We start from the raw sequence: 56,585 nt of genomic DNA, 5'->3' as shown, positions 1-56,585 counted from the left end.
CCGGCTGCGGGCGACGAAGCGACAGTGGTACGTGACGAGAAGAAAGCTCGTGAAGTCGCGCTTTATCGTCAGGGTAAGTTCCGCGAAGTGAAACTGGCGCGCCAGCAGAAATCCAAGCTGGAAAATATGTTCGCCAACATGAACGAAGGCGAAGTATCCGAACTGAACATCGTCATGAAAGCCGACGTTCAAGGCTCTGTGGAAGCCATTTCCGATTCGTTGCTGAAGCTGTCCACCGACGAAGTCAAAGTCAAGATCGTGGGTTCTGGCGTGGGGGGGATTACCGAGACTGATGCTACGCTGGCTGCGGCATCCAACGCTATCATTCTTGGCTTTAACGTTCGTGCGGATGCCTCTGCACGCCGTATTGTCGAAGCAGAAAGCCTGGATCTGCGTTATTACTCCGTTATCTATGACCTGATCGACGAAGTGAAGCAGGCGATGAGCGGTATGTTGGCGCCGGAATACAAGCAGGAAATTATTGGTCTGGCGGAAGTGCGCGATGTGTTCAAGTCACCGAAGTTTGGCGCTATTGCCGGCTGTATGGTGACAGAAGGGGTGGTGAAACGTCACAACCCGATTCGCGTGCTGCGTGACAACGTAGTTATCTTTGAAGGCGAGCTGGAATCCCTGCGTCGCTTCAAGGACGACGTTAACGAAGTCCGTAATGGTATGGAATGTGGTATCGGCGTGAAAAACTACAACGATGTTCGCACCGGTGACATGATCGAAGTATTTGAAACTATTGAGATCAAGCGCACCATCGAGTGATACGTGCAACAACGTACCTGATGTTTTCATGCTGGGGGGCCGAGTGCCCCCCAATTTTTCTTTGAGGATTCATCATGGCAAAAGAATTCAGCCGCACGCAGCGTGTGGCTCAGGAAATGCAAAAAGAAATCGCCATTATCATTCAGCGTGAAGTGAAAGATCCGCGTGTAGGCATGGCGACGGTTTCTGGCGTAGACGTGTCGCGTGATTTGGCTTATGCCAAAGTATTTGTGACCTTTCTGAATGACAACGATCCAGAACAGGTTAAGACGGGAATCAAGGCATTGCAGGATGCGTCCGGTTTTATCCGTATGTTGTTGGGCAAGGCGATGCGTCTGCGTGTGGTGCCTGAACTGACCTTCTCCTATGACAATTCCCTGGTAGAAGGGATGAGGATGTCCAATCTGGTGACCAGCATAGTAAAACGCGATGCTGAGCGTCGTGCACCTGACGCAGATGATGAGCAGGAGGGGTAATGTCGCGTCCTCGTCGTCGTGGTCGGGATATCCACGGCGTTCTGCTGCTGGATAAACCGCAAGGGGCATCATCTAACGATGTACTGCAGAAGGTAAAGCGCCTCTTCAATGCTAATAAAGCCGGGCATACCGGTGCGCTGGATCCGCTGGCGACGGGGATGCTGCCGGTATGTCTGGGTGAGGCGACCAAGTTTTCCCGGTATTTGCTGGATGCTGATAAACGTTACCGGGTGATTGCACGTATGGGACAGCGCACCGATACGTCGGATGCTGACGGCAACGTGATTCAGGAGCGTCCAGTTGCCTTTACTCATGACATGTTAATGCAGGCGCTGGATAGTTTTCGCGGCGATACCCAGCAGGTACCGTCGATGTACTCCGCACTGAAATATCAGGGGCGCCCGTTATACGAATATGCCCGTCAGGGGCTGGTTGTGCCGCGGGAAGCGCGTGATATCACTGTTTATGAACTGCAGTTTATCCGCTGGGAAGCCGATGAGCTGGAACTGGAAATCCATTGCTCCAAGGGAACTTATATCCGCACCATCATTGATGATCTGGGTGAAAAACTGGGGTGTGGCGCTCATGTGATTTACCTGCGTCGGCTTCAGGTGGCAACGTATCCGATTGAACGAATGGTCACCCTGGAACAGTTGCAGACGCTCAGTGAACAGGTGCAAGCACAGCAACAGCCGATCGGTGAATTGCTGGATGTGCTGCTGTTGCCGATGGATACTGCTGTGCAGGCGTTTCCGGAAGTGAATCTGTCGCTGGTCGTGGCGGGTTACCTCAAGTTGGGCCAGGCGGTACGTGCTGCTGCGGCACCGGCTGATGGCATGGTGCGTATCACCGAGGGGGACGAACACCGGTTTATCGGTATGGGCGAAATTGATGATGAAGGGCGGGTAGCACCACGGCGTCTGGTGGTGGAATACCCTGTGCCGGTAGATGCCTGAGCGCCTTGCGATTATATGGCGCTGAGAGTAAAATGGCGCGGCTTAAATATTGGGCGGCTGAATTAGAGATCGGCGCCTGTTCTGTTTTTATACTACTTTGGAGTAAATTATGTCTCTAAGCGTTGAAGCAAAAGCGAAAATTGTTGCGGAATTTGGTCGTGGCACAAATGACAGTGGTTCTACCGAAGTTCAGGTTGCCCTGCTGACTGCGCAGATTAATCATCTGCAGGGTCACTTTGCCGAGCATAAGAAAGATCACCACAGCCGCCGCGGTCTGCTGCGTATGGTTTCTCAGCGTCGTAAGCTGCTGGACTACCTGAAGCGTAAAGATCTGGCACGCTACACCACCCTGATTGAACGTCTGGGTCTGCGTCGCTAATTCGACGAGTTTCAGGAGAAAGGGGCCTCTTTGGGCCCCTTTCTTCTAGGAAGTGCTAGTAAAACAGAGTAATGTATTGCTGTTGTAAATATGATCCGTAATTACAGCGATTCGCGCGGCTAATGAGAGATTTTATTTGTTACTGCTTAGTCAGAATAACGTCTGTCATTAGTCGCGAGGATGTAATGGGCGGATCGGGTATTTAACTGGTACGCCATATCAAAATATATGGCGTGCACCTCTGGTAAAGGACTGTATTTTGCTTAATCCGATCATTCGTAAATTCCAGTACGGTCAACATACCGTGACACTGGAAACCGGTATGATGGCCCGCCAGGCCACCGCCGCTGTCATGGTTAGCATGGATGACACTGCGGTATTCGTAACCGTTGTGGGTGCCAAACACGCTAAACCGGGCCAGGATTTCTTCCCGCTGACTGTTAACTATCAAGAGCGTACCTACGCTGCTGGTCGTATTCCCGGTGGTTTCTTCCGCCGTGAAGGCCGTCCGAGCGAAGGCGAAACGCTGATTTCCCGTCTGATCGACCGTCCGATTCGCCCGCTGTTCCCAGATGGTTTCGTTAACGAAGTCCAGGTTATCGCCACTGTGGTTTCCGTTAATCCGCAGGTTAACCCGGATATCGTTGCCATGATCGGTGCTTCTGCGGCGCTGAGTCTGTCAGGTATCCCATTCAATGGCCCGATTGGTGCCGCTCGCGTTGGTTATATCAACGATCAGTACGTGCTGAACCCGACGACTGAAGAGCTGAAAACCAGCCGTTTGGATCTGGTCGTCGCTGGTACCGAAGGCGCGGTACTGATGGTGGAATCCGAAGCAGACCTGCTGAGCGAAGATCAGATGCTGGGTGCAGTGGTATTCGGTCATGATCAGCAACAGGTTGTTATCGAGAACATCAAGGCACTGACGGCAGAAGCGGGTAAACCGAAGTGGAACTGGCAGGCGCCGGAAGTGAACGTCGAACTGCACAACCGTGTGCAGGTGCTGTCTGAAGCTCGTCTGGGCGACGCTTATCGCATCACTGAAAAGCAGGAACGCTACGCGCAGGTTGATACCATCAAAGCTGACGTGGTTGCGGCTCTGCTGGCAGAAGATGAAACGCTGGACGAAAACGAACTGCGTGACATCCTCGGCAGCATCGAGAAGAACGTGGTACGTAGCCGCGTGCTGCGTGGCGAACCGCGTATCGATGGTCGTGAAAAAGACATGATCCGGGGTCTGGATGTACGTACTGGCGTGCTGCCGCGTACTCACGGTTCCGCGCTGTTCACCCGTGGTGAAACTCAGGCGTTGGTTACCGCGACGCTGGGTACTGAGCGTGATGCACAGAGCATCGATGAGCTGACTGGCGAGCGTACCGATCGCTTCCTGCTGCACTACAACTTCCCGCCGTACTCTGTAGGTGAAACCGGTATGGTCGGTTCGCCGAAACGCCGCGAAATTGGTCACGGTCGTTTGGCTAAACGTGGTGTACTGGCAGTGATGCCGAAACCGGAAGCCTTCCCGTACACCGTACGTGTTGTGTCTGAAATTACCGAATCTAACGGTTCTTCTTCCATGGCATCCGTATGTGGTGCTTCTCTGGCGTTGATGGATGCCGGCGTGCCGATCAAAGCCGCCGTTGCCGGTATTGCGATGGGCCTGGTAAAAGAAGGCGACAACTTCGTTGTTCTGTCTGACATCCTGGGTGACGAAGACCACCTGGGCGATATGGACTTCAAAGTAGCCGGTAGCCGTGAAGGCGTGACTGCGTTGCAGATGGATATCAAAATCGAAGGTATCACCCGCGAAATCATGCAGGTAGCGCTGAATCAGGCCAAGGGTGCGCGTTTGCACATTCTGGGTGTGATGGAACAGGCTATCAGCACGCCGCGTGGCGATATCTCCGAATTCGCACCGCGTATTCACACTATCAAGATCAGTACCGACAAGATCAAAGATGTGATCGGTAAAGGTGGCTCGGTTATCCGTGCACTGACCGAAGAAACCGGTACGACTATTGAGATCGAAGACGACGGTACGGTGAAGATCGCCTCGACCGACGGCGAAAAAGCCAAACACGCGATTCGTCGTATTGAAGAGATCACGGCTGAAATCGAAGTGGGCCGCATTTATCAGGGTAAAGTGACCCGTATCGTTGATTTTGGGGCTTTTGTTGCCATCGGCGGCGGCAAAGAAGGTCTGGTTCATATTTCTCAGATCGCCGACAAGCGTGTTGAGAAAGTGACTGACTATCTGCAGATGGGCCAGGAAGTACCGGTTAAGGTACTGGAAGTGGACCGTCAGGGTCGTGTCCGTTTGAGCATAAAAGAAGCAACGACTCAACCTCAGGAAACTACTCCGGTTTCCGAGGAAGAATAATAGCAGATAATCAATTGGCAGCTCCTTACAGTGTGAAGGAGCTGCGTGTATTATAAGGAACGGATATCCTTATGCTGAGCAGTCGGGGACAGGATGTTCATCAAATGTTTGTCTTCGGGAGTGGGAAATGAAGCCTTTCTTGCGCTGGTGTTATGTTGCGACAGCAATTATGCTGGCAGGATGCAGCAACACGGATTGGCGCAAAGATGCATTGCTGGCGGTACCGTTGCAGCCGACGCTGCAGCAGGAAGTCATTCTGGCACGCATGGAGCAAATCCTGGCGAGCCGGGCAATTACTCCCGATGAACGGGCACAGCTGTTATATGAGCGCGGAGTGCTGTATGATAGTCTTGGGTTACGGGCGTTGGCGCGAAATGATTTTTCACAAGCGCTTTCTATCCGTCCCGATATGCCGGAAGTGTTTAACTATCTCGGCATTTACTTAACGCAGGCAGGCAATTTTGATGCTGCCTATGAAGCGTTTGATTCTGTATTAGAGCTTGATCCAACTTACAATTATGCGCGTTTGAATCGGGGCATCGCTTTGTACTATGGCGGTCGCTACCAGTTGGCGCAGGATGATCTGCTGGCGTTTTATCGCGACGATCCTAATGATCCTTTCCGTTCCCTGTGGCTTTACCTGGTGGAGAGAGAAATCAATCCAGAGAAGGCCAAACTGGCGTTGAAAGAACGCTACGAGGGCGCAAAGAAAGGTGTGTGGGGATGGACGATTGTCGAATTCTACCTGGGCGATATCAACGAAAAAACGTTGATGCAGCGTGTGCAGGAAGAAGCTAAGGATAACACTTCGCTCGCCGAGCATCTCAGTGAAACTGACTTCTATTTAGGTAAGCACTACCTAAGTCTGGGGGACAAGAACACCGCCGAGGCGTTGTTCAAGCTGACGGTTGCTAACAATGTTCACAATTTTGTTGAGCACCGCTATGCATTGTTGGAATTGGCGCAGTTAGGCCAAGAGCAAGACGACCTATCAGGATCGGACCAGCAATAGCTGACGAACACCTTTAAGCCAGAGATCGTGACGATTTTTTCATCGCCTTAGCGGGTGAGGCTTTTTTGTTCGCTTTTTAATCCAATTTGAGCCGGTTCACACTTTTCAATGAAAATGATTGAGTATTTTCTCGACAAGTTATGTAGACTGGCCGCCATTTTGAAGTGAGGCAAAGTTTACATGGCAGAGTTTGAAATCTCTTTTGCTAGTCTGGGGCTGTCCGCCCCGATTCTGAATGCACTGTCTGAGATGGGGTATGAAAAACCGTCTCCGATTCAGGCGGAGTGTATTCCTCATCTGCTCAACGGGCGCGACGTACTGGGTATGGCGCAGACTGGGAGCGGCAAGACCGCGGCATTTTCCCTGCCGCTGCTGAACAATATCAAGGCTGAACTCAAGGCACCGCAGTTACTGGTGCTGGCACCGACTCGTGAGTTGGCGGTGCAGGTTGCGGAAGCCTGTAACGAATTCTCTAAGCATATGCAGGGCGTTAACGTGGTGGCGCTGTATGGCGGCCAGCGTTATGACGTGCAACTGCGTGCACTGCGTCAGGGACCGCAAATTGTGGTCGGTACTCCAGGACGCCTGTTGGATCACCTGAAACGCGGCACGTTGGACCTGTCCAACCTGAGCGGTCTGGTGTTGGATGAAGCTGACGAAATGCTGCGCATGGGCTTCATCGAAGATGTGGAAAACATCATGGCGCAGATCCCGGCTGAACACCAGACTGCGCTGTTCTCCGCCACCATGCCGGAGGCGATTCGTCGCATTACTCGCCGCTTCATGAACGATCCACAGGAAGTGCGCATTCAGTCGAGCGTGACTACCCGTCCGGATATCAGCCAGAGTTACTGGACGGTATACGGTATGCGTAAGAATGAAGCGCTGATCCGTTTCCTGGAAGCGGAAGACTTTGATGCCGCGATCATTTTCGTGCGTACCAAAAACGCTACGCTGGAAGTGGCCGAAGCGCTGGAGCGCAGCGGTTATAACAGTGCTGCGTTGAACGGCGACATGAATCAGGCGTTGCGTGAGCAAACGCTGGAGCGCCTGAAAGATGGCCGTCTGGATATTCTGATCGCGACCGATGTTGCTGCACGTGGTCTGGATGTTGAGCGCATCAGTCTGGTAGTGAACTACGACATTCCGATGGATTCCGAGTCTTACGTTCACCGTATCGGTCGTACTGGTCGTGCCGGTCGCGCCGGTCGTGCATTGCTGTTTGTGGAAAACCGCGAGCGCCGTCTGCTGCGTAATATCGAACGCACCATGAAGCTGACTATTCCGGAAGTGGAGTTGCCGAACGCCGAACTGCTGGGCCAGCGTCGCCTGGCGAAGTTTGCCGCTAAAGTACAGCAGCAACTGGAAAGCAGTGATTTGGACATGTACCGTGCGCTGCTCGGCAAATTGCAGCCGCAGGAAGAGCTGGATATCGAAACACTGGCCGCTGCACTGTTGAAAATGGCACAGGGTGAGCGTCCGCTGATTCTGCCGCCGGATCCGGTGGTTGAGCGTCGTCCGCGTCGTGAATTCCGTGATCGTGATGACCGTTTCGAACGTCGAGGTGACCGCAATGATCGTGGCCCACGCGGTGGTGATGATCGCCCGGCTCGTCGTGAGCGTCGTGACGTGGGTGAAATGGATCTGTATCGGATCGAAGTGGGTCGTGACGATGGCGTAGAAGTGCGTCATATTGTGGGTGCGATTGCTAACGAAGGTGATATTAGCAGCCGTTACATCGGCAATATCAAACTGTTTGCCTCTCACTCCACCATCGAGCTGCCGAAAGGTATGCCGGGTGAGTTGCTGTCGCACTTTACCCGCACGCGTATTCTGAACAAACCGATGAACATGCAACTGATGGGTGATGCCCAGCCGCATGAACGTCGTGAGCGTCGTGAAGGCGGTGAGCGTGGCGAACGTGGTGCCCGTGGATTCGGCGATCGTGCTGGTAGTGGTCGTGGTCGTCCGTTCAGCGGCGAACGTCGTGAAGGTGGCGAGCGTCGTGGTAACCGCGATGGTCAGCGTGCACCGCGCCGTTTCAGCGATGCCTGATAACATCTGGCGTTGAGTTAACGTGAAACCAGCCTTCGGGCTGGTTTTTTTATGTCATGATGTTTTACGTTGTTACTGAATTCGTGCTTCCCGCACGATTTCCGGTTGCAGTTGCGCCACCAGCTCAAACGAGTGCAGCCGCGCCTGATGGTCAAATATCTGGCCGTTGATCATCAGCTCGTCCGCCTGAGTTTCCCGCAATAACGTTTGCAAGCCGTGACGCACTTTGGCTGCATCGCCCACCACCGCCAGCCGCAATGTTTGTTCCACGGCAAATTGCTCCGCAGCCGACCAGTACGTTTCCATGGATTCCACCGGCGCAGGCAGCGGTCCCGGCGTTCCACGCCGTAGATTGATAAACTGCTGCTGAAGCGAGGTAAACAGAAAACGCGCCTCTCTGTCGCTATCAGCGGCGACAACATTGATGCACACCATGGCGTACGGTTTTTCCAGTTGGGCAGAGGGTTTGAAGTTGTCGCGATAAAGCTGCAAAGCGTGTAACAGCATATCGGGTGCGAAATGGGCGGCGAAGGCAAACGGTAATCCCATCGATGCCGCCAACTGGGCGCTGTACAGACTGGAACCCAACAACCAGATGGGAATGTTCAGCCCCTGTCCCGGCACCGCCTGTACCGCTTGTCCTGGCTGTGCCGGGGCGAAGTAGCGTTGGAGTTCCTGCACATCGTGGGGAAAATCGTCAATGTCGGCGTTCAGATGGCGGCGTAATGCCTGCATGGTGCGATGATCGGTGCCGGGGGCGCGTCCCAGACCGAGTTCAATACGGCCAGGGTAGAGCGATTCGAGCGTACCGAACTGCTCGGCAATCACCAGCGGAGCATGGTTTGGCAGCATTACACCGCCGGAACCGAGCCGGATAAGCTGCGTACCCCCGGCAATATAACCGATCAGAACCGATGTGGCTGCGCTGGCGATGCCGGTCATGTTGTGGTGTTCTGCCAGCCAGTAGCGCTGATACCCCCATTTTTCCGCATGTTGCGCCAGATCCAGAGAGTGATGGAACGCATCGCGGGCCGTATTGCCCTGCGGAATGGGAGCCAGATCGAGCAGCGAGAAAGGAACGGTAGCGGTCATAAGCGTCACTCATCAGGTTGAGGGGCTGACGGCATCAGCCCAAAATAAACACCGGTGAGATGTTACGCTATCTTAACAAATGGCAACGGACGATGCGTGCGCATCGTCCTGATGGATTTAACTGACCAGCTCCAGCCCGGCAACGCGTCGCCAGTAGCCGTTACAATCCTGCTGATTTTCCAGCGTCAGCGGTTGTTCGCCGTGTTGGTTGGCGCGAAAACGGTCAAGCATCGCCAGCGTGTCCGGCCCTTGGGGTGACAGACGCACAATATCCACCAGCCCTTCCATAGAGGACAGGTCGTTGCCGAGGTTATAGCAGTAACCGCTCTGGGTCTGGATGCCGTTAAGGACAAACACCTGCTGATTTTCCTGTGACAACATCTGGCGCCCTTGCGGATACTGAATACAGCAGGTTTCGCATTCGTCCTTGGGGCGGTTTTCCGAACGGGCGGTAAAACAGCGGGCGGAATACGCCAGCGGCAGGTGACCGTAACTCAGCACTTCCACCTCAAACTGGTGGCGAAAACCGAGATCGTCACACTGACTGAGCAGGTTTTGCAGCCAGTCCCGCGATAATTCCACCGGCATACACCAGCGCATCATGCCTTGTTTATGCAGTAACCGCAGGGTGTAGGCGTTATAACAGTTGAGCGCATGACCGGCGACAAACGGCAGGCTACGTTCTGCTGCCATATTGACCGCGCCCAGATCGTTGGCTTCCAGCAGAAACTCGCCGTTTTCCACGTACTTTTTCAGTTCAGTCAATTCGGAAGGCGCTTGCAACAATGCCAGCGTAGACATCACCACCTGCTTACCGCTGGCGGCGACTTCACGCGCCAGTGTGAGCCAGTCACCGACTTTCATCCCGCGGCGTTTGCTGCACACGGTTTCACCCAGATAGATGATATCAGCGCTGCTGGTGATCGCGGCACGATAAAAGGTTTCAATATCGGCTTTGGGCCAATAGTAAAGCAGCGCGCCCAGTGAATATTTCATGTTGTTGATGTCTCCTGACTACTGCCACTGGCGGTGGTAAGCGCCCAGCGTGGTCTGTGTACCTTCGGCAACGGCACCCAGTGCCTCCATCCACTCGGTGGTGGGGGTAAAATGCGCCGGGTCGGCTTTACAGCGGTCTATTGCTTGTCGCCACACCTGGGTCACCTGGCTGACATAAGCCGGGCTGCGCTGGCGGCCTTCGATTTTTACCGACGCAATATTCGCCGCCATCAGTTCCGGCAGCAATTCCAGCGTATTCAAGCTGGTAGGTTCTTCCAGTGCGTGATAGCGCTGGCCGTCCACCAGATAGCGGCCTTTGCACAAGGTCGGGTAACCTGCGTTTTCATTGTCCTGATAGCGGTCGATCAACACATCATTCAACCGCGATTCCATACCGTTTTTCGTCTGCTGCCAGCGCACGAAACGCGCCGGTGAACAGGCGCCCACGGTATTGGGCGATTCGCCGGTCAGGTAGGACGACAGATAACAACGCCCTTCGGCCATAATGCACAGGCTGCCGAAGGCGAACACTTCTAGCGGCACCGGGCTGGTGCGCGAAAGCTGTTTGACCTGATGAATAGAGAGCACGCGCGGCAACACAACACGGGCGACATCAAAGTGGCGCTGATAAAAGCGAATGGCTTCCTCGTTGGTGGCTGATGCCTGTACTGATACATGGCGCTCTACCGCTGGATAGCGCTCGGCGGCGTACTCCAGCATCGCTAAATCTGCCAGAATCAGCGCATCGGCACCGGCGGTTTGCACGGCGGTGTCTACCGCCCGCTGCCAGCGTTGATAGCCGTCCGGGTGGGCGAAGGTGTTGATGGCGATATGCAGTTTACGGCGGTGGCGGTGCACGTAGTCGCTGGCGTCCTGCAATTTTTTGTCGTTGAAATTGAGGCCGGCGAAGTGGCGGGCGTTGGTATCATCTTTCAGCCCGATATACACCGCATCGGCGCCATGGTCGATGGCGGCTTTCAGTGCCGGCAGATTACCAGCGGGGCAAAGCAGTTCCATTGTTACGTCCTTTCATCACGGCCTGACGCAGCGGGCCGGTTTGCAATGAGAAAGAATCTTAGTGAACCTGGCTGCCAGCAACTTTGATTTAAACCAGCATATCAGGGAATTGCTGGCGGTTAACGGTCGTGATTTGGCGCAGAACAGGCTAAATTTACTTTATTACTACGGTGTGATTGTGTGATTTGTTTCTGCAGGCGTCGCCAGACAACATTAAAAAATGTTTCCGGCATTTTTATTGATGTAGACCCTTGCTGCCTGTTTCCCGTTCTGTGGCAGAATAATGACCATATCGGTCAGGCAGCATTGCTTTATAAGGAGTACGCCAGTGTTGGAAAAACTACGGGCGCAGATTGTGCGTCAGGGGCCGCGTTTACTGAGTAAGCCGTTAACGTTAACGCCTTTCTTCCTGCAGCGCCGGGTGCTGGAGCAACTGCTGGGGTGGCAGTTCCGTCAGGCCTTGGAAGACGGCGAGCTGGATTTTCTTGATGGCCGTTGGTTGCGCATCGAAGTGCGTGATATCGGTTTGCAGTGGTTTGTTACGCTGCGGGATAACCGGCTGGAAATCAGCCATAACCAACTGGCGGATGTCAGTTTCAGCGCTGAAGCCAACGATCTGATTTTGATAGCGGCCCGTTATGAAGACCCGGACACGCTGTTTTTCCAGCGTCGTTTGCGGATTGAGGGCGATACTGAATTGGGGCTGCACGTCAAAAACCTGATGGATGCGATTGAGCTGGAAAGTATGCCTGCGCCGTTGCGGGTGACGTTGCTGCAACTGGCCGGATTTGTGGCGGCAGGCTTACAGGAGGGCGCGGAGCAGGCCAGCCCGCACGCGCCGGCATCATGTTGATCCGGGTTGAAATTCCGGTAGATGCACCGGGGATTGATGACTTGCTGCGGCGTGCGTTTCCCACCAGTGCTGAAGCGGAATTAGTGCAGCAACTGCGTGAAGACGGCCAGTTAACGCTGGGCATTGTGGCGACTGACGACGAAGGCGGTGTGATAGGTTACGCCGCGTTTAGCCCGGTTACGCTGGGTGGTGAAGACCTGCAGTGGGTGGCGCTGGCGCCGATGGCGGTAGAGGAGAACCACAGACGACAGGGCATTGGCGAACAACTGGTGTATGCAGGTCTGGATGCGCTCAACGAGTTCGGCTACACCGCGGTGGTGGTGCTGGGCAACCGCCATTACTACGCGCGATTCGGCTTTGTACCGGCGGCGGAACAGCAGCTGTATTGCCGTTGGCTGGGCTTTGAGTCAGATTTTCAGGTCTACCCGCTGTCGGACAATCATTTTCAGGGGGCCAGCGGTCTGGTGGAATACGCAGAGCCGTTTAATCGTTTCTGAAGCACGGCAAAAAGTCGGCAAGTGTTGAAGGCTGGTGTTGCACCAGCCTTTCTTTTTGCATTTTGCTCAACTGCTTGACGCGGTATTCCCATTTCAACGCGGTGGAACGATCACCCGCGACACAGTGATACACCAGCGTCAGCGGCCCTTTGCCGCGCAATGCACGAGCGCCTTTCCCGCTTTGGTGCTGCGCCAGTCGTCGCGCCACATCGGTAGTGATGCCGGTATAAAGCAGTCCGCTATCGGTACGCAGCAGGTACAGGAACCATATTGCTCCGGTGTCGTTCACCGTTTTTCCCTCTGTATGATCGAAGTACTTATTTTACGGGGTTATGTCGGTGAAGGCAGCACGTAGCGGCGATACGGGTTGGTGGGGAACGGTGGAAAAAATCGGGATCTTGATTTATCAATAAGTTAGCGCTCTTTAACAACCAGAAAAAGTCGGTGGAATTTTTTAGCCTTTAAAAATCATTATAAAACAAGTATATAATTTTAGAGTGTTCCCCGCGCCAGCGGGGATAAACCGTTGCCATGCAATCCGCTCTCTAATACCAGCATGTGTTCCCCGCGCCAGCGGGGATAAACCGATGCGATCATGACTAAACAAAACACCCCCACAGTGTTCCCCGCGCCAGCGGGGATAAACCGCGGGATTTGCCCGGCAGCGCCGGGCGCTCATTGTGTTCCCCGCGCCAGCGGGGATAAACCGCCCGATGCATCTAATCCCTCTCTGGCTAGCTCGTGTTCCCCGCGCCAGCGGGGATAAACCGGATATCAGGCAAAGATTGATGATCAGGTTGCGGTGTTCCCCGCGCCAGCGGGGATAAACCGATGTCACAGCACAACTCAAGTTCCAGTTTCCTGTGTTCCCCGCGCCAGCGGGGATAAACCGACGCCCGTATTTCACTGATGTATTACCACGGTGTGTTCCCCGCGTCAGCGGGGATAAACCGAGATCGCATCTGTAACGTAGGCCATTTCCCCCGTGTTCCCCGCGTCAGCGGGGATAAACCGCCGGTAGTCCGCCGGTTTTTCCGGGAAATACTGTGTTCCCCGCGTCAGCGGGGATAAACCGGTAACGCGCTATCTGCAACAAAGGCACGGGCAGTGTTCCCCGCGCCAGCGGGGATAAGCGTAGGAGTAATATACCGGTATAATCTGGGGCGGTTCCTTGGGTTGAATTGTGATAATATTCACACATGTCGTGATTTATGTGTATGTAATTTCTTTTTTGTGTGAATAAAACCACAAAACAGGCTGAGGTCTCCGGGTGAAATAGCGGTATATGCCAGAGAGACAGCCATGTGGCTAAATAACGGAGCATTGTATGACTGAGTTGACTGTGGCGGCGCAACGTGCGCTGGGGCTGATGGATTTAACCACCCTGAATGATGACGATACCGATGAAAAGGTGATCGCGCTATGCCGTCAGGCTAATAGCCCGGCGGGAAAAACCGCCGCCATTTGTATCTATCCGCGTTTTGTGCCGCTGGCGCGCAAGGTACTGCGCGAGCAGGGTACGCCGGATGTCCGCATTGCTACCGTGACCAATTTCCCGCACGGCAATGACGACATTGATATCGCGCTGGCGGAAACCAACGCAGCTATCGCCTATGGCGCCGACGAGGTGGACGTGGTGTTTCCCTATCGGGCGCTGATGGCCGGTAACCGGCAGGTTGGTTTCGAGCTGGTGAAAACCTGCAAGAGCGCCTGTGAAGCAGCGGGTGTGCTGCTGAAAGTGATCATCGAAACCGGCGAACTGAAAACCGATGCGCTGATTCGTGAAGCCAGCGAGATTGCCATTGATGCCGGAGCCGACTTTATCAAAACCTCAACCGGTAAAGTGGCAGTGAACGCTACGCTGCATTCGGCTGAAGTGATGCTGAGTGTGATCCGTGATAAAGGCGTGGGTGAGCGCGTTGGGTTTAAACCGGCTGGCGGCGTACGTACCGCGCAAGATGCGGCAGATTACCTGCAACTTGCCGACACGATTATGGGGGCCGGCTGGGCGGATGCTCGTCATTTTCGTTTCGGCGCATCCGGCTTGCTCGGCAGCTTGCTGACCACGCTGGGCCACGCCGCCGAACAGGCGCGTAGCGGTTACTGATGCAGGGCGTGCCTGATGGGTGCGCCGCATGAGTCCACATGAATTAGGCAGGAGAACAGACCGTGTTTCTGATTCAGGAAATTATCCGTAAAAAACGGGACGGCCATCCGCTCAGTGCGGAAGAAATTCGCTTTTTCATCAAAGGGGTGCGCGATAACACCGTGTCAGAGGGGCAGATTGCCGCGCTGGCGATGACCATCTTCTTTCATGATATGACCATGGATGAGCGGGTGGCGCTGACGCTGGCGATGCGCGATTCCGGCACGGTGCTGGATTGGTCCGGCTTAAACCTGAATGGCCCGCTGGTGGACAAACATTCGACCGGCGGTGTTGGTGATGTCACGTCGTTGATGCTGGGACCGATGGTGGCGGCCTGTGGCGGCTATGTCCCGATGATTTCAGGTCGCGGTCTGGGGCATACCGGCGGCACGCTGGATAAGCTGGAGTCGATTCCGGGGTTGGATATCTTCCCTGAAGATGAGGTGTTCCGGCAGATCATCCGTCAGGTTGGGGTGGCGATTATCGGCCAGACCAATTCGTTGGCCCCGGCGGATAAACGTTTTTACGCTACCCGCGATATCACCGCCACTGTCGATTCCATCCCGCTGATCACCGCTTCGATTCTGGCGAAAAAACTGGCGGAAGGGCTGGACGCGCTGGTGATGGACGTCAAGGTCGGTTCTGGTGCGTTTATGCCGACTTATGAACAGTCGGAACAGCTGGCGCAGGCGATTGTCGGCGTTGCCAATAATGCGGGTTGCCGTACCAGTGCGTTGCTGACCGACATGAGCCAGGTGCTGGCATCCAGTGCGGGTAATGCGCTGGAGGTGCGTGAAGCGGTGCGTTTTCTGACTGGCGAGCAGCGTAATCCGCGTCTGTTTGAGGTGACGATGGCGTTGTGCGAATCCATGCTGCTGGCTGGTAAGCTGGCGCACGATGCTGCCGAGGCGCGATCCAAATTGCAGGCGGTGCTGGACAACGGCCAGGCAGCGGAAGTATTTGGCCGAATGGTGGCCGCTCAGCACGGTCCGGCAGATTTTGTCGAACACTATGATCGCTATCTGCAACCCGCGACGCTCAGTAAACCGGTGTTTGCGGAACGTGAAGGCTTTGTCAGTGCGATGAATGCGCGAGCGTTAGGTATGGTGGTGGTCGCCTTGGGTGGTGGCAGACGTCAGGCCAGTGATATCATTGATAGTAGTGTCGGGTTGAGTGATATGGTTAGTTTAGGTGACCGGGTGGATGCGCAACGTCCGCTGGCGGTCATTCACGCCAGAACCGAGTCTGACTGGCAGCAGGCTGCGCAGACGCTGCGCGAGGCAATTTGCCTTGATGATCATCCGCCGCTGCCTTGTCCGCTGATTTATCGCCGTCTGGATGTCACGGACATCTAGTCTACCGTCGCCGCCTGGCCTTATGTACATGTACAAGCAGTACCCTTACGCACGACGCAGGAGATAACAACATGAAACGTGCATTTATTATGGTTCTCGACTCGTTTGGGATTGGCAGCGCTGCCGATGCCGAACGATTTGGCGACGCTGGTTCAGATACGCTGGGCCATATCGCACACGCCTGTGCACAAGGCAAGGCCGATGTTGGCCGACAAGGGCCGCTGCGGTTGCCGAACCTGAGCCGTTTGGGGCTTGGCAAGGCGGCGGAAGGCTCTACCGGGCGGTTTCCGCCGGGGCTGGACCCGCAGGCCGATATCATCGGCGCGTACGCCTACGCCAGCGAAATTTCTTCCGGTAAGGACACGCCGTCCGGCCACTGGGAAATCGGCGGTGTGCCGGTGTTGTTCGACTGGGGCTATTTCCACGATGAACATAACAGTTTTCCACAGGCACTGCTGGATCGACTGGTCGAGCGCGCCGGGCTGCCGGGTTACCTCGGCAACTGCCATTCATCCGGTACGGTGATCCTCGACCAGCTTGGCGAGGAACACATGAAAACCGGCAAACCGATTTTTTACACCTCAGCCGATTCGGTATTCCAGATAGCCTGCCACGAAGAAACCTTTGGGCTGAAGAAACTGTACGAACTGTGTGAAATCGCCCGTGAGGAACTGACTGACGGCGGTTACAACATTGGGCGGGTGATCGCCCGGCCATTTGTCGGCGACAAAACCGGACAGTTCCAGCGTACCGGTAACCGTCACGATCTGGCGGTGGAGCCGCCAGCGCCGACCATGCTGAAAAAGCTGGTGGATGAGAAGGGCGGCAACGTGGTGTCGGTGGGGAAAATCGCGGATATCTACGCTAATGTCGGCATCACCAAAAAGGTGAAAGCCACCGGCATCGATGCGCTGTTTGACGCCACGCTGAAAGAGATGGAACAGGCAGGTGACGACACCATCGTGTTCACCAATTTTGTTGATTTCGACTCGTCCTACGGCCATCGCCGCGATGTGGCGGGGTATGCCGCCGCGCTGGAGTTGTTTGACCGTCGCCTGCCGGAGATGCTGGCTCGCGTCACCGGCGATGACATTCTGATTCTGACTGCCGACCACGGCTGTGACCCGACCTGGCCCGGCACCGATCACACCCGTGAACACGTGCCGGTACTGATTTACGGGCCGGGTGTTACGCCGGGCGACTACGGCCACCGCACTACCTTCGCCGATATCGGCCAGACCGTCGCCCGCTATTTCGGGCTGTCGCCGATGGATTACGGCACGACAATGTTATAACAGAGTGAATGTTATGACAGGAACCCAGGCCGAACGTTATAATTTATCACTATGATTACACAATGAATTTGAGAAGGAAGAAGAATGGCTACGCCACATATCAATGCGAAAATGAATGACTTTGCGGACGTGGTGCTGATGCCGGGCGACCCGCTGCGCGCTAAATACATTGCGGAAACTTTTCTGGAAAACGCAGTGGAAGTGAATAACGTGCGCGGTATGTTGGGCTTCACCGGGACTTACAAAGGCCGCCGCATCTCCGTGATGGGGCATGGCATGGGGATTCCATCCTGTTCCATCTATACCAAGGAACTGATTACCGAATACGGCGTGAAGAAGATTATCCGCGTTGGTTCCTGTGGTGCCGTGCGTAGTGACGTAAAGCTGCGCGATGTGGTTATTGGCATGGGTGCCTGCACCGATTCCAAAGTAAACCGGATTCGTTTTAAAGATCACGACTTTGCCGCCATTGCTGACTTCGACCTGCTTCGTCACGCGGTAGACGCAGCTAAAGCACGCGGCATCAACACGCGCGTCGGCAACCTGTTCTCTGCTGATCTGTTCTACACGCCGGACTCACAGATGTTCGACGTGATGGAGAAATACGGCATTCTGGGTGTAGAAATGGAAGCGGCGGGTATTTATAGTGTGGCGGCGGAGTATGGGGCCAAAGCGCTGGCAATATGCACCGTATCTGACCATATCCGCACCCACGAGCAGACTACCGCCGCTGAGCGCCAGACCACCTTTAACGAGATGATCGAAATTGCGCTCGAATCGGTGCTGCTGGGCGATAAAGCTGAGGCTTGAGGCGATAAAACAACGCTGCCGTCTGGCAGCGTTGTTATTTTCAGCCTCTGTATCCCCCGCCTTGTTACCCCAGCGGTAGCGCCATAATAATGGCGTCTTCCCTACCACTGGCGGTCGGATAATAATCCGCCCGTATCGAGACGTCGTTGAATCCCAAACGTTGATATAGCGCGATAGCGCGTGCATTGGAGGCACGAACTTCCAGCCATAGCGTGAGAATGTCGCGGCGTTCCAGTTCGGCAATCAAGTGTTCCAGCAACTGACGCCCGTAGCCATGGCGCTGATGTGCCGGGGCGACGGCGATATTGAATAACGTGGCTTCGTCCAGCACCACCTGGGTGATAGCGTAGGCCACCAGTTGCTGGTCATGGCACAGTTTCAGGTTGAGGTAGCGTTCGCCCTGGTTGCTGGCGAAGGTTTTTGCGCTCCACGGGAAGGCGTGGCTTGCGCATTCAATGTCAAATGCCTGCGGCAGGTCAGCCGCGGTCAGGGTGGAAATCATGTTCATGGTGACAAATCTGTTGCCACAGGGCGCGTTTCGCCCCGGCGTTGTGATAAAGCTCGGCCAGTGCCGGGCTGGTCAGTTGCACGCCATCCCACTGATCGCTGACGGGCAGCCCCAGCCACCAGCTATGGCAGCGGGTGTGCTCCGGCAGCATTTGCGCCTGACGCGGCGTCAGGCTCATGATGTGCTGTGGTGAGAGATTCAGGCTGCGTACCACATCCTGTAATAACGGATCATCGCTGGCAGGAAGCGGATCGGCGATGATCAGCAACCGGGCGTCAGGCGGCAGGCTGACGGCAATTTCGCCTTTCAGCACCGACGGACGACGCAAGGTCCACTGGGTGATCCCCAGTTGCTGCAATAGCCAGTCCCGTCTCGATGTCATGCCTTACTCCGCGTGCGATGGTCGGTGCACGATACCTACGATGATAGATGATGCTTACGATAATAGTGGTGCACGAGGATAAGAGTGCTCGATAGTGCGGGGCTATGCTAACAAATCGCTGAACCTGCGCCAACAAACCACTATAATCCCCGCTCAGTTTATTGAGGAGCCAGACCTGATGTCCGCATTTACCCCTGCCAGTGAAGTGATACTGCGCCACAGTGATGAATTTGTTTCCCGCCGGGTGCTGTTTGCCGGCGATTTACAGGATACGCTGCCCGCGCATTTTGACGCAGCCGCCGTCACCGTGCACACCATGCAATATCACCATTGGCAGCAGTTACAGCCTGCATTGGGCGACAACGTGCACTTTTCGCTACAGGCGCAGGCAGAAACCGTGGCTGGATGCGACACTTTGATCTACTACTGGCCGAAAAGTAAGCAGGAGGCGCAGTTCCAGCTGTTCAACCTGTTGTCGCTGCTGCCGGTGGGATGCGACATTTTCGTTGTTGGCGAGAATCGTAGCGGAGTACGCAGCGCCGAAGACATTCTGGCGCCAGTCGCCGCCATCAATAAGATCGACAGCGCTCGCCGTTGCGGTCTCTATCACGGCTGTCTGGAAAAGCAGCCTGCTTTTGCGCAGGAAGCGTGGTGGAAGGAATATGATGTGGATGGTGTATCAGTACGCACACTGCCGGGCGTATTTAGCCGCGATGGTCTGGACGTCGGCAGCCAGCTCCTGCTTTCGACGCTGGAACCACACCGTAAAGGCAAAGTGTTGGATCTTGCCTGTGGCGCTGGGGTACTGGCGGCGGCGTTTGCCCGACTGTCGCCAAAAATTCGCCTGACGCTGAGCGATGTCGGTGCAGCGGCGCTGGAAGCCAGCCGGGCGACGCTGGCGGCCAATGGCCTGGAAGGGCAGGTGATCGCCAGCAATGTGTATTCCGATATTCAGGGGCGTTTCGATCTCATCATCTCCAACCCGCCGTTCCATGATGGTATGCAGACCAGCCTGCACGCAGCGGAAATGATGATTCGCGGCGCGGCTTCTCACCTGAATCAGGATGGTGAATTGCGCATCGTCGCCAACGCCTTCCTGCCATATCCTGCTCTGCTGGATGAAACCTTCGGCAGTCATGAAGTCATTGCCCAGACTGGCCGTTTCCGGGTTTACCGCGCTATACAGCGCCGTAATAAGAACCGTTAACGGCATCGCCCGGCTTTTGCCGGGCGCAGTAAAATCTTGAGTGCTGTTTTTTACGGCAAACACGGCTGCAAGACGGAAATAATGATTGACGTTGGTGCGAAAACCTCTAGAATGCGCCTCCGTGGTGACATTATGTGACTAATGTTGCTTGGTTTGCGAAGGTGGCGGAATTGGTAGACGCGCTAGCTTCAGGTGTTAGTGTCCTTAGGACGTGAGGGTTCAAGTCCCTCTCTTCGCACCAAACTCACCACTCGCACCAAACTCACCACAGATTTGTATTTCACAGTACCTGCGAAGGTGGCGGAATTGGTAGACGCGCTAGCTTCAGGTGTTAGTGTCCCTAGGACGTGAGGGTTCAAGTCCCTCTCTTCGCACCACTGGGATACAAATCAATGTGTTGCAGTACCAATCGTAGTAAAGTAGTAAACAAGTGCAGTACACAGTGCGAAGGTGGCGGAATTGGTAGACGCGCTAGCTTCAGGTGTTAGTGTCCTTAGGACGTGAGGGTTCAAGTCCCTCTCTTCGCACCACTCTCCTTTAATCTTTATTTCAAATCTTTATTTCAGCTACAGCCCAGCGATTCCCCTTCACGATATAAAATCAACGGTTCGTCTCTGTTTTCTTGTCGTTGTGCGTTACACCCGTTTAGGGCAGGTGTTGCCAGCCATTGAGCGTAAGTGACAACGCCGCCAGGCCGCCTGCCAGCGCGATGCAGGATGGCAGCAGCAGATAGTGACGCATCCGGCGATGAAACAGCATACTTAATGTGACCAACATCGCCAGTGCGCAGATGTACTTCAGGCAGGTCAGATTTAGCGCAGGCAGAGCCAGCAACGGCATCAATCCAGCTGGCAGCAGTATGCCCCAGGCGCTGGACAGACGTTTACCAAAATACCAGCTTATTCCCCATAGCCCACAGGCGGCGATCATGGCGGTCAACATTGCGACCCCTCTTCTTGATAATGATAACCAATATCATATATCAGATTTTAGACGATACAACCGCCGCCCTCTGGTTTTTGTAGCGTCTGCCGTTTGGCGACGGCAGAGTGTTATCTTGGCAGTAATCAGGTGCGGTGCAGATAGTCACGTATCAGTTTCAGCATGTTTAGTAGCGTGGCGGAACGGTCATGTTTGCGCCAGATAACGGCGATCTGCGTCGTAAGGTGCGGCGTGTTGGTGTCGTGGTAAGTCACATTACCGGTCTGGATGCTGGCCAATGATTCGGGAACAAAGGTTACGCCAAAACCTGAGGCTACCATACTGATGGTGGCGGTGATATGTGGCGCCAGCGGATTGATTTTGGGCTGGTAGCCCGACAGGTAGCAGGCGCGGATAATCAGGTCGTGCAGGCTGGGGCAAAGTTCTCGCGGAAAAATGATCAGCGGTTCCTGCTGCAATTGCCCAAGATTGATGCGTGTTTGAGCGCTGAACGGGTGATTTTCCGGCAGCACCAGCCGCATCGGCTCATCGGCCAGTAGTTCGCCTTCAAACTCTTCGCCGATGTCGCCCGGCAGGCGTACGAAGGCGATGTCTGTGGTGCGGTTGCGCAGGCTATCCAGAATCTCATGAATATGTTCTTCCCGCGGCTGTAGTCGGACGCCGGGATAATGCTGCCGGTAGCGGCGTAATAACGTCAGTACAGCGGGGTGAAAGGTGACCGCACAAGAGAATCCGACATTGATGGCGCCGCTCTCTCCGCGAGCAATGCTGCGCACTCGCTCCACGGCTGAATCGGCCAGTTCCAGAATATGACTGGCATCCTGATATAGGGCTTCGCCCGCCTCCGTCAGTTCCACGCCGCGGGTCAGACGTTTGAACAATGGCGTGCCGATTTCCCGCTCAAGTTTTTGAATCTGTTGACTTAATGGTGGCTGTGATATGCCAAGCATTTCCGCTGCACGGGTGAAATGTCGGGTTGAGGCCACTGCGACAAAATAGCGCAGGTAACGTAACTCCATATATTTTCGATCTCCAAATGGCCATATCTCTGTATTGGAACTTTGGTGTGACGAAGGTCAATATTCAAGTGAAACATTAAATAAATTTAAGTTGATCATCGTCAGAAGGGAAGAGATATGAAAGATGTTAACTGCGTCGATCCTTGCGTCAGGGAACTGACCAGCTTTGCACTTCATCATCAGAAACAGCATCCGGAGTGCGTTATTTATCAGACCTCATTAATGAGCGGCCTTATTAATGGGGTTTATGAAGGTAACATCACCATGGAAGAACTGCTTAAACATGGCGATTTCGGATTAGGGACGTTTAATGATCTTGACGGTGAGCTGGTCGCGCTCAACAGCCGCATCTTCCAATTGCGTGAAGACGGCAGTGCCCGTGCGGCGCTGCCATACCAGAAAACGCCCTTCGCGGTAATGACCTTTTTCCGGCCAACGGAGCAGATCCATTTCGGACAATCTATTGACCGTGAAGCGATTCATCAACGCATTGATGACTTGATTGCAACAGAGAATCTGTTTTGTGCCCTGCGGATAGATGGCCGGTTTAGCCATGTAGAAACCCGCACGGTGCCTCGCCAGGAACGTCCTTATAAACCGATGCTGGAAGCGATTGCCCAACAACCCACGTTCCATTTCGAACAGTGTCAGGGCAGCGTTATCGGTTTCCGTAGTCCTGCCTATGTTCAGGGGATTAATGTGGCTGGTTATCACGAGCATTTCATTACCGATGACCGTAAAGGCGGTGGGCATATCCTTGATTATCGATTGGAAGAAGGGGTACTGACGTTTGGCTCTATCGCCAAACTGGTCATCGATCTTCCCCGCGACAGGGATTTCCTGAAAGCCAATTTATCCCCTGAAAATCTCGATAGCGTTATTCACTCCGTAGAGAGCTAACGCATCGCGCAGGTACTGAAAGCACAAGCACACTGTTATGCAGAGGATAAATGTTATGAAAAATATGGATGGTCAACAGCATTGGTCTAGCGGTGCGGAGCTGATCGTAAAACATCTTGAGCAGCAAGGCGTCAACTATGTCTTCGGCATTCCTGGTGCAAAAGTCGATCGCGTGTTTGATTCGTTGGTCGATTCGTCGATTCAAACCATTCCTGTGCGGCATGAAGCCAATGGCGCTTTTATGGCGGCGGCTGTTGGTCGCCTGACCGGCAAGGCAGGCGTAACGCTGGTGACCTCTGGTCCCGGCTGTTCTAATCTGGTCACCGGGTTGGCTACTGCGACGTCGGAAGGTGACCCCATGGTGGCATTGGGTGGTGCGGTTAAACGCGCCGACCGTCTGAAGTTGACCCACCAGAGCCTGGATACCGTCAGCCTGTTTCAGCCGGTGACCAAATACAGCGCTGAAATCACTGTATCGTCAGCGATTTCAGAAGTGATGGCCAACGCCTTTCGCGCCGCTGAGTTTGGCCGACCAGGCGCTGCGTTCATTAGCCTGCCGGAAGATATTGTCAACGAACCGGCTGACAGCCCGATTCTTGCTTATACCAGCCTGCCAACCCTTAACAGCGCACCACATGCGGATGTCGAACGGGTAGCCGGGCTGATAAAAAAAGCCAAAAACCCGATACTGTTGCTGGGGTTGATGGCCAGCCAGCCGAAGAACGCGCAAGCGCTGCGACGGTTACTGCATCATAGCCGTTTGCCGGTGACCAGTACCTATCAGGCTGCCGGGGTGATTGATCAACAACATTTTGACCATTTTGCCGGTCGGGTAGGGTTGTTCAACAATCAGGCCGGCGACAAGTTGCTACAGCAGGCAGACCTTATCGTCACGGTCGGTTACAGCCCGGTGGAGTATGCGCCGGCGCTGTGGAATTCAGGTCATGCCACGCTGGTGCACATTGATGTGTTGCCCGCCGAGGTGGAAAACACCTACCGCCCCGATGTGGAACTGGTGGGCGACATTAGCATCACTATCGATATGCTCAACGACCAATTAAGCTCGCCGATTGTGCTGTCGCCCCAGTCGGAGGCGATTCTGGAAGAACGTCGTCAACTGCGCCATCAACTGGCGGCCCGCGCTATCAACATGGACGGCTTCGCCATCCATCCGCTGCGGTTGGTGCGGGTAATGCAGGATCTGGTCAATAAAGACGTCACCTTGTGTGTGGACATGGGCAGTTTCCATATCTGGCTGGCGCGCTATCTTTATAGCTTCCGCGCCCGTCAGGTGTTGATGACTAATGGGCAGCAGACGATGGGAGTCGCGTTGCCGTGGGCGATTGCCGCCGCACTGGTGAATCCCAACCAGAAGGTGGTGTCGGTATCCGGGGATGGCGGTTTCATGCAATCCAGCATGGAGCTGGAAACGGCGGTGCGGCTGAAATCCAACATTCTGCACATCATCTGGGTAGATAACGCCTACAACATGGTGGAAATTCAGGAAGAGAAAAAATATCACCGTGCTTCTGGCGTCAAATTCGGCCCTATCGATTTCAAAGCCTATGCGGAAGCCTTCGGCGCCAAAGGGTTTGCCGTGGAATCGGCGGCTGAACTGGTGCCGAAACTCTGGCAGGCGATGGATGTGGATGGCCCGGCGGTGATTGCCATTCCAGTGGACTACTCCGATAACCATTATCTGATGGAGAACGTCAACATCAGCCACCTGATCTGAGGCGTCATACGCCCGGTTCAGATATGTCGAACCTACCGGCTGCAAAGCATTGCAGCCTCGTAGAGCGCTGTTCGCCTATCGTGTAGACACGGTGGTTCTCTGTTGCTCCACGCGTCCTGAAGCTCCCTGTGATGGGAGCTTGGTTGACCGGTTCGCGCTGAGGCGCGGCCAGATAAACAGCCCGATATTGGCAGGACGCGCGTTTTTTTGCCATATCCCGTCTCACATTGGCCAATCGCCTTGTCAGTAATTCGATTGATACGATGCCCTACTCTCCTGACATCATCACAGCGATTTTTAATGGTAATGCTCCGTCTTTGGCTGTCTTGCCTGACAGCAATGTACTTTGCTGCTGGCGGGAGGATATCTACGACGATCACAAAATTAGCTAATGACGATGATGTCATGTTGCCTGAAATAATCTAATTTTATGGTTTTTTCGCATTATTTTATCTAATTTAAATTGCGGGAATCCCCTCTGATATCAAACCATAAAATCATTTTTTAATAATAAGTAGTGTTGATTTTATTTTTTTATTTGGATTTATATTTTGATTATTTTTTATTTTTTGAATTTATACGCTAATCACTTGTTTGTGTTATTTGATGTGGGTTTATCTTTTTATATAGATAAACTTATGGTTGTGGGAGTGGTGGAATGTCGGCTTCGGTGGTAAGTTCAGGGCAGAATAAACGTTTGCGTCGTGGGCCTGGCGCCTCAACGCGCAGCTAACGTAGAGAGAAAAAAATGGCAAACCGCACCCCGTTGTATGAACAGCATCTGGCCGATGGCGCCAAAGTGGTGGACTTTCATGGCTGGATGATGCCGCTGCATTATGGCTCTCAGTTGGATGAACATCACACTGTACGCAACAACGCTGGCATGTTTGATGTGTCGCACATGACGATTGTGGATCTGCGCGGTGTCCGCGTCCGCGAATTTTTGCGTTATCTGTTGGCAAATGACGTCGCAAAACTTAGCCAACCCGGCAAGGCGCTCTATACCGCCATGCTGACGCCATCTGCTGGCGTGATCGACGATCTTATCGTTTATTTCCAGACTGAAGACTATTTCCGGCTGGTAGTGAACTCCGCTACCCGCGAGAAAGATTTGGCCTGGATTACCGAACACGCCAAACCGTTCATGGTGGAGATTAGTGAACGTGAAGATCTGTCGCTGATCGCGGTGCAAGGGCCGCAGGCACAGGAAAAAGTGCGCAGCCTGCTGAGCGATGCTCAACGCGAACAAGTGGCTGGCATGAAACCCTTCTTTGGTGTGCAGGCCGGCGACCTCTTTATCGCCACCACTGGCTATACTGGCGAAGCAGGCTATGAAATTGCGTTGCCGCAGGAACAGGCGGTCAGCTTCTGGCAACAACTGCTGGCAGCCGGTGTTAAACCCTGTGGACTGGGCGCGCGTGACACGTTGCGTCTGGAAGCGGGCATGAATCTGTACGGTCAGGATATGGATGAATCCGTCTCTCCGCTGGCGGCCAACATGGGCTGGACCATCGCCTGGCAGCCGGAGGATCGTCAGTTTATTGGCCGTGATGCGCTTGAACGTCAGCAGTCTGAAGGCACTGAACAACTGGTTGGTTTGGTGATGACTGAAAAAGGCGTGTTGCGTCACGGTCAACCGGTCCGCTTTACCGATAATCATGGCGTGATGCAGGAAGGGGTGATCACCAGCGGGTCGTTTTCGCCCACGCTGGGGGTCAGCATTGCGCTGGCCCGTGTTCCTGCCGGTATCGGAGAGCAGGCTGTTGTGCAGATTCGCAATCGTGAAATGCCGGTGCATGTGACCAAACCGAATTTCGTCCGCGCTGGCAAGGCATTGGTTCAGTTTTAATTTTTAGCGTTAATGGAAGGAGAACGTGGCAATGAGTAATGTCCCGGCAGAACTGAAATATACCTCATCCCATGAGTGGGTGATGGCGGAAGGCAATGGCGTTTACAGCGTGGGCATCACCGAGCACGCACAGGAATTGCTGGGTGATATGGTGTTTGTCGATCTGCCGGAAGTCGGTAGTACGGTTAACGCCGGTGATGATTGCGCGGTGGCGGAGTCCGTCAAGGCGGCATCCGACATCTACGCGCCGATCAGCGGTGAAATCGTGGAAATCAATGAAGAGCTGGAAGGCGCCCCGGAACTGGTGAACAGTGCGCCTTATGCTGAAGGTTGGCTGTTCCGCATCAAAGCTTCTGACGAAACCGAGCTGAACGAATTGCTTGATGCCGCTGGCTATCAGGCGCTGCTGGAAGAAGAAGACGACGAAGAAGAATAAGCCTGACGCCCCCGTCCGCTTCCCAGGACGGGGCGTTGTTATGGTCCGCTTGTTTTGTGATTTGTTTTTTTGCGAATGGTTTGCTTGTTTTCTGAACTTGTTTAATTGCGCTGCACACCACTGTGCTCAATGCAGGAAATTCCCCCACATGACTCAGACTCTCAGTCAACTCGAACACGGCAGTGCCTTCACGGAGCGCCATATCGGCCCGTCAGCCGCTCAGCAACAGCAGATGCTGGCTGCCATTGGCGAGAATTCGCTGGATGAGCTTATCCGCCACATCGTACCCGCCGATATTCAGTTGCCTCAACCGCCGGCGGTTGGCGATGCTGCCACCGAGTATCAGGCGTTGGCCGAACTCAAAGCTATCGCCAGCCGCAACCAGCGTTACAAAAATTACATCGGCATGGGCTATCACGCGGTGCTGACGCCGCCGGTGATTTTGCGCAACGTGCTGGAGAATCCGGGCTGGTATACCGCGTATACGCCGTATCAGCCGGAAGTATCGCAGGGGCGTCTGGAAGCGTTGTTGAATTTCCAGCAGATGACGCAGGATCTAACCGGGCTGGAGCTGGCTTCCGCCTCGTTGTTGGATGAAGCGACCGCCGCCGCAGAAGCGATGGCGATGGCGAAGCGCGTCAGCAAGCTCAAGCAGGCCAATCGTTTCTTCGTTGCTGACGATGTGCATCCGCAGACGCTGGATGTGGTGCGTACTCGTGCGCTGACCTTCGGTTTTGACATCGTCACCGGTAATGCCGCTGACGCCGTGAAATATGACGACATCTTCGGCGTATTACTGCAACAGGTGGGTACCACCGGCGAGCTGCACGACTATCGTGCGCTGATGTCTGAGCTGAAAAGCCGTAAAGTGATCATCAGCGTGGTGTCGGACATCATGGCGCTGGTGCTGCTTGATGCGCCGGGCAAGCAAGGTGCTGACATCGTGCTGGGGTCCGCCCAGCGTTTCGGCGTACCGATGGGGTACGGTGGTCCGCACGCAGCGTTTTTCGCCTGCCGCGATGAATACAAACGCGCCATGCCGGGCCGTATTATCGGCGTTTCGCGCGATGCTGCCGGTAACACCGCGCTGCGTATGGCGATGCAGACCCGTGAACAACATATTCGCCGTGAAAAAGCCAACTCTAATATCTGTACTTCACAGGTGCTGCTGGCCAACATAGCCGGGATGTACGCGGTGTATCACGGTCCGCAGGGGCTGAAACGCATCGCCGAACGCATCCATCGTTTGACCGATATTCTGGCTGCCGGTCTGACGGCGCGCGGCCTGACGCTGCGTCATCAGCACTGGTTCGATACGTTGACGGTTGAGGTTGCCGATAAGGCGGCGGTGCTTAGTCGCGCACTGAGCGCGGGTCTCAACCTGCGCGCCGACCTGGATGGTGTGGTGGGCATCGCATTGGATGAAACCACCAGCCGTTATGACGTACTGGCGCTGTTCGCTGTGCTGTTGGGTGACGATCACGGGCTGGACATCGATACGCTGGATGCAGCAGTAAGCCAGCAGTCGGCGTCGATCCCGGCGGCACTGTTGCGCGGTGACGACATCCTGACTCACCCGGTGTTCAACCAGTACCATAGCGAAACTGAGATGATGCGCTATCTGCATCGTCTGGAAAGTAAGGATCTGGCGTTGAATCAGGCGATGATCCCGCTCGGTTCCTGCACCATGAAGCTCAATGCGGTGGCGGAAATGCTGCCGATTACCTGGCCGGAATTTGCCGAACTGCATCCGTTCTGCCCGACTGAGCAGGCGCTGGGTTATCGTCAACTGATCACGCAGTTGTCCGACTGGCTGGTGCAACTGACTGGCTATGACGCGGTGTGTATGCAGCCGAACTCCGGCGCGCAGGGGGAATACGCCGGTTTGCTGGCGATCCGCCGTTATCACGAAAGCCGCAATGAAGGCGAGCGCAATCTCTGCCTGATTCCGAGTTCTGCCCACGGCACCAACCCGGCTTCCGCCCAAATGGCGGGGATGCAGGTAGTGGTGGTGGCCTGCGACAAACAAGGGAATATCGACCTGCACGACCTGCGGGAAAAAGCGCAGCAGGCAGGCGATAAGCTTTCCTGCATCATGGTGACCTATCCGTCCACCCATGGGGTATATGAAGAAACCATCCGTGAAGTGTGCCAGATAGTCCATCAGTACGGCGGCCAGGTGTATCTGGATGGTGCCAACATGAACGCGCAGGTAGGCATTACCTCACCGGGATACATTGGCGCGGATGTGTCGCACCTTAACCTGCACAAGACCTTCTGCATTCCACACGGCGGCGGTGGCCCAGGTATGGGACCGATTGGCGTGAAAGCGCATCTGGCGCCGTTTGTGCCGGGGCACCAGGTAGTGGAAATGGATGGCGTGCTGACCCGTCAGGGGGCTGTTTCCGCCGCGCCGTTCGGTAGCGCCTCTATCCTGCCGATCAGTTGGATGTATATCCGTATGATGGGTGCTCAGGGGCTGAAGCAGGCTAGCCAACTGGCGATCCTGAACGCCAACTATGTGGCGACGCGCCTGAAAGATGCCTATCCGGTGCTGTACACTGGCCGCGATGGTCGCGTGGCACACGAGTGCATTCTGGATATTCGTCCGTTGAAAGAGGGCACTGGCATCAGTGAGATGGATATCGCTAAGCGTTTGATCGACTATGGTTTTCATGCGCCGACCATGTCCTTCCCGGTCGCGGGCACGCTGATGATCGAACCGACCGAGTCGGAAAGCAAAGTCGAACTGGACCGTTTCATTAATGCGATGCTGGCGATTCGCGCGGAAGTAGACCGTGTTGCCGCCGGTGAATGGCCGCATGACGATAACCCACTGGTGAACGCGCCACATACCCAAACTGAACTGGCAGCCGACTGGTCGCATCCGTATAGCCGTGAATTAGCGGTATTCCCAGCCGGGCAGACTCACAAGTACTGGCCGGCGGTAAAACGTCTGGATGACGTCTACGGTGACCGTAACCTGTTCTGCTCCTGTGTGCCGATGAGCGAATACCAGTAAGCGCGGTTTTTTACTGCATAAAGCGGGAGGCGTGAGTCTCCCGCTTTTTTGTCTGGCGTGGTTTGGAATCCGGCTGGTAGAGTGAGTGTTTTCTTCCCTGAGATCGGCTCAGAACGGGAGAGTGGTCAGAATTAACGCAGGTGGAAAATCATGTTAGGGATTCACGATCTTTCGTTGTTTATCTTCTCCGGCATTTTGCTCAACATTATGCCGGGGCCGGATTCGCTACTGATTATGACGAAGAGTTCATCTCAGGGATGGCGCGCAGGTTCGGCAGCGGCGCTGGGTATCGGTTGTGGCACGTTGGTGCATGTTCTGGCAGCGGCGTTGGGGTTGTCCGCCATTCTGGCTACCTCGGCCACGGCGTTTACGGTGTTGAAGGTGCTGGGGGCGGTCTATCTGGTTTATATCGGCATACAGGCGTTGCGATATCAATCCGCCTCTCGTGCTGCGGCTGTCGGCAGTGATGACCAGCCCGTCAGTCGTCCTGTGTTGTCGATGTGGAAAATCTACTGGCAAGGGTTTCTTACCAACGTGCTGAACCCTAAAGTGGCGCTGTTTTTTCTGGCGTTCGTACCTCAGTTCATTGACCCACAGGCACCGCAAAAAGCGCTGGCATTTATCATGTTAGGGTTGATGTTCAATGCTAGCGCGATGCTGTGGTATCACTTTCTCGCGGTATCGACTGCGATGGCCAGTAGTAAGCTGAAAGCCAGCAAGGCAGTGCGCTTTTGTTTGAATAAAACTATTGGCGTGCTGTTTATTTCAATGGGCGTGAAATTGGCGATGACAGCAAGTAATTGATTATAAAATGCAATTTTCCCGATTATGAGCGGCACATTGTGCCGCTCACGGCGAACCCGATTATTTCAGCCAGCCTTTCGCCTGCGCATTTTCCAGATGTTGCTTCAGATAGCCCCACAGCGCCGGGTTAATCTCGCGGATAAAATCGTTGCGGTTCAGCACCTGCTCCAGCTTGATACCGTTTTCTACCCAGCTTTGACCGCCATTGTGCAGGTTCATCAATACCGGCATGACGCGATCAATCATCAATGCAAAGCGCGCTTCGGCGGTATCTCCGGCTTCGTATTCGTGCCATAGCGCCAGAAACTGGTCATGCTGTGGTTGAGGCAGCAGGCCGAATATACGCGCAGCGGCAGCGTGTTCCTGCTCCTGAATGGCTGCACGTGCTTTGAGGTCATACACCAGAACGTCGCCAGCGTCGATCTCCACAATATCGTGGATCAAGGCCATTTTCAGTACGCGGGTGATGTCGATAGTTTCATCGGCATAAGCAGCCAGGCTCATCACGGCGACGGCAAAATGCCAGCTATGCTCCGCAGAATCTTCCTGACGATCAGTACCAATCACTTTGGAACGGCGCTGAACACTCTTGAGTTTGTCGATTTCCATTAGAAACCGGACGACATCGGTCATGGGGCCGAAATCCAGTACGGGTAAAGCAGACGACATCCGTTAACCTCCTGTAATGAAGAGACATCATTGTAGGGGATGTATTGAGAGATGAATACGCAAGAATACCACTCAAAAGCAGCGGGTTTTTATTTTAGCGTACAGCTGTACACTGGAATTGCTCTCAGTTAATCTGCTCAAAGTTTGCTCAGGTTAGCAGGGGGGGCGGGAGATGCAGCCGGTGCACCAGTGTATACCCGTCATACTTCAAGTTGCAGGTGTGTTGGCTGCCCTCGCTCACCCCAATCACTTACTTGGGTAAGCTCCTGGGGATTCACTCGGTTGCCGCCTTCCTGCAACTCGAATTATTTAGGGTATAGATATAATAGGGCCAGTGTGGGACAAGAGGTTGGTATGAACAAGAAAGTGGAGGAGTCTGGGTATACACTGGCGGAAGAAATTGCCAACAGTATCAGCCATGGAATCGGTTGTGTGTTTGGGATTGTCGGGTTGGTGTTACTGCTGGTACAGGCAGTCAATCATGGTGCTACTTCTCTGGCCATCACCAGCTACAGCCTGTACGGCGGTAGCCTGATTTTGCTGTTTCTCGCTTCAACGCTATACCACGCTATCCCTCATCAACGTGCGAAGCTGTGGCTGAAAAAATTTGATCACTGCGCTATCTATCTGTTGATTGCCGGAACCTATACCCCTTTTTTATTGATAGGACTCAATTCGCCGCTGGCGTATGGGTTGATGATCACCATTTGGAGCCTGGCATTGCTGGGCATCATTTTCAAGCTGGCGTTTGTGCACCGGTTTGAGGTGTTATCGCTCATCACTTATCTGGTGATGGGCTGGTTGTCGTTGATTGTGGTTTATCAACTGGCCATGAAGTTGTCTGCCGGCGGCGTGACGCTGCTGGCGATAGGCGGTGTGATATATACGCTGGGGGTCGTATTTTACGTCTGTAAGCGTATCCCGTTTAATCACGCTATCTGGCATGGGTTTGTACTGGGCGGCAGCGTATGCCACTTTCTGGCGATTTACCTGTACGTGCGATAGACCTGTACGTGCGATAGATCTGCTGTAGCCATGTCACCTTACAAAAAACATCAGGGAGCTGCCGCTCCCTGATGTTTTTATCGGACGGTTACTCGTCCAGCGCATAGGGCAACGGCTGAATGGCGAGTTGGCTACTGCTGTCGTCACGCACTCGCAACACGCTGTCCACCTCCAGATCATTATTCAGCACGGCCTGAACCCATAGCGTACCATCATGCAGTTGGCTGGCTGCCAGCACTGTGCCGGTACGTCGCCAGTTGTCGCCGAGCTTCAGTTCCAGCTCATCGCCCACCGAAGGCGGTTGCGCACCAGAGCCAGCCAGCCAGTATAGCGCGCGTTTGTTAGCGCCGCGGTATTTGGCTCGTGCGACCATTTCCTGGCCGGCATAGCAACCTTTGGTGAAGCTAATACCCTGCAGAGCTTGTAAATTGGTGGCCTGTGGAATGAACTGTGCGCCGTTGGCGCTGTCTATAATAGGTTGGCAGGCTGCAATATCCAGTGCCAGCCATTGGCGACTATCATTAAATGTGACGTGGGGTTGCAGTGTTTCGATAAGGGACGCGGCGCATTGTGCATCCAGTACCAGCAGGAAGCGCTCGGCAGGGTGGGCCAAATGCAGCAGTGTCGCTCCCGGTTGGTGCACTACGGTGTTGTCTGCGTCGGGCAGGGTATCGAACAAAGGAGCAAGATGGGCTCGGATGTTGAGACCTGCTGCACCCAGTAGAACGACGCTGTCATCAGCCGCAATAGTAGTTTTGGAGAATACTGCGTATTTTTTCAGCTCCGCTAATTGGGTATCCCGCACACTGCGACGCTCCAGATAGGCTAATCCGTCGCCGTAATGGAACAGACGCATATTGCTCCACATCTTGCCTTTGGCATCGCAGTGGGCACACAGCACATGCTGGTTTGACTGTAACGCATTGACGTCGGCGGTGAGCTGCCCTTGAAGGTATTTGACAGTGTCCGGCCCGGTGAGTGTGACGAGCGCCCAGTCATCCAGAGATATCAAGGTGGCGGGCAGTTGAGCGGAAGAAAACAACGGTTGTACGGTAAACGGATGAGCCATATTACAATCCTGCGATGCGTAATGTCAGCGAATAGTCCAATGGTAAAAGAGCGACAACGGTTTGCAAGCAGTTTAGGCTGTGTTCCGTTGTGTGTTGCAGACTGGCGGAGCAGGCAATTGAGGTCAAAGGGTAAATGGAGCGAATCGTGCGATATACCGCGCATCGTAAAATAGTACACGCGCTAATACGCGAAAATATGTCAAAGTGTTACTATTGGTTGAAGGCCATCAGGTAGAATAGGGTTATACCAGCGGTCATTATCGATCTGTACGGATAACCATAAGAAGTGGGCGAAGAACATGGATATCAATAATAAAGCACGCATTCACTGGGCGTGCAGGCGCGGAATGCGCGAACTGGACATCTCCATCATGCCGTTTTTCGAGCATGAGTACGACACACTGAGCGACGACGACAAGCAACAGTTTATTCGTCTGTTGCAGTGCGACGATCCCGACTTATTCAATTGGTTGATGAACCATGGCGAGCCGGTCGATCCGGGTTTGAAACGCATGATTTCCCTTATTCAGATGCGAAATAAAGATCGTGGCCCAGTGGCAATGTGATTTGCGCGTATCCTGGCGTATGCAGCTGTTTTCGCTGCTGACGCACGGATTTTTGGTGCTGATGATTCTGCTGGCTCCGTGGCCGGACGGCTATGCGCCGTTGTGGCTGGGACTGGTGACGCTGGTGGTGTTCGATTTCGTGCGTAGCCAGCGCACCATCAAGTCACGTCAGGGGGAAATCTCCCTGCACGACGAGAACCAACTGCATTGGCAGAACCGTGACTGGCAGATAGTCCGGCGGCCTTGGGTAATGCGCAACGGCGTGTTGCTGTCGTTGCGTGCGGTGGATGGCAAGGGGCATCAGCGCCTGTGGCTGGCATCAGACAGTATGGATTGCGAAGAGTGGCGGCTGTTACGCCAGCTATTGCAGCAACACCCGTTACAGGGAACGCAATCCTCCCGGCATCATTAAATTGCGCGGTTCGACTCAGGCGGTTTACTGCTTGCCTGAGTGCGAACCTGGTGCAGCGCGAGCGCGTCAGAGTAACGCTGCCATTTCCAGCAGGATCTGCTCGCACCATTGTTGAATGCGCTCGTCGCTCATGTCGTACTGATTCACTTCATCCAATGCCAGACCAACAAAGTGTTGACCATCTCCCGTTACCGGTTTTGGGCTGGTGAAATCGTAGCCTGCGGTCGGCCAGTAGCCGATAAAGCGCACCCCCAGCGGCTTGAGTTGGTCATGCAGCATACCGAGCGCATCCAGAAACCATTCGCTGTATCCTAACTGGTCGCCCATGCCATAAAGCGCGACGATTTTGTCTTTCAAATTCAACGCCGATAACTGCGCCCAGATGGCTTCCCAATCTTCCTGAATTTCACCAAAGTCCCAGGTAGGGATGCCAAGAATCAGCATCTCGTAGTTTTCCATTTCCTGAGGCGCAACGTCTTTTACGTTGTGCAGGTCGACCAGTTCCTCGCCCAGAATGTCGCGGATTTTCTCCGCCGCCATTTCGGTGTAACAGGTGCTGGTGCCGTAAAAAAGTCCTATTTTCATAAGTGTCTGATCGTGATTGCATCAAATAAAGGCGCTATAGCTGTGCACTTAGCCTAACGGAATATGATGGGGGCGTACAGGGTGGGGGAAGAAGAGGGATGAAAGCCATGCCTTCATCCCTGCAACATTTAACTCAGAGACTGGTGGCGGGTTTCTTTGGTCAGCAGCAGAGCGATCAGGGTCAGTGATGCCATACCAGCGAGATAAACGCCCACATAGAACAGCCCATAATGGCTGGTTAACCAGGCAGCGATATACGGCGCTACGGAGGCCCCCAAAATGGAGGAAACATTATAAGAGAACGACGCGCCGGTATAACGTACTTCGGTTGGGAACAGTTCCGGCAGCAGTGCGCCCATCGGGCCGAAGGTTAATCCCATCAGACTCAGGCCGCATAGCAGAAACGCCATAATCAGCGTCTGGTTGCCAGAACCCAGCAAAGACGGAAACGCCATCGCGAACACCAGCATCATGCAGGTCACGGTGATCATGGTTTTGCGACGACCGACCGCATCAGCCAGATAGCCCGCTACCGGGATCATCAAACCGAAACCGATTACCGCCATCATTAACATCCACAGGAAGTTGTTACGTGGAATACCAAGCCCTGCTGGTGCAGGTGTGGTGCCGTAAGTCATCGAGTAGACGGTCATGATGTAAAACAGGGTATAAGTCGCCAGCATAATGAAGGTGCCCAGAATCGTGGCCTTTACATGTTTGCTCAGCAAGGTGCCCAGCGGCACGCGTACCTGTTTCCCTTCTTTGGCGACTTTAGCGAAAACCGGTGTTTCGTGCAGCGATACACGCACGTACAGGCCGATAATCACCAACACAGCCGAGGCAATGAACGGTACACGCCATCCCCAGCCCATGAACTGCTCATTGGTCAGCACCCAGGACAGCAGCAGAAAGGTGCCGTTGGCAAAGAAGAAGCCGATTGGTGCGCCCAACTGCGGGAAGGAGCCGTACAGCGCGCGTTTGTGCGCCGGGGCGTTTTCTGTCGCCAGCAGCGCCGCGCCGCCCCATTCGCCGCCGAGACCCAGCCCCTGACCGAAACGGGCCAGCGCCAGCAGCAGCGGAGCCAGTACGCCGATGGTTTCATAACTCGGCAGCAGGCCGATCAATACGGTGGAGATCCCCATGGTCAGCAGCGAGGCAACCAGCGTGACCTTACGACCAACGCGATCACCGAAATGGCCGAACAGCGCAGAACCTATCGGGCGTGCCACAAATGCGATGGCGAAGGTTGCCAGCGATTGCAGCGTAGCAGCAGTAGCGTCACCCTGCGGGAAAAAAATGTGCGGAAATATCAGCACGGCAGCGGTAGCGTAAATGTAAAAATCGAAGAATTCGATGGCGGTGCCGATCAGTGAGGCGACCACCACTTTATTGCGCGAGTTTACCGGCGCGTCTGGTGTTTGACTGTCAATAGTGGATGAGATGGAGGCTTGCATAGTTTTTTCTTTTTTGTAACACACGAACATGCATTCTATGCATAGAAAAAAGCGCTTTTCAAACCAGTGACGCGCCTGATGACGGCCCTTTTGGTCAGAGCATCCCAGGATGTGCTGGAATAATGAAATATAATCCCTGTTGTGCTCTGTTTTGCCACAGGATGTAATGAAATTGAGAATGATTACCGAATTGTACCCCGAACATACTCGCTGAGGCATAATAGTGGGATGATATGGTCTGCGGTGTGACAGGAGAGAATGTGATGCAGAAACAGGATCAGGCGGTAATCGAACAGTTTCTGGATACCCTGTGGCTGGAACGCAATCTGGCGGAAAATACGCTATCGTCCTATCGTAATGACTTGTGCTCGCTGGCGCAGTGGCTGGCGCATCACGATAGCAGTCTGTTGCAGGCACAGCCGTCGGATCTGCAGGATTTTTTGGCTGAGCGCCTGGAAGGTGGTTACAAGGCTACCAGCTCGGCCCGGCTGCTAAGCGCAATGCGGCGTTTGTTTCAGTATCTTTACCGGGAAAAACAGCGAACTGATGACCCTAGTGCGCCGTTATCGTCGCCTAAACTACCGCAGCGGTTGCCGAAAGATCTGACTGAGGCGCAGGTGGAAGCGCTGCTGGCGGCACCGGTTACCGATCAGCCGATTGAACTGCGAGACAAAGCGATGCTGGAATTGCTTTATGCGACCGGACTTCGCGTATCGGAACTGGTGGGACTGACCATCAGTGATGTTAGCTTGCGGCAGGGCGTGGTGCGTGTAGTGGGAAAAGGCAACAAAGAGCGACTGGTGCCGCTGGGGGAAGAAGCGGTGTACTGGCTGGAACACTATCTGGAGTACAGTCGCCCGTGGTTGCTAAATGGCCAGACGCTGGATGTGCTGTTTCCAAGTAACCGCGCCCAGCAGATGACGCGCCAGACCTTCTGGCACCGCATCAAGCACTATGCGACACTGGCGTCTATTGACAGCAATAAACTTTCTCCGCATGTTTTGCGTCATGCCTTTGCCACTCACCTGCTCAATCACGGTGCGGATCTGCGGGTGGTACAGATGTTACTGGGCCACAGTGATCTGTCTACCACGCAGATTTATACCCACGTTGCGACGGAGCGGCTGAAGCAACTGCATCAACAGCACCATCCCAGGGCATGATGCTCGACTGGCTGGCAGGCTGTTATGGCAGGTTCTCCCGCCAATAAATATGGATAAGCACGGCGCTTGCGCCCTGATAACAGGATAATTCCATGAAAAAACGTGTAGTGCTCTTTTCGTTACTGGCTCTGGCTTTGAGTGGCGCGGTGCGTGCGGATGACGCCGCTATCAAGCAGACATTGAACCGTCTGGGTTTACAAAACGCGCAAGTGAAAGATTCTCCCGTCAGCGGCATGAAAACTCTGCTAACCGAAAATGGCGTGCTTTACATCACCGACGACGGCAAACACCTGTTGCAGGGACCGTTGTATGACGTCAGCGGCACGAACCCGGTGAATGTCACCAACCATATGCTGAACGAGCGTCTGGAGGCTTTGAAAGACCAGATGATCGTCTATAAAGCGCCACAGGAAAAACATGTCATTACCGTGTTTACCGACATTACCTGCGGTTACTGCCACAAGTTGCACGAGCAGATGAAAGACTACAACGCGCTCGGCATTACGGTGCATTATCTGGCGTATCCTCGTCAGGGCATGAACTCTCAGGCGGCGAAAGACATGCAATCCATCTGGTGCGTGGCGGAGCGCAACAAAGCGTTTGATGCGGCCATGAAAGGCGATGGGGTATCGCCCGCTACCTGTAAAACCGATATCGGCGCTCACTATCAACTGGGCGTGTTGTTCGGCGTGCAGGGAACACCGGCAATTGTGCTGAGTGATGGCACGGTGGTGCCGGGGTATCAGCCGCCCAAAGAAATGAAGGCTATGCTGGATGCCCACCAGGCATCGCTGAAATCAGGTGGCTAATTGAATCGAGTGGTTAATCAAGCGTGAATGTTGTTACCCAACTCCGTCGCCGCCCGGTGACGGAGACGGAATTACCTGACTCTCTTCCTGCGTTATTACGGCGTTTATACGCCCATCGCGGCGTGAGACAGATGCAGGAACTGGAACGCAGCCTGCGCGGCTTGCTGGATTATCGTCAGCTTAGCGGTATTGAGCAGGCGGTTGACGTATTACATCAGGCACTGGCGGACCATCGCCGCATCGTGATCGTCGGCGATTTCGATGCCGACGGCGCTACCAGTACCGCGCTGACGGTGCTGGCGCTGCGCAGCATGGGTGGCCGAGAGATTCAGTATCTGGTGCCTAACCGGTTTGAGGATGGCTACGGGCTTAGCCCTGAAGTGGTAGCGCAGGCTGCTGCCAGAGGCGCGGAGCTGATCGTGACCGTCGATAACGGCATTTCGTCCCATGCCGGGGTGGACGATGCGCACCGGCGCGGCATTGCGGTGGTAGTGACCGACCACCATCTGCCGGGGGAAACGCTGCCGGCGGCGGAGGCGATGATCAACCCTAACCTGCCGGACTGTGCGTTTGCGTCGAAGGCGCTGGCTGGCGTCGGCGTCGCGTTTTACCTGATGATGGCGTTGCGCGCTAAGCTGCGGGAGTCCGGCTGGTTTGCCGAGCGCGGTCTGGCTGAGCCTAATCTGGCCGAATTGCTGGATCTGGTAGCGTTGGGCACGGTGGCGGATGTGGTGCCGCTGGATGCCAACAACCGCATTCTGGTCGCGCAAGGCTTGAGCCGGATTCGTGCGGGTAAATGTAGACCGGGGATTCGCGCCCTGCTGGAAGTATCCAACCGCGATGCGACTCAACTGGTGGCAAGCGATCTGGGCTTTGCGCTTGGACCGCGCCTCAATGCCGCCGGTCGGCTGGACGATATGTCCGTCGGTGTTGAACTGCTGTTGTGCGATGACATTGTGCAGGCGCGGATGCTGGCAAGCGATCTGGATGCGTTGAACCAGAGTCGCCGCGAAATTGAAGCGGGTATGCAGGTGGAAGCGCTGCACTTGTGCGATCAACTGGAACGCAGCCGTGATACGCTGCCGCTGGGGTTGGCGATGTACCATCCGCAGTGGCATCAGGGAGTTGTGGGCATTCTGGCCTCGCGCATCAAGGAGCGTTTTCACCGCCCGGTTATCGCGTTTGCGCCCGCGGGTGATGGCATTCTGAAAGGTTCCGGGCGCTCTATCGCCGGGTTGCATCTGCGCGATGCGCTGGAACGTCTTGATACCTGTCACCCCGGCCTGATGTTGAAATTTGGCGGCCACGCGATGGCGGCGGGGTTGTCGCTGGCGGAAGATCGTTTTGATGAGTTTCGCCAGCGTTTTGCTGATCTGGTCGGCGAGTGGCTGGATGCCTCACAACTGGAAGGCGTGGTATGGTCAGATGGCGAGCTGGCGGCGCCTGAGCTGTCGCTTGGTACCGCTGAAATGCTACGTGAAGCGGGACCATGGGGGCAGGCATTTCCAGAACCGGTCTTCGATGGCCGCTTTCGCCTGTTGCAGCAGCGGCTGGTCGGCGAGCGTCATCTCAAAGTGATGGTGGAACCGCTGGGCGGCGGCCCACTGCTGGATGGTATCGCTTTCAATGTAGATACTTTGCTGTGGCCTGACAGCAGTGTGCGTGAAGTCGAACTGGCGTACAAACTGGACGTCAACGAATTTCGCGGCAAACGTTCGGTACAACTGCTGATAGAACACCTGTGGCCGCTGTAGCGTACAGATGTTGAAACCGACGCCGGGCTTGCCCCGGCGTTTTCTTTTCACCCTGCGGCGCATCCCGCTAAAATCGGTAAAAGCTATAATCGGTAAAAAGCTATAAACCACTGCGCGAATCCGCTACAATTCGCGGTTTACATGCATTCTGTCATCGACAAACAACTAATAAGATCTTACGACCATGTTTGAAATCAATCCGGTAAAAAACCGCATTCAGGACCTGTCTGACCGGACAGCCGTTCTGAGGGGGTATCTTTGACTATGACGCCAAGAAAGAGCGTCTGGAAGAGGTAAACGCCGAGCTGGAACAGCCCGACGTATGGAACGAGCCTGAGCGCGCGCAGGCGTTGGGTAAAGAGCGTTCCTCCCTGGAAATGATTGTCGATACCATTGATCAGATGGTTCAGGGGCTGGACGATGTGGCCGGCCTGCTGGAACTGGCGGTGGAAGCCGACGACGAAGAAACCTTTAACGAAGCCATCGCCGAACTGGATCTACTGGAAGACAAGCTGGGTCAGCTCGAATTCCGCCGCATGTTCTCCGGCGAGTATGACAGCGCCGACTGCTACCTTGACCTGCAGGCGGGTTCCGGCGGCACCGAGGCGCAGGACTGGGCCAGTATGCTGCTGCGCATGTATCTGCGTTGGGCGGAAAGCAAGGGCTTCAAAACCGAAGTCATTGAAGAATCTGAAGGCGAAGTCGCTGGTATCAAGTCTGCCACTATCAAGATTATGGGCGAGTACGCGTTTGGCTGGCTGCGTACCGAAACCGGCGTACACCGTCTGGTGCGCAAGAGCCCGTTTGACTCCGGCGGTCGTCGCCACACCTCGTTCAGTTCCGCTTTCGTGTATCCGGAAGTTGATGACGACATTGATATTGAGATCAATCCTGCGGACCTGCGTATCGACGTGTACCGCGCCTCTGGCGCAGGTGGTCAGCACGTTAACCGTACTGAATCTGCGGTGCGTATTACCCATATTCCCACCAATATCGTGACCCAGTGCCAGAATGATCGCTCTCAGCACAAGAACAAAGATCAGGCGATGAAACAGCTGAAAGCCAAGCTGTATGAATTCGAAATGCAGAAGAAGAACGCGGAAAAACAGGCGATGGAAGACAATAAGTCCGACATCGGCTGGGGCAGCCAGATTCGTTCTTATGTGCTGGACGACTCCCGCATTAAAGACCTGCGTACCGGGGTGGAAACACGGAATACCCAGTCAGTGCTGGATGGTGATCTGGACAAGTTTATCGAAGCAAGTTTAAAAGCGGGGTTATAAGGAATCTCATGTTTGAACCACAAAACCAGGGTGCCGAGCAGGCGCTGGATCTTAACAACGAACTTAGAACCCGCCGTGAGAAGCTGGCGGCGTTGCGTGATACCGGCATCGCTTTTCCGAACGATTTCCGCCGTGACAGCACTGCCGATAAACTGCACGCCAGCTATGACGAAAAAGAAAACGAAGAGCTGGAAGCACTGGGTCTGGAAGTGACGGTAGCGGGTCGCATGATGACCCGCCGTATCATGGGCAAGGCGTCTTTCGTCACGTTGCAGGATGTCGGTGGCCGTATTCAGTTATATGTGGCGCGTGATGACCTGCCGGAAGGCGTCTACAACGAGCAGTTCAAGAAGTGGGACCTTGGCGATATCCTCGGTGCGCGCGGTAAACTGTTTAAAACCAAAACCGGCGAACTGTCGATCCACTGTACCGAATTGCGTCTGCTGACCAAGGCGTTGCGCCCGTTGCCGGACAAATTCCACGGTCTGGCGGATCAGGAAACGCGTTACCGCCAGCGTTATCTGGATCTGATCGCTAACGACGAATCCCGCCACACTTTCCGCGTGCGCTCACAGATTCTGGCCGGTATCCGCCAGTTCATGGTCGGTCGTGATTTTATGGAAGTGGAAACGCCGATGATGCAGGTGATCCCCGGTGGGGCGTCTGCTCGCCCGTTCATCACCCATCACAACGCGCTGGATATCGACATGTACCTGCGTATTGCGCCAGAACTGTACCTGAAACGTCTGGTGGTCGGTGGTTTTGAACGCGTGTTTGAGATCAACCGTAACTTCCGTAACGAAGGCGTGTCGCCGCGTCATAACCCTGAGTTCACCATGATGGAACTCTACATGGCGTATGCGGACTACAAAGACCTGATCGAACTGACCGAGTCGCTGTTCCGCACGCTGGCGCAGAACGTTCTGGGTACTACCGAGGTGCCGTATGGCGACCAGGTGTTCGACTTCGGTAAGCCGTTCGAGAAGCTGACCATGCGTGAAGCCATCAAGAAATACCGTCCGGAAACCAATCTGGCGGATCTGGATAGTTTCGATGCGGCTAAAGCTATTGCGGAGTCTATCGGCATCAAGGTAGAGAAAAGTTGGGGTCTGGGTCGTCTCGTTACCGAGATCTTCGAAGAAGTGGCCGAAGCCCATCTGATCCAGCCGACATTCATCACCGAGTACCCGGCTGAAGTCTCGCCATTGGCGCGCCGTAACGACCAGAATCCGGAAATCACCGACCGCTTCGAATTCTTCATCGGCGGACGTGAAATCGGTAATGGTTTCTCCGAGCTGAACGACGCTGAAGATCAGGCGCAACGCTTCCAGGATCAGGTAGCGGCGAAAGATGCCGGTGATGATGAAGCCATGTTCTACGACGAAGACTACGTTACTGCGCTGGAGCACGGCCTGCCGCCGACCGCGGGTCTGGGTATCGGCATTGACCGTATGGTGATGTTGTTTACTAACAGCCACACCATCCGCGATGTGATCCTGTTCCCGGCGATGCGTCCGCAGAAATAAGTCTATAACGATTGTACGATGGTAAACCGGTGCCAGCAGGCACCGGTTTTTTTATGGCTGTCATTGGCTGGGCCAGTTCTCCGCGGTTGAAGGTAACAGCAACTTTGCGGATTCGATAGCATCGACTGTTTATCGTCCCTGCTGATTTTGCCGTCCCGACCCCGATAAGGTCTGGAACAATTAACGGGAGTTCAGCCAGTCTTGTGTTCGCTGGTGGATATAGTCGGTGTATTCGGCTGCCGTGGTCATGTTGGGCATCTGATGATGCATTCCGCCTTGTGCATCCGCTACCGGCAACGCACTGACCAATTCGGCATGGACCTGCTGCAGGTGAGAGGGTGCGCCCAACGCCGGATTTTTTCCGTTTGAGGTGGGAACGGTCACCCCAGCCAGCGGATCGTCAGTGCGTGGTGTGGTGAGTGTAAGTACATCCCCCACGCCGGACGCGGCGGCATCGCGGTTGGTCAAGGGAGATAGTCCAAAGCGTTGTTCCACAGTTTTGAGGATTGAGGTGTGATCCAGCGGTGTAGCCTTCTCCGCAACCCGGAATACGGTACCCGCTTCAATCCAGGGCGAAACCAGTACAGTGGGTACGCGCGGCCCGAAACGGGTGAAGTCGAAACCGTATTCGCCTGTGCTGGCGTCCGGTGGCGTCGCGCTCCAAGGAGGGGGCAGGTGATCATAGCAGCCGCCGTGCTCATCGTAGGTAATGATCAGCAGCGTCTTGTTCCAGAGTGGGCTGTTGCGCAGGGCGTAGTAAACATCGTGAATCAGTTGTTCTCCCAGTGCGACGTCGGCAACCGGGTGCTGGCTGTTGCCATCTTCACCCCAACTGGGTTCAAGAAACACATACGACGCCAGTGTACCGTTGCGCGCCGCCTGCTGAAAATCGCTGAATACGCCGAAGTGACTATCATCAGCCTGTTGGGTATCAGGGAAATTGTGGCGGGTTAGTGGCGGTTGGTCATAACCGTAGATAGACCATGTAATGTCAGACTGACTGAGCCTGCCAAAAATGGAAGGGCAGGTATAGCTCTTGGTATTGTCATTCATATGTCCTTGAGAGGTCGCTGCCGAAACAAACGCCCGGTTGGGTAACGTTTCGGTGGGTACTGAACCGTACCAGTGGTCGCAAACGGCATAACCTGTTGCCAGTGCACAGAGCACCGGGAGCGCCTGTGGGGTAAAGCAACCCATGATATTGCTGGCTTGGGTACCCGGCAGGATTTTCCAGCCGCTTTCCTGCGATTGCCTGCCCAGTGTGTAGGCGTAGTCGGTAACGAATCCTTGATTGCTGTTGGATGGCAGCGCGCTGGGCGCATGAATATCGCCAAACAGTTGGGAATTTGTCGCATAATACCCTTCGCCGGGGTCAGAACCCGGCATGAAATAGGCATTAGGCGTATCCGGCGTAATTTTAAATACCTGGACTGGATTGCCGTTACTGTCTGGATTGGTTTCATTCCCGGTTAAACCGGCAAAAGGGTGGCCGAGTGGAGAAAGGTTATTTTTGTCAGTATAAAGAAATCCTAGCATATGATCGAACGAGCGGTTTTCCAGCATTAATATGACAATATGCTCAATATTCGATAATCCAGTATTGATCATGGCAACCTCTTAGCAGTTCGTGATATTAAAGTGATTAAATATCAAATGATTACATTGATTAGGTGTGTGGGCTTGGTGTAGGTGTTGTGAAGCCAATTGGAACAATTATATGAATGGGAGGGTTTTTCTTTATACTGTGTATCGATAATTTAGCCCTGAGAATTCATCTGTCAAATTTTAAATAAAATAATATATAGCAGTGTCTATTTTTATGAAAAATCTGAAATGGGTAATCTGGTGGCTTTATTTAAGAAAGTTAATACGAAATAGTTATTATCGGATGATTCTGGTAGTAAAAAGATCGCATTATTTATTTTTATGCTAGTCGCCGTATTATTGCTGGTATGTTATTTTTCACCATGGTGATTAGGTAGCGGGTGATACGTTTGCGTAGGTGTTGTCACCCTGTGGCATGTTCTCGCTGTGATCGTCTCTTGATATCAATTTTTGACAACACAGGATAAGGATATCATCGTAAGCGTGTTGCACCATAATGGCCGGAAAAACGTTACCGGGAAACAGAACTACCGAGGGAAACTATGCTACTGGTGATGTTGAGCGGCTTGCTGCTGTCGTTGTCGCTGTGTCTGGACTTGGGAATCGTCAATACGGCGATTATTAATCGTGGTATCCGTGATGGTGCAGGTGCAGCATTCTTTATTGGTTTGGGTTCCTGCTTTGGCGATATGGTTTACGCCACGTTGTCGGTGCTGGGAATGGCGGTGATTTTCAACTATACGCCGGTACGTTGGCTGTTGTGGATTGGCGGTGGCGGTGTATTACTGTGGCTGTCGTTTAGTATGGCGCGTAGCGCCTGGCGTGATTACCGCCAGCATCGTGGCTTGTCGGTTGATACCACTAGCGCATTTTCATCGTGTGCGTCGGCTCCTGCTAGCCGCAATTTTATTAGCGGAATGGGAATGGCGCTGGCATCGCCCAGCGCATTGCTGTGGTTTGCGGCGGTTGGTGGGACGTTGATTGCCCAGGCCACCGATGGTTCTGCCAGACAGATAGCACTGTTTCTTGGTGGGTTTTTCATTGGCGGCGTACTCTGGACGCTGTTCATGGCGCTGCTTATCAAATATGGTCGCGGTGCGTTAAAAGGCCGATTGTCGTTTTACTGCAGTGCGGTGTCCGCCGTGTTATTCGCCGTGTTTGCTGTTCAGGTGATCGTAAATGGATATCAAACGCTGCTGGTGCCCATAGGGTGAATCGACTGCTCAAAACGCACTCAGTAAGACCGTGTTTTATCTTGCTCGCCAGACAGATGACGCTATAATGCCACTCACTTTCTGCGCGGGCGTAGTTCAATGGTAGAACGAGAGCTTCCCAAGCTCTATACGAGGGTTCGATTCCCTTCGCCCGCTCCAAAGACATACTTCTCTCCGTGCTTTCAAGCTTTCAATTCTGTTTTTTATTCCTCTATATCTTGAAATGATTTTTTATTTATCAGTGCGTTGTTTCGGATACAAGGAATGGCAGGTGCTGTATCGGTAGTTTTAAAAAGATACCAGTCACTTCAAAAGAAACTAACTCCCTAAAAGAAACGATATGCGCTATGGTAAGCAGGTATACCGAATAAGACGTTAACCGATATAACAGAGGTCACAGGATGCCTGAATTTAATGTCTATAGTAAAACCTGCCCGGCACGTGTGGTGCTGGATCGTTTGTCTAATAAGTGGTCACTACTGATTCTGGATCGTCTGGCGTGTGAACCGGTACGGTTTAATCAACTAAGACGTGATATTGAAGGGGTATCGCAGAAAGTATTGTCACAGACGCTAAAGCACCTGGAACGCGACGGTATGATTCATCGGCAGGTGTTTGCTACCGTGCCGGTGACGGTGGAATACTCAATTACGACACTTGGCAAAACGCTGGTTAAAACCGTACACGAACTGACCCACTGGGCGGAGCGAAATATTGATGAGGTCATGCTTGCCCAGCAGCGATATGATGAGCTCAATTCTGCTGCTACAGCGGTGTAGCGATGCTCTTCTAAAAGGTTAATGCAGCCTGAAAGAAAGCGAGCAGTGTTTATCGTTTCTGTTGTATTTCGATAATAACCTTATTTATTAATATGTTATATTTGTGGTTGAATCTATAGCCTTGACCTATTGAGTAAGAGTAATAATTATTATTTATTACGCCATGATTCGTGCTGTAAGAAGGTAAAGAGCGAGCATGGTGTAAATTTTCAGTTTGGGTTTAGGGGTAAATCACAATACCGCTACACCTCCTTTGTTGTGACATGTAAAATGTGCAACTTCTTTTTCCTTTTTCTGACTATATTTCCAGCAAAATCGCACGTGCAACGACAAGTTGAAGGCAGTAGCTACCTTTGGACTGAATCCCAAGGGCGGTAGCTTGCCTGAATTTTGTTCATATCAAGTCAGAGTATAGTTAGGTTGAGCCGTCGAATATTTCGCTTTTTGGATGTAACATTATGAAAATATTAGTAACAGGTGGGGCTGGGTTTATCGGATCAGCCGTTGTGCGTCACATTATAAAGAACACAGCAGATTCTGTTGTTAACGTGGACAAGCTCACGTATGCAGGTAATCTGGAGTCTCTGGCCGATGTGAGCAGTCATGAACGTTATGAGTTTAAGCATATCGATATTTGTGATGTTGTAGCGCTTAAGAGCGTGTTTGAAACCTGTCAGCCTGATGTGGTTATGCATTTAGCGGCTGAATCGCATGTTGACCGTTCGATTGATGGTCCTGCTGCTTTTATCGAAACGAATATCGTTGGTACCTATACGCTGCTTGAAGCAGCACGTGCTTACTGGAGCAATCTGGAGCCAACCCAAAAATCGGCTTTCCGCTTCCATCATATCTCGACGGATGAAGTCTATGGCGATCTAGAGGGAACCGATTCTCTATTTACTGAAACGACGCCATATGCCCCCAGTAGCCCTTATTCCGCGTCTAAAGCATCGAGTGATCATTTAGTACGAGCCTGGCTGCGAACCTATGGATTACCAACGATCGTCACCAACTGTTCCAATAACTATGGTCCTTACCACTTTCCGGAAAAGCTGATTCCATTAATGATACTGAACGCGCTGGAAGGAAAAGCGTTGCCAGTATATGGCGATGGTATGCAAATTCGAGACTGGCTGTTTGTTGAGGATCATGCCCGTGCGCTTTATCAGGTGGTGACTGAGGGCGTCGTTGGTGAAACCTATAATATTGGTGGGCATAACGAAAAAGCCAATATTGATGTCGTAAAAACTATCTGTGCTTTGCTGGAGGAGTTGGTTCCGCAAAAACCGTCGGGTATCAGTGCTTATCAAGATCTGATTACTTATGTGAAAGATCGTCCAGGCCATGATGTGCGTTATGCTATTGATGCTGGCAAGATTGGTCGTGAGCTTGGTTGGAAACCACAGGAAACTTTTGAAAGCGGTATTCGTAAAACGGTGGAATGGTACCTCAATAACCGCTCATGGTGGAGCAGGGTGCTGGATGGTTCTTATAGCCGTGAGCGTTTGGGGAGTGTAGAAAAATAATGAAAGGTATTATCCTCGCAGGTGGTTCCGGTACTCGGTTGTATCCTTTAACCCGAGGTGTATCCAAGCAATTGTTGCCGATCTACAATAAACCGATGATTTATTATCCGCTATCTACACTGATGTTAGCCGGAGTCCGTGATGTATTAATTATCACTACACCTGAAGATAACGAAGGGTTTCGGCGTTTGCTGGGTGATGGCAGCAATTTCGGCATCAATATTGATTATGCGGTTCAGCCTAGTCCAGATGGATTGGCTCAGGCATTTATTATTGGTGACTCATTTATTGGCAATGAACGTTGTTGCCTTGTTCTGGGGGACAATATCTTTTACGGTCAATCCTTCAGCAAGATGCTAAAAAATGCTGTAGATAAAGCAGTGGGTGCTACAGTATTCGGCTATCAAGTTAAAGACCCGGAGCGTTTTGGCGTTGTAGAGTTTGATGCTGAAATGAAAGCCATTTCCATTGAAGAAAAACCGAGTAAGCCCAAATCCAATTATGCTGTTACTGGGTTGTATTTTTATGATAATCGCGTAGTTGAGTTCGCCAAACAGGTTAAACCATCCCATCGTGGTGAATTGGAAATTACTTCAATTAACCAAATGTATATGGAGGATGGGTCGCTTAGCGTCGAATTATTTGGTCGTGGTTTTGCCTGGCTAGATACTGGAACGCATGAGAGCCTGCATGAAGCGTCATCCTTTGTGCAAACTATTGAGAATGTCCAGGGATTGAAAGTGGCTTGCCTGGAAGAGATTGCCTGGCGAAATGGTTGGATGTCTAATCAAGAGTTGATTGCACTGGCAGAACCGATGCTGAAGAACGAATATGGTCAATATCTGATGGGGTTGATCAAGTAATTGATGCCAGGAAAATATAATGAAAGTATTAATTGTCGGTAGTAATGGGCAGGTAGGGAGTTGTTTAGTTTCTCAATTGTTGGGCAAAGCGCATGTACTGGCTGTTGACCGTGAGCAGCTGGATATAACTGATAAGGGGGCAGTATTTCATACTATCAGTCAATTCCGTCCTGATTATATCGTCAATGCAGCAGCACATACTGCTGTAGATAAAGCTGAGAATGAAATTGAACTTTCCTATGCCATTAACCGTGATGGGCCAGCTTATCTGGCTCAGGCTGCAAGCGAAATTGATGCGGTTTTTTTACATATTTCTACTGATTATGTTTTCGATGGTGAAAGTCAGACAGAATATGATGAAAGCATGCCAACTGCGCCTCATGGCATATATGGAAAAAGTAAACTTGCTGGGGAGCACGTTGTTGCAGATTTAACAGAGAAATTTATTATCTTGCGGACTGCATGGGTTTTTGGTGAGCATGGACACAATTTTGTAAAAACTATGCTTCGGCTCGGTGCTACACGAGATGCTCTCAATATAGTTAGCGATCAGGTCGGTGGGCCAACCTATGCTGGTGATATTGCGGCAGCATTAATCAAGATAATTAGTTATATTGAAAATGGTGGAAAGCCGGGATGGGGGATATATCATTTTTCCGGAATGCCGCATGTTAGCTGGTTTGATTTTGCGGCTCAAATATTTCAGAAGGCTAAAGAAAGCAACGTTCTTGTTAGTATTCCCACGTTATTGCCTATTCTAACATCTGCTTATCCCACACCAGCCAAAAGGCCGTCTAACTCTCGATTAAACTGTGAGAAAATAAGAAAGCAGTTCGATATTGAACCTAGCAACTGGCAACTGGCACTGGATAATATTCAAGCATATAAGTGACATTATGAAAGTTATTGAGACAAATATTCCAGATGTGAAAATTATTGAACCAACGGTGTTTGGTGATGAACGCGGTTTTTTCATGGAGACTTGGCAACAGAAGAAATTTGAAGATCTGGTTGTTGGTCATACATGTAATTTTGTGCAGGATAACCATTCTAAATCCAGTAAAGGTATTTTACGCGGGTTACACTATCAGACCGAAAACACTCAAGGGAAACTAGTTAGAGTTATTAGTGGTGAGGTCTTTGATGTCGCAGTTGATATGCGAAAAAATTCCCCAACACTTGGTCAGTGGGTTGGTATATATCTTTCTGCTGAGAATAAACGTTTACTATGGATTCCTGAAGGGTTTGCTCATGGGTTTTATGTGACAAGTCCTGAGGCTGAATTTGTTTATAAGTGTACTGATTATTATAACCCTAAAGCAGAGTGTTCATTGTTGTGGAATGATGCTGATATTAATATAGAATGGCCTTTTTCGGAAAATAATACTCCTTTTTTATCAGATAAGGATAAAAATGGTAAACTTTTTATAGAGTGTGAAACGCTGTAACGATTGAGATATAAACGATATTTTTCTCGATAGTATAATTATTGGGGGTTTATGAGAGTTCTAATAATTAGATGTGTGAGCTCTTGTTGTGCGAATATTATCTTGATTTATTCTGGGTATTAATAAACCCTATAATAAAACTCACTGATCGAAATAAAACCAGTTTGGCTCGTCATAACGGGTTTATTGAGTGCTTTAACAAAATACTGCGAATAGAAATACGCGATATGTATCTGTTCAGAACTTTGTCTAAAGTACGAGAACTAACAGCAGAGTTGGTGTACAGAATATAACGAGGAACGCCCACATAGATAACTGGATGATATGCTAGCGGTTATCTATGAGAGGTAAAAATTGGCTGAAGCCCTTCATTGGCAAAAAACGGATGGATTACAGGTCAATGTGCTGAAAGGAGAGATGAGTCTCGTTGGGCCGCGTCCTTGTTTGTTTAATCAACAAGAGCTAATTGCCGAACGTCAGGCGCGTGGTGTCTTTGATGTATTGCCGGGAATTACTGGGCTGGCACAGCTTAATGCCATCGACATGTCTACACCACAGAAACTGGCGGAGTGTGATCAGCGGATGATCCAGACTCTATCAGTGAAGCATTACTTCACTTATCTGGTGCAAACGGTGGTCGGTAAAGGTTCCGGTGATCGGGTGAGTTGATAAAAACGATGCCGGTGGGGCGGCATCGTTACGTTACTGCGCTACATCATGTTCAGGAATTACTTTATCGGGGCCAGCGCCGTCTGGTCCACATAGGGTTTCATGATAGTGTCGGCTTCCTGCTGAGCGGCTTTGGCGGCGGCTTCCGGCGTTACCTTCTCATCATTCACCACAGCGGCTAACTGATTTTCCATTGCCTTGCGCACCGCTACGGTTTCATAAGTGGAGTACCACGGGTGGGCGTACTTCAGTTGTTCCAGCGCGATGGCGGCACGCGGGTCTTTCTCCAGATACGCTTTCATTTCCGGGGTGTCGTACGCCGTCTTACGTGGTGAGAAATAGCCGGTAAAACGGCTCCAGGCGCCGTTGATCTGCGGGCTGACCAGATAGCTCAGGAACTGGTAAGCTGCCTTTTTCTGCTCATCAGAGATACCTTTGAAACTCACCAGACTGGCGCCGCCTATTGGCACCGCACGCTGCTCTTTGGCAGGCAACATTGCCACGCCCAATTCAAAGTCTTTGGTATTTTCACGCATAAAGCCCAGCGCGCCGGTACTCAGCATCGCCATACCCAGTTTGCCGGAGAAGAAGGCGGCGCTAATCTGCTTAGAATCCAGCACGCCGGACGGCATCACTTTATCTTTGTAGATCAGGTTCTGCCAGAAACGCAGCGCGCCGATAGTCGTCGGGGTGTTGTAATAGATTTCGCCCGGATAGTCCTCGTTGAAGTAATTGCCACCGTTGGCGCGTACCAGCGAGGAGAAAATCCAGCCGCCGTAGTCGTCATTGGTGGACGGCAGCATGATGCCCCACTGGCCTTTGCTCTGGTCGGTCAGCTTTTTGGCGTCTGCCAGCAGCTCCTGCCAGGTTTGCGGCGGCTGTGCGATACCGGCTTTTTCGAACAGAGTCTTGTTGTAATAGAGAATCGGTGTCGAATTGTGGAACGGAATCGCGTACGTCACCCCCATCACCTGGGCGTTTTTGTGCATGGCAGGCCAGAATTCGTTGGTTAAAAACGTACCGGCTTTTTCGTTGCCGAATTTGAACAGTTCGTTCATCGGCAGGATTTCATTTTTCAGAGCCAGATCGGTCGTGAAGTTGGCGGACATAATCACCAGCGCAGGCGGTTGACCGGCTTTTTGCGCTGCTTCCGCTTTCATTTTAGTGGTGTCGTAGTTACCGGTAAAAATCCCCCGTACTTCTACATCTTGCTGAGAACTGTTGAATTCTTTGATGATGCGGGTCATTTCCATCGTCAGTTTGCCGTCTACCGGGGCTGGAAACATGAAATCGATGCTCTGTTTGGCCAGCGCTGAACCGGTGAAGGCCAGCGTGATGCCGAGGGTGAGCGCCTGCAACCGCTGTTTCAGGGGCTTATGCATGGGTGGTCTCCTGGTATAAGTTCTGCTGTGTATCAGCATGAAAAAGATGAACATCAAAAGGTGAAAAACTGAGGTTGACGGTGACGCCAACCATCGGTGTATCGCCGCGATTTTTGCGACTGTAGCGTAATTCGCCGATTGGCGTGTTGATGTGCAGCAGATAGTCTGCCCCCATCAATTCTCGTTGTGTCACGGTACCCGTCAGGCGTAGTGACTGGTGACAGCTTTGTTGACCTTCAGTGAGGTGTTCCGGGCGAATACCGAAAAACACTTGTTGCAGATGGCTGGCATGTGGCGGTAAGGGAAGCTTCTCTTCACCCATCTGTACCGCACCGTCGGAGCAAGGTAGGGGGAGGATATTCATGGCAGGTGAGCCGATAAAGCTTGCCACGAACAGATTGATTGGGAATGCGTAGAGTTGTTCCGGTGTGCCGATCTGCTGGACTTTGCCGTGGTTCATGACCACGATGCGATCCGCCATCGACATGGCTTCTATCTGGTCGTGGGTGACGTAAACGGTGCTGGTTTTGAGCTGCTGATGTAGCGCCATAATCCCGTCGCGGACTTCGGTGCGCAGCCGGGCATCCAGATTGGACAGCGGTTCATCCATCAGAAACAGTTTCGGGTTGCGTACGATGGCACGTGCCATTGCCACTCGCTGACGCTGGCCGCCGGACAACTTGCCCGGTTTGCGATCCAACAAGGTATCCAGTTGCAGCAACTGCGCCACTTTTTCCAGCCGGGGCTGCCAGCTTGCTTTGGGTTCATGGCGAATTTGCATACCGAAGGTAATGTTGTCTTTTACCGTCAGATGTGGAAATAGCGCATAGTTCTGAAAGATCATCGCAAAATTACGCTCGCGTGGCGACTGGGCGGTGATGTTATCGCCGTCCAGCCAAATCTCGCCGTCGCTTACGGTTTCCAGCCCGGCCAGCAGGCGCAGCAGGGTACTTTTGCCGCAGCCAGATGGTCCCACCAACACCAGAAATTCGCCGTCGGCGATCTCCAGCGACAGCGATTGCAGCGCCGGTTTGTTGTCAAATTGCTTGCTGACGTTGTGCAGTCGTAACATGGCCATTAACGTTCATCCACCGGGCAACTGATGTTTTCGTCGTACAGCCACGGGCCGGCGTAATGCGATAGCGGGTGCAGGTAACTGACCCACTGTTGGTCTACCTGACGGTGCATCAGGCAGGCTGGAGGCGACATGTCGTAGTAGGGGCGGGTGTCTTCGTGGTAGTAGGGCACCTGATGGACCGTACCCGGTATGGTAGCGATGATCGCCTGACGGTACTGCGTCATGATAAGACAATGGTTGTGACCGCAAAAAATACGCACCAGTGATGGGAAACGCTCTACCAATTCCAGCAGACGATGCCCGTTCTCGCAGGCGATGCGATCCATCTGGGCGGAACCGAGCGCGAGCGGTGGATGATGCATGAACACCGCGGCGGGTTTGTCATCACGCATCAGTTGTGCTTCCAGCCAGGCCAGCGTCTCTTCCGTCAGCCAGCCTTTGGACGTTCCCGCGCGGCTGGAGTCAATGAACAGCAACCGCGTGGCGAAATCATCAACCGCGTAGCGCATATTCTGCGGATCGTTGCCCAGTTGCGGGCACAGCGGTTGCAAGTACTCCAGAAAATGGGTTTTATCGTCGTGATTGCCGGGAATGATGTACAGAGGATAGTTGAGGCTACCCAAAATCTGGCGGGCTACCTGATATTCCGACGGACGACCACAGTTGACGATATCGCCGCTCACTACCACTGCGTTCGGGCGCTCGGTGAGGGCGTTAAGTTGTGACACCACATCGGCGTTACCGGCATTGATGTCGATGAAACCGTAAAGTTTTTGCCCTGTGCTTCGAAAGTGAGTATCTGAAATTTGTGCTAACAGCATGAAGAACCCCTTATTTTATCCCCGAAAAACCAAAGCTTCTCAGGAACTGTTTTTGGAAAACGATAAACGCCAGCATTAACGGCAGGCATACCATCAGCGTGCCAGCGCTGATCATTCCCCACTGCCCACCGGATTCAGCGCCCATGGCGAATGACACCAGCCCGACCGTCAAAACCTGTTTGTCAGGGTCGTTAAGCATCATTAGCGGCCACAGGTATTCGTTCCAGTGATAGGTTATGCTGACGGTGGCGAACGCCAGAATAGAAGGCCATGACATGGGCAGCAGCACACGGAAGAGCACCTGCCACCAGCGACAACCCTCCATCAGCGCGGCTTCTTCCATCTCTTTAGGAATGGACAGAAACGCCTGACGCATCAGAAATACGCCAAATGCCGAGGTGAAATAGGGCATCATCACACCGGTCAGCGTATTGAGCAGACCGAATGCCTTCAGCGTCATCATATTGGGCACCATCATTGCTACCGGCATGATCATCAACTGCACCAGAAACAGCAGAAATAGTGTCTGCTTGCCGCGAAACTCGTGACAGGCGAAGACGTAACCCGCGGTGGTGATGGTCAGCAACTGAACGAAAAAGGTACCGAAAGTAAAGAAAATGGTGTTGGCGTACAGGCTTATCCAGTCGGCGCTCTGCCAGGCGTCGCGGAAGTTATCCAGCGTCAGCGGCCAGCGTGGTAACAGCGATGCCATGCCTGTACCAAAGGTGGTGGCGCTAAAGGCTGACGAGAGCATCCAGATAAACGGGCTTATCCACAGCAACGCGGCGCAGATCATCAGCAGGCTGAGGGTGACACGGCACGACTGACGCCAGCGCAGCCAGGCTGGCAAGGGCACTCCTGTGGAGCAGACCACCGTAGGGGAAATTTCAACGCTCATAATGCGCCCCTTTCTCAAGTACTTTCAGGTTAATCAACGAGAAGACGAACAGCCCGGCCAGCGTCAGAAAGGTGGCGGCGGAGGCTTTGCCGAGGTCGTGGGTGTCCCAGGCCAGATTCTGGATGTAATACAGCAGCACCGTGGTGGCGTTATCCGGCCCGCCGTGGGTCATCACCGCCACGTGGTCAATTTGGGTGATGGAGTAAATCAGTGCCGTGGTGATGACGAAGCTCAGCGTCGGGCGTAGCAGCGGCAGCGTGACCCGGAAAAATACTTGCGTTGGTGTGGCGCCTTCCATGATGGCGGCTTCGCGGGTGGATGGCGGAATGCTTTGCAACCCAGCCAGAAAGAACAGCATGTAGTAACCAGCGAATTTCCATACGCCAATCAGCGCAAGTGCCAGCAGCGCGCTATTGCTGCGGCCCAGATAGTTGTTGTTCATTGGCCCGAACAGCTTGGCCAGATAGTAATCCAGCAGGCCGATGCCGGGCATAAAGATAAACAACCACAACGCGGCGGCGCTGACCATCGGAATAATCATCGGAAAGAAGAAAGCGGTGCGCAGCCAACGATTGACCGCATGGTTTTCCCACAGCGCTACCGCTAACACCAGCGCCAGCACCACACCGGGGATCACCGTCAACAGGATATAGATCAGGTTGTTGAGCAGTGCGCGCCAGAATACGGCGTCATCCAACAGACGAATAATATTTCCCAGTCCAACGAAAGGGGCGTCCGCGCCGATCATGCGGGTGTCGAACAGGCTGTCATAAACGGATCGCAATAGCGGAAAATAAGTAAATAACAACAGAAACAACAAAGAAGGCGACAGAATCACCCAGGGGAGCCAGTTTTTTTGCATGGTGATAGTTTTCGCATGGTGATGGTTAATGCCAGTCAACAGATTTCGGTAAAAATGAAAGGCATATGCTGCGCAGGGAATACTGCAAGGGCATGGCAGATGGGTGACGATTTGGTGACGATAATTTCCAGAAAATAAAGCTGGCGCTGATGGTTTGTACTACGGTGGGGGAAACGTGTTGGATGCGTGTTGGTAGTTTTTTTATGGGGGGCCACCCGGAAACGCGATCTCTTAGTTCTTTGTTAAATCA

At 53.2% G+C, this 56,585-nt stretch carries 54 protein-coding genes, 4 tRNA genes, 1 pseudogene and 1 CRISPR repeat array (1 of these 60 running past the window's edge); of the genes and pseudogenes, 41 read left to right on the top strand and 18 right to left on the bottom strand.

Translation table 11 applies throughout. The features are described from left to right. The 8 genes from infB to Dpoa2040_RS00455 form a co-directional block, all read left to right on the top strand. Positions 1-771, top strand: partial view of a translation initiation factor IF-2 gene (gene infB / locus Dpoa2040_RS00490; protein ID WP_146411569.1) — the final stretch only. It extends 1,944 nt beyond the left edge of the window; only the last 771 of its 2,715 coding nucleotides appear in the window; the start codon falls outside the window, past its left edge; its stop codon occupies positions 769-771. 74 nt (positions 772-845) lie between these two features. After that, complete coding sequence (gene rbfA, locus Dpoa2040_RS00485) at positions 846-1,247, top strand: 30S ribosome-binding factor RbfA (RefSeq protein WP_042868512.1); 402 nt, start codon at positions 846-848, stop codon at positions 1,245-1,247. Then, entirely contained in the window at positions 1,247-2,203 is a 957-nt protein-coding gene (gene truB / locus Dpoa2040_RS00480; protein WP_168639926.1) for a tRNA pseudouridine(55) synthase TruB, read from the top strand. Before rbfA ends, truB begins: the two co-directional genes overlap by 1 nt. Positions 2,204-2,312: 109 nt before the next feature. Beyond that, the gene (rpsO, locus tag Dpoa2040_RS00475; protein WP_012771120.1) at positions 2,313-2,582 is read left to right on the top strand and encodes a 30S ribosomal protein S15; all 270 of its coding nucleotides are present in this window, start codon (positions 2,313-2,315) and stop codon (positions 2,580-2,582) included. A 259-nt stretch (positions 2,583-2,841) separates the two neighbouring features. Then, complete coding sequence (pnp, locus tag Dpoa2040_RS00470; RefSeq protein WP_042868515.1) at positions 2,842-4,962, top strand: polyribonucleotide nucleotidyltransferase; 2,121 nt, start codon at positions 2,842-2,844, stop codon at positions 4,960-4,962. Positions 4,963-5,089: 127 nt separating this feature from the next. Further along, entirely contained in the window at positions 5,090-5,974 is an 885-nt protein-coding gene (nlpI, locus tag Dpoa2040_RS00465; RefSeq protein ID WP_042868517.1) for a lipoprotein NlpI, read from the top strand. 108 nt (positions 5,975-6,082) lie between these two features. Next, the gene (gene yrbN, locus Dpoa2040_RS18490) at positions 6,083-6,142 is read left to right on the top strand and encodes a protein YrbN (RefSeq protein WP_107760761.1); all 60 of its coding nucleotides are present in this window, start codon (positions 6,083-6,085) and stop codon (positions 6,140-6,142) included. Between the two features lie 12 nt (positions 6,143-6,154). Continuing rightward, the gene (locus Dpoa2040_RS00455) at positions 6,155-8,029 is read left to right on the top strand and encodes a DEAD/DEAH family ATP-dependent RNA helicase (RefSeq protein WP_146411566.1); all 1,875 of its coding nucleotides are present in this window, start codon (positions 6,155-6,157) and stop codon (positions 8,027-8,029) included. Positions 8,030-8,101: 72 nt separating this feature from the next. Here Dpoa2040_RS00455 and Dpoa2040_RS00450 read toward each other — a convergent pair whose 3' ends face one another. From Dpoa2040_RS00450 to Dpoa2040_RS00440, 3 genes are all read right to left on the bottom strand, one after another. Then, positions 8,102-9,121 (bottom strand): luciferase-like monooxygenase, encoded by a 1,020-nt coding sequence (locus Dpoa2040_RS00450; RefSeq protein ID WP_168639925.1) that lies wholly within the window; start codon positions 9,119-9,121, stop codon positions 8,102-8,104. 117 nt (positions 9,122-9,238) lie between these two features. Continuing rightward, positions 9,239-10,117, bottom strand: a complete 879-nt coding sequence (locus tag Dpoa2040_RS00445; RefSeq protein WP_042868524.1) for a U32 family peptidase — start codon at positions 10,115-10,117, stop codon at positions 9,239-9,241. Between the two features lie 18 nt (positions 10,118-10,135). Continuing rightward, positions 10,136-11,134, bottom strand: coding sequence for a peptidase U32 family protein (locus Dpoa2040_RS00440; RefSeq protein ID WP_042868526.1), 999 nt, complete (start codon positions 11,132-11,134; stop codon positions 10,136-10,138). Positions 11,135-11,462: 328 nt separating this feature from the next. Between Dpoa2040_RS00440 and Dpoa2040_RS00435 the strand changes: the two genes are divergently transcribed. Beyond that, positions 11,463-11,987 carry an SCP2 domain-containing protein gene (locus Dpoa2040_RS00435; RefSeq protein ID WP_042868528.1) on the top strand — a complete coding sequence of 175 codons (525 nt, stop codon included), beginning with the start codon at positions 11,463-11,465 and terminating at the stop codon, positions 11,985-11,987. Next, entirely contained in the window at positions 11,981-12,484 is a 504-nt protein-coding gene (locus Dpoa2040_RS00430; protein WP_168639924.1) for a GNAT family N-acetyltransferase, read from the top strand. Before Dpoa2040_RS00435 ends, Dpoa2040_RS00430 begins: the two co-directional genes overlap by 7 nt. Here Dpoa2040_RS00430 and Dpoa2040_RS00425 read toward each other — a convergent pair. Beyond that, entirely contained in the window at positions 12,471-12,773 is a 303-nt protein-coding gene (locus tag Dpoa2040_RS00425) for a GIY-YIG nuclease family protein (RefSeq protein ID WP_168639923.1), read from the bottom strand. The genes Dpoa2040_RS00430 and Dpoa2040_RS00425 overlap by 14 nt on opposite strands. A 208-nt stretch (positions 12,774-12,981) precedes the next feature. Beyond that, positions 12,982-13,620: direct repeats of the CRISPR family, unit length 29 nt; unit sequence GTGTTCCCCGCGCCAGCGGGGATAAACCG. Positions 13,621-13,811: 191 nt separating this feature from the next. Between Dpoa2040_RS00425 and deoC the strand changes: the two genes are divergently transcribed. The 4 genes from deoC to deoD all read left to right on the top strand — a co-directional run bounded on the left by deoC (position 13,812) and on the right by deoD (position 18,090). Beyond that, positions 13,812-14,591: a deoxyribose-phosphate aldolase gene (gene deoC, locus Dpoa2040_RS00420; RefSeq protein WP_042868535.1), complete on the top strand. Its 780-nt coding sequence runs from the start codon at positions 13,812-13,814 to the stop codon at positions 14,589-14,591. A 62-nt stretch (positions 14,592-14,653) separates the two neighbouring features. Next, positions 14,654-15,985 (top strand): thymidine phosphorylase, encoded by a 1,332-nt coding sequence (gene deoA / locus Dpoa2040_RS00415; protein WP_042868538.1) that lies wholly within the window; start codon positions 14,654-14,656, stop codon positions 15,983-15,985. A 71-nt stretch (positions 15,986-16,056) separates the two neighbouring features. Then, on the top strand, positions 16,057-17,280 hold the full coding sequence (gene deoB, locus Dpoa2040_RS00410; RefSeq protein ID WP_168639922.1) for a phosphopentomutase: 1,224 nt from the start codon (positions 16,057-16,059) through the stop codon (positions 17,278-17,280). A gap of 84 nt (positions 17,281-17,364) precedes the next feature. Next, a complete protein-coding gene (deoD, locus tag Dpoa2040_RS00405) occupies positions 17,365-18,090 on the top strand; it encodes a purine-nucleoside phosphorylase (protein WP_042868542.1) in 726 nt (241 codons plus the stop codon). 64 nt (positions 18,091-18,154) lie between these two features. Here the strand turns inward: deoD and rimI are convergent, their stop codons facing one another. Next, entirely contained in the window at positions 18,155-18,598 is a 444-nt protein-coding gene (rimI, locus tag Dpoa2040_RS00400; RefSeq protein WP_168639921.1) for a ribosomal protein S18-alanine N-acetyltransferase, read from the bottom strand. Next, positions 18,567-18,980 carry a DNA polymerase III subunit psi gene (locus Dpoa2040_RS00395; RefSeq protein ID WP_168639920.1) on the bottom strand — a complete coding sequence of 138 codons (414 nt, stop codon included), beginning with the start codon at positions 18,978-18,980 and terminating at the stop codon, positions 18,567-18,569. Before Dpoa2040_RS00395 ends, rimI begins: the two co-directional genes overlap by 32 nt. Positions 18,981-19,158: 178 nt before the next feature. Between Dpoa2040_RS00395 and rsmC the strand changes: the two genes are divergently transcribed. The 4 genes from rsmC to Dpoa2040_RS00375 all read left to right on the top strand — a co-directional run bounded on the left by rsmC (position 19,159) and on the right by Dpoa2040_RS00375 (position 20,717). Further along, on the top strand, positions 19,159-20,187 hold the full coding sequence (gene rsmC, locus Dpoa2040_RS00390; protein ID WP_168639919.1) for a 16S rRNA (guanine(1207)-N(2))-methyltransferase RsmC: 1,029 nt from the start codon (positions 19,159-19,161) through the stop codon (positions 20,185-20,187). A gap of 155 nt (positions 20,188-20,342) precedes the next feature. After that, positions 20,343-20,428 (top strand) — tRNA-Leu (locus Dpoa2040_RS00385). Positions 20,429-20,478: 50 nt separating this feature from the next. Next, positions 20,479-20,564: transfer RNA gene (locus Dpoa2040_RS00380), tRNA-Leu, on the top strand. A 67-nt stretch (positions 20,565-20,631) separates the two neighbouring features. Then, a tRNA-Leu gene (locus Dpoa2040_RS00375) sits at positions 20,632-20,717 on the top strand. Positions 20,718-20,832: 115 nt separating this feature from the next. Here the strand turns inward: Dpoa2040_RS00375 and Dpoa2040_RS00370 are convergent. Next, positions 20,833-21,129 carry a DUF1435 domain-containing protein gene (locus Dpoa2040_RS00370; RefSeq protein WP_042868549.1) on the bottom strand — a complete coding sequence of 99 codons (297 nt, stop codon included), beginning with the start codon at positions 21,127-21,129 and terminating at the stop codon, positions 20,833-20,835. A gap of 125 nt (positions 21,130-21,254) precedes the next feature. Then, entirely contained in the window at positions 21,255-22,148 is an 894-nt protein-coding gene (locus Dpoa2040_RS00365) for a LysR family transcriptional regulator (RefSeq protein WP_168639918.1), read from the bottom strand. Positions 22,149-22,265: 117 nt separating this feature from the next. Between Dpoa2040_RS00365 and budA the strand changes: the two genes are divergently transcribed. The 6 genes from budA to Dpoa2040_RS00335 all read left to right on the top strand — a co-directional run bounded on the left by budA (position 22,266) and on the right by Dpoa2040_RS00335 (position 30,894). Further along, positions 22,266-23,048, top strand: a complete 783-nt coding sequence (budA, locus tag Dpoa2040_RS00360; RefSeq protein ID WP_042868553.1) for an acetolactate decarboxylase — start codon at positions 22,266-22,268, stop codon at positions 23,046-23,048. Positions 23,049-23,103: 55 nt separating this feature from the next. Continuing rightward, entirely contained in the window at positions 23,104-24,783 is a 1,680-nt protein-coding gene (alsS, locus tag Dpoa2040_RS00355; protein WP_168639917.1) for an acetolactate synthase AlsS, read from the top strand. 748 nt (positions 24,784-25,531) lie between these two features. After that, entirely contained in the window at positions 25,532-26,632 is a 1,101-nt protein-coding gene (gene gcvT, locus Dpoa2040_RS00350; RefSeq protein ID WP_168639916.1) for a glycine cleavage system aminomethyltransferase GcvT, read from the top strand. Positions 26,633-26,663: 31 nt separating this feature from the next. Beyond that, the gene (gcvH, locus tag Dpoa2040_RS00345) at positions 26,664-27,068 is read left to right on the top strand and encodes a glycine cleavage system protein GcvH (protein ID WP_042868559.1); all 405 of its coding nucleotides are present in this window, start codon (positions 26,664-26,666) and stop codon (positions 27,066-27,068) included. A gap of 148 nt (positions 27,069-27,216) precedes the next feature. Next, positions 27,217-30,090: an aminomethyl-transferring glycine dehydrogenase gene (gcvP, locus tag Dpoa2040_RS00340; RefSeq protein WP_168639915.1), complete on the top strand. Its 2,874-nt coding sequence runs from the start codon at positions 27,217-27,219 to the stop codon at positions 30,088-30,090. A gap of 150 nt (positions 30,091-30,240) precedes the next feature. Continuing rightward, the gene (locus tag Dpoa2040_RS00335) at positions 30,241-30,894 is read left to right on the top strand and encodes a LysE family translocator (protein WP_042868563.1); all 654 of its coding nucleotides are present in this window, start codon (positions 30,241-30,243) and stop codon (positions 30,892-30,894) included. A 60-nt stretch (positions 30,895-30,954) separates the two neighbouring features. On the opposite strand, the gene Dpoa2040_RS00330 is transcribed toward Dpoa2040_RS00335, so the two are convergent. After that, a complete protein-coding gene (locus Dpoa2040_RS00330; RefSeq protein WP_042868565.1) occupies positions 30,955-31,563 on the bottom strand; it encodes an HD family hydrolase in 609 nt (202 codons plus the stop codon). 354 nt (positions 31,564-31,917) lie between these two features. On the opposite strand from Dpoa2040_RS00330, the gene Dpoa2040_RS00325 reads away from it, so the two are divergent. Continuing rightward, positions 31,918-32,568 (top strand): hemolysin III family protein, encoded by a 651-nt coding sequence (locus Dpoa2040_RS00325; RefSeq protein ID WP_042868568.1) that lies wholly within the window; start codon positions 31,918-31,920, stop codon positions 32,566-32,568. Between the two features lie 88 nt (positions 32,569-32,656). Here the strand turns inward: Dpoa2040_RS00325 and ygfZ are convergent, their stop codons facing one another. Next, positions 32,657-33,637: a tRNA-modifying protein YgfZ gene (gene ygfZ / locus Dpoa2040_RS00320; RefSeq protein ID WP_042868571.1), complete on the bottom strand. Its 981-nt coding sequence runs from the start codon at positions 33,635-33,637 to the stop codon at positions 32,657-32,659. A gap of 300 nt (positions 33,638-33,937) precedes the next feature. Between ygfZ and sdhE the strand changes: the two genes are divergently transcribed. Next, on the top strand, positions 33,938-34,204 hold the full coding sequence (sdhE, locus tag Dpoa2040_RS00315; RefSeq protein ID WP_042868572.1) for an FAD assembly factor SdhE: 267 nt from the start codon (positions 33,938-33,940) through the stop codon (positions 34,202-34,204). Continuing rightward, positions 34,185-34,616 carry a protein YgfX gene (locus Dpoa2040_RS00310; protein WP_042868574.1) on the top strand — a complete coding sequence of 144 codons (432 nt, stop codon included), beginning with the start codon at positions 34,185-34,187 and terminating at the stop codon, positions 34,614-34,616. Before sdhE ends, Dpoa2040_RS00310 begins: the two co-directional genes overlap by 20 nt. A 66-nt stretch (positions 34,617-34,682) precedes the next feature. Here the strand turns inward: Dpoa2040_RS00310 and fldB are convergent, their stop codons facing one another. Together fldB and Dpoa2040_RS00300 are read right to left on the bottom strand one after the other, a co-directional pair. Then, entirely contained in the window at positions 34,683-35,201 is a 519-nt protein-coding gene (fldB, locus tag Dpoa2040_RS00305) for a flavodoxin FldB (RefSeq protein WP_168639914.1), read from the bottom strand. 128 nt (positions 35,202-35,329) lie between these two features. Beyond that, complete coding sequence (locus Dpoa2040_RS00300) at positions 35,330-36,655, bottom strand: MFS transporter (protein WP_168639913.1); 1,326 nt, start codon at positions 36,653-36,655, stop codon at positions 35,330-35,332. Positions 36,656-36,918: 263 nt separating this feature from the next. Here Dpoa2040_RS00300 and xerD point away from each other — a divergent pair, with 263 nt between their 5' ends. From xerD to lysS, 5 genes are all read left to right on the top strand, one after another. Further along, entirely contained in the window at positions 36,919-37,818 is a 900-nt protein-coding gene (gene xerD / locus Dpoa2040_RS00295) for a site-specific tyrosine recombinase XerD (protein WP_146411560.1), read from the top strand. Positions 37,819-37,910: 92 nt separating this feature from the next. Then, positions 37,911-38,627, top strand: a complete 717-nt coding sequence (gene dsbC / locus Dpoa2040_RS00290; RefSeq protein ID WP_168639912.1) for a bifunctional protein-disulfide isomerase/oxidoreductase DsbC — start codon at positions 37,911-37,913, stop codon at positions 38,625-38,627. 23 nt (positions 38,628-38,650) lie between these two features. After that, on the top strand, positions 38,651-40,381 hold the full coding sequence (gene recJ / locus Dpoa2040_RS00285; RefSeq protein ID WP_168639911.1) for a single-stranded-DNA-specific exonuclease RecJ: 1,731 nt from the start codon (positions 38,651-38,653) through the stop codon (positions 40,379-40,381). A gap of 184 nt (positions 40,382-40,565) precedes the next feature. Further along, a protein-coding gene (gene prfB / locus Dpoa2040_RS00280) for a peptide chain release factor 2 (protein ID WP_128569672.1) occupies positions 40,566-41,664 on the top strand; the annotation gives its coding sequence in 2 pieces (ribosomal slippage) (positions 40,566-40,640 and positions 40,642-41,664; 1,098 coding nt in all). Positions 41,665-41,672: 8 nt separating this feature from the next. Beyond that, positions 41,673-43,190 carry a lysine--tRNA ligase gene (lysS, locus tag Dpoa2040_RS00275; protein ID WP_168639910.1) on the top strand — a complete coding sequence of 506 codons (1,518 nt, stop codon included), beginning with the start codon at positions 41,673-41,675 and terminating at the stop codon, positions 43,188-43,190. Positions 43,191-43,370: 180 nt separating this feature from the next. Here lysS and Dpoa2040_RS00270 read toward each other — a convergent pair whose 3' ends face one another. Further along, positions 43,371-44,798: an alkaline phosphatase family protein gene (locus Dpoa2040_RS00270; RefSeq protein WP_168639909.1), complete on the bottom strand. Its 1,428-nt coding sequence runs from the start codon at positions 44,796-44,798 to the stop codon at positions 43,371-43,373. Between the two features lie 539 nt (positions 44,799-45,337). Here Dpoa2040_RS00270 and Dpoa2040_RS00265 point away from each other — a divergent pair. From Dpoa2040_RS00265 to Dpoa2040_RS00225, 9 genes and pseudogenes are all read left to right on the top strand, one after another. Beyond that, the gene (locus tag Dpoa2040_RS00265; protein WP_168639908.1) at positions 45,338-46,009 is read left to right on the top strand and encodes a LysE family translocator; all 672 of its coding nucleotides are present in this window, start codon (positions 45,338-45,340) and stop codon (positions 46,007-46,009) included. Positions 46,010-46,094: 85 nt separating this feature from the next. Further along, positions 46,095-46,168 (top strand) — tRNA-Gly (locus tag Dpoa2040_RS00260). Between the two features lie 242 nt (positions 46,169-46,410). Then, positions 46,411-46,788, top strand: coding sequence for a helix-turn-helix domain-containing protein (locus Dpoa2040_RS00255; RefSeq protein ID WP_168639907.1), 378 nt, complete (start codon positions 46,411-46,413; stop codon positions 46,786-46,788). 455 nt (positions 46,789-47,243) lie between these two features. Then, on the top strand, positions 47,244-48,314 hold the full coding sequence (gene rfbB, locus Dpoa2040_RS00250) for a dTDP-glucose 4,6-dehydratase (protein WP_371810561.1): 1,071 nt from the start codon (positions 47,244-47,246) through the stop codon (positions 48,312-48,314). Next, positions 48,314-49,177 (top strand): glucose-1-phosphate thymidylyltransferase RfbA, encoded by an 864-nt coding sequence (gene rfbA, locus Dpoa2040_RS00245; protein WP_042868615.1) that lies wholly within the window; start codon positions 48,314-48,316, stop codon positions 49,175-49,177. The genes rfbB and rfbA overlap by 1 nt, the downstream gene beginning before the upstream one ends. A 19-nt stretch (positions 49,178-49,196) precedes the next feature. Beyond that, positions 49,197-50,069, top strand: coding sequence for a dTDP-4-dehydrorhamnose reductase (rfbD, locus tag Dpoa2040_RS00240; protein ID WP_168639905.1), 873 nt, complete (start codon positions 49,197-49,199; stop codon positions 50,067-50,069). 4 nt (positions 50,070-50,073) lie between these two features. After that, on the top strand, positions 50,074-50,625 hold the full coding sequence (rfbC, locus tag Dpoa2040_RS00235) for a dTDP-4-dehydrorhamnose 3,5-epimerase (RefSeq protein WP_042868619.1): 552 nt from the start codon (positions 50,074-50,076) through the stop codon (positions 50,623-50,625). Between the two features lie 176 nt (positions 50,626-50,801). Next, positions 50,802-50,976, top strand: a pseudogene (locus Dpoa2040_RS00230) (integrase core domain-containing protein); the annotation flags it as partial. 51 nt (positions 50,977-51,027) lie between these two features. Continuing rightward, the gene (locus tag Dpoa2040_RS00225; protein WP_371810560.1) at positions 51,028-51,294 is read left to right on the top strand and encodes a sugar transferase; all 267 of its coding nucleotides are present in this window, start codon (positions 51,028-51,030) and stop codon (positions 51,292-51,294) included. Between the two features lie 59 nt (positions 51,295-51,353). On the opposite strand, the gene Dpoa2040_RS00220 is transcribed toward Dpoa2040_RS00225, so the two are convergent. Genes Dpoa2040_RS00220 through Dpoa2040_RS00200 form a run of 5 tightly spaced genes read right to left on the bottom strand, consistent with a single transcriptional unit; the run spans position 51,354 to position 56,335 of the window. Then, complete coding sequence (locus Dpoa2040_RS00220) at positions 51,354-52,676, bottom strand: ABC transporter substrate-binding protein (protein WP_168639904.1); 1,323 nt, start codon at positions 52,674-52,676, stop codon at positions 51,354-51,356. Then, the gene (locus tag Dpoa2040_RS00215; RefSeq protein WP_246867212.1) at positions 52,669-53,748 is read right to left on the bottom strand and encodes an ABC transporter ATP-binding protein; all 1,080 of its coding nucleotides are present in this window, start codon (positions 53,746-53,748) and stop codon (positions 52,669-52,671) included. Before Dpoa2040_RS00215 ends, Dpoa2040_RS00220 begins: the two co-directional genes overlap by 8 nt. 5 nt (positions 53,749-53,753) lie before the next feature. Beyond that, a complete protein-coding gene (locus Dpoa2040_RS00210) occupies positions 53,754-54,575 on the bottom strand; it encodes a phosphodiesterase (protein ID WP_168639902.1) in 822 nt (273 codons plus the stop codon). Positions 54,576-54,585: 10 nt separating this feature from the next. After that, positions 54,586-55,473 (bottom strand): carbohydrate ABC transporter permease, encoded by an 888-nt coding sequence (locus Dpoa2040_RS00205; RefSeq protein WP_168639901.1) that lies wholly within the window; start codon positions 55,471-55,473, stop codon positions 54,586-54,588. Then, complete coding sequence (locus tag Dpoa2040_RS00200) at positions 55,463-56,335, bottom strand: carbohydrate ABC transporter permease (protein ID WP_168639900.1); 873 nt, start codon at positions 56,333-56,335, stop codon at positions 55,463-55,465. Before Dpoa2040_RS00200 ends, Dpoa2040_RS00205 begins: the two co-directional genes overlap by 11 nt. Between the last annotated feature and the right edge of the window lie 250 nt (positions 56,336-56,585).

The organism is Dickeya sp. CFBP 2040, assembly GCF_012273755.1.
In the GTDB taxonomy this organism is placed as follows: Bacteria; Pseudomonadota; Gammaproteobacteria; order Enterobacterales; family Enterobacteriaceae; genus Dickeya; species Dickeya poaceiphila.
This window is presented reverse-complemented; position numbering and strand designations above follow the sequence as displayed.

Excerpts from the sequence above, each read along its gene's own strand:
- rbfA (WP_042868512.1), top strand. The coding sequence starts at position 846 with ATGGCAAAAGAATTCAGCCGCACGCAGCGTGTGGCTCAGGAAATGCAA.
- truB (WP_168639926.1), top strand. The coding sequence starts at position 1,247 with ATGTCGCGTCCTCGTCGTCGTGGTCGGGATATCCACGGCGTTCTGCTG.
- rpsO (WP_012771120.1), top strand. The coding sequence starts at position 2,313 with ATGTCTCTAAGCGTTGAAGCAAAAGCGAAAATTGTTGCGGAATTTGGT.
- nlpI (WP_042868517.1), top strand. The coding sequence starts at position 5,090 with ATGAAGCCTTTCTTGCGCTGGTGTTATGTTGCGACAGCAATTATGCTG.
- Dpoa2040_RS00455 (WP_146411566.1), top strand. The coding sequence starts at position 6,155 with ATGGCAGAGTTTGAAATCTCTTTTGCTAGTCTGGGGCTGTCCGCCCCG.
- Dpoa2040_RS00450 (WP_168639925.1), bottom strand. The coding sequence starts at position 9,121 with ATGACCGCTACCGTTCCTTTCTCGCTGCTCGATCTGGCTCCCATTCCG.
- Dpoa2040_RS00445 (WP_042868524.1), bottom strand. The coding sequence starts at position 10,117 with ATGAAATATTCACTGGGCGCGCTGCTTTACTATTGGCCCAAAGCCGAT.
- Dpoa2040_RS00440 (WP_042868526.1), bottom strand. The coding sequence starts at position 11,134 with ATGGAACTGCTTTGCCCCGCTGGTAATCTGCCGGCACTGAAAGCCGCC.
- Dpoa2040_RS00430 (WP_168639924.1), top strand. The coding sequence starts at position 11,981 with ATGTTGATCCGGGTTGAAATTCCGGTAGATGCACCGGGGATTGATGAC.
- deoC (WP_042868535.1), top strand. The coding sequence starts at position 13,812 with ATGACTGAGTTGACTGTGGCGGCGCAACGTGCGCTGGGGCTGATGGAT.
- deoB (WP_168639922.1), top strand. The coding sequence starts at position 16,057 with ATGAAACGTGCATTTATTATGGTTCTCGACTCGTTTGGGATTGGCAGC.
- deoD (WP_042868542.1), top strand. The coding sequence starts at position 17,365 with ATGGCTACGCCACATATCAATGCGAAAATGAATGACTTTGCGGACGTG.
- rimI (WP_168639921.1), bottom strand. The coding sequence starts at position 18,598 with ATGAACATGATTTCCACCCTGACCGCGGCTGACCTGCCGCAGGCATTT.
- Dpoa2040_RS00395 (WP_168639920.1), bottom strand. The coding sequence starts at position 18,980 with ATGACATCGAGACGGGACTGGCTATTGCAGCAACTGGGGATCACCCAG.
- rsmC (WP_168639919.1), top strand. The coding sequence starts at position 19,159 with ATGTCCGCATTTACCCCTGCCAGTGAAGTGATACTGCGCCACAGTGAT.
- Dpoa2040_RS00370 (WP_042868549.1), bottom strand. The coding sequence starts at position 21,129 with ATGTTGACCGCCATGATCGCCGCCTGTGGGCTATGGGGAATAAGCTGG.
- Dpoa2040_RS00365 (WP_168639918.1), bottom strand. The coding sequence starts at position 22,148 with ATGGAGTTACGTTACCTGCGCTATTTTGTCGCAGTGGCCTCAACCCGA.
- budA (WP_042868553.1), top strand. The coding sequence starts at position 22,266 with ATGAAAGATGTTAACTGCGTCGATCCTTGCGTCAGGGAACTGACCAGC.
- alsS (WP_168639917.1), top strand. The coding sequence starts at position 23,104 with ATGAAAAATATGGATGGTCAACAGCATTGGTCTAGCGGTGCGGAGCTG.
- gcvT (WP_168639916.1), top strand. The coding sequence starts at position 25,532 with ATGGCAAACCGCACCCCGTTGTATGAACAGCATCTGGCCGATGGCGCC.
- gcvH (WP_042868559.1), top strand. The coding sequence starts at position 26,664 with ATGAGTAATGTCCCGGCAGAACTGAAATATACCTCATCCCATGAGTGG.
- gcvP (WP_168639915.1), top strand. The coding sequence starts at position 27,217 with ATGACTCAGACTCTCAGTCAACTCGAACACGGCAGTGCCTTCACGGAG.
- Dpoa2040_RS00335 (WP_042868563.1), top strand. The coding sequence starts at position 30,241 with ATGTTAGGGATTCACGATCTTTCGTTGTTTATCTTCTCCGGCATTTTG.
- Dpoa2040_RS00330 (WP_042868565.1), bottom strand. The coding sequence starts at position 31,563 with ATGTCGTCTGCTTTACCCGTACTGGATTTCGGCCCCATGACCGATGTC.
- Dpoa2040_RS00325 (WP_042868568.1), top strand. The coding sequence starts at position 31,918 with ATGAACAAGAAAGTGGAGGAGTCTGGGTATACACTGGCGGAAGAAATT.
- ygfZ (WP_042868571.1), bottom strand. The coding sequence starts at position 33,637 with ATGGCTCATCCGTTTACCGTACAACCGTTGTTTTCTTCCGCTCAACTG.
- sdhE (WP_042868572.1), top strand. The coding sequence starts at position 33,938 with ATGGATATCAATAATAAAGCACGCATTCACTGGGCGTGCAGGCGCGGA.
- fldB (WP_168639914.1), bottom strand. The coding sequence starts at position 35,201 with ATGAAAATAGGACTTTTTTACGGCACCAGCACCTGTTACACCGAAATG.
- Dpoa2040_RS00300 (WP_168639913.1), bottom strand. The coding sequence starts at position 36,655 with ATGCAAGCCTCCATCTCATCCACTATTGACAGTCAAACACCAGACGCG.
- xerD (WP_146411560.1), top strand. The coding sequence starts at position 36,919 with ATGCAGAAACAGGATCAGGCGGTAATCGAACAGTTTCTGGATACCCTG.
- dsbC (WP_168639912.1), top strand. The coding sequence starts at position 37,911 with ATGAAAAAACGTGTAGTGCTCTTTTCGTTACTGGCTCTGGCTTTGAGT.
- lysS (WP_168639910.1), top strand. The coding sequence starts at position 41,673 with ATGTTTGAACCACAAAACCAGGGTGCCGAGCAGGCGCTGGATCTTAAC.
- Dpoa2040_RS00270 (WP_168639909.1), bottom strand. The coding sequence starts at position 44,798 with ATGATCAATACTGGATTATCGAATATTGAGCATATTGTCATATTAATG.
- Dpoa2040_RS00265 (WP_168639908.1), top strand. The coding sequence starts at position 45,338 with ATGCTACTGGTGATGTTGAGCGGCTTGCTGCTGTCGTTGTCGCTGTGT.
- Dpoa2040_RS00255 (WP_168639907.1), top strand. The coding sequence starts at position 46,411 with ATGCCTGAATTTAATGTCTATAGTAAAACCTGCCCGGCACGTGTGGTG.
- rfbA (WP_042868615.1), top strand. The coding sequence starts at position 48,314 with ATGAAAGGTATTATCCTCGCAGGTGGTTCCGGTACTCGGTTGTATCCT.
- rfbD (WP_168639905.1), top strand. The coding sequence starts at position 49,197 with ATGAAAGTATTAATTGTCGGTAGTAATGGGCAGGTAGGGAGTTGTTTA.
- rfbC (WP_042868619.1), top strand. The coding sequence starts at position 50,074 with ATGAAAGTTATTGAGACAAATATTCCAGATGTGAAAATTATTGAACCA.
- Dpoa2040_RS00220 (WP_168639904.1), bottom strand. The coding sequence starts at position 52,676 with ATGCATAAGCCCCTGAAACAGCGGTTGCAGGCGCTCACCCTCGGCATC.
- Dpoa2040_RS00215 (WP_246867212.1), bottom strand. The coding sequence starts at position 53,748 with ATGTTACGACTGCACAACGTCAGCAAGCAATTTGACAACAAACCGGCG.
- Dpoa2040_RS00210 (WP_168639902.1), bottom strand. The coding sequence starts at position 54,575 with ATGCTGTTAGCACAAATTTCAGATACTCACTTTCGAAGCACAGGGCAA.
- Dpoa2040_RS00205 (WP_168639901.1), bottom strand. The coding sequence starts at position 55,473 with ATGAGCGTTGAAATTTCCCCTACGGTGGTCTGCTCCACAGGAGTGCCC.
- Dpoa2040_RS00200 (WP_168639900.1), bottom strand. The coding sequence starts at position 56,335 with ATGCAAAAAAACTGGCTCCCCTGGGTGATTCTGTCGCCTTCTTTGTTG.